Source organism: Paraburkholderia sp. GAS348 (assembly GCF_050434205.1).
In the GTDB taxonomy this organism is placed as follows: domain Bacteria; phylum Pseudomonadota; class Gammaproteobacteria; order Burkholderiales; family Burkholderiaceae; genus Paraburkholderia.
In genome coordinates, this window is record NZ_JBNPVT010000003.1 from 173,015 (window position 1) to 230,319 (window position 57,305).

At 62.5% G+C, this 57,305-nt stretch carries 50 protein-coding genes and 2 pseudogenes (1 of these 52 cut by a window edge); 33 read left to right on the plus strand and 19 right to left on the minus strand.

The annotated features are described in order from the left end of the window. From P3T22_RS06225 to P3T22_RS06250, 6 genes are all read right to left on the minus strand, one after another. Positions 1-877: the 5' portion of an ABC transporter ATP-binding protein gene (locus P3T22_RS06225; RefSeq protein WP_429324526.1), read on the minus strand. It extends 158 nt beyond the left edge of the window; only the first 877 of its 1,035 coding nucleotides appear in the window; it begins with the start codon at positions 875-877; its stop codon lies beyond the left edge, outside the window. Then, positions 874-1,869, minus strand: a complete 996-nt coding sequence (locus tag P3T22_RS06230; RefSeq protein ID WP_063499937.1) for an ABC transporter ATP-binding protein — start codon at positions 1,867-1,869, stop codon at positions 874-876. The genes P3T22_RS06225 and P3T22_RS06230 overlap by 4 nt, the downstream gene beginning before the upstream one ends. Position 1,870: 1 nt before the next feature. After that, on the minus strand, positions 1,871-2,785 hold the full coding sequence (locus tag P3T22_RS06235; RefSeq protein ID WP_429324527.1) for an ABC transporter permease: 915 nt from the start codon (positions 2,783-2,785) through the stop codon (positions 1,871-1,873). Positions 2,786-2,788: 3 nt separating this feature from the next. Then, positions 2,789-3,727 carry an ABC transporter permease subunit gene (locus P3T22_RS06240; RefSeq protein WP_063499935.1) on the minus strand — a complete coding sequence of 313 codons (939 nt, stop codon included), beginning with the start codon at positions 3,725-3,727 and terminating at the stop codon, positions 2,789-2,791. A 16-nt stretch (positions 3,728-3,743) separates the two neighbouring features. Beyond that, on the minus strand, positions 3,744-5,360 hold the full coding sequence (locus P3T22_RS06245) for a peptide ABC transporter substrate-binding protein (protein WP_063499934.1): 1,617 nt from the start codon (positions 5,358-5,360) through the stop codon (positions 3,744-3,746). Between the two features lie 183 nt (positions 5,361-5,543). Next, positions 5,544-6,116: a cupin domain-containing protein gene (locus P3T22_RS06250; protein ID WP_063499933.1), complete on the minus strand. Its 573-nt coding sequence runs from the start codon at positions 6,114-6,116 to the stop codon at positions 5,544-5,546. 1,108 nt (positions 6,117-7,224) lie between these two features. Here P3T22_RS06250 and P3T22_RS06255 point away from each other — a divergent pair. After that, a complete protein-coding gene (locus P3T22_RS06255) occupies positions 7,225-8,766 on the plus strand; it encodes a peptide MFS transporter (protein ID WP_429324690.1) in 1,542 nt (513 codons plus the stop codon). A 202-nt stretch (positions 8,767-8,968) separates the two neighbouring features. Here P3T22_RS06255 and P3T22_RS06260 read toward each other — a convergent pair whose 3' ends face one another. Then, the gene (locus tag P3T22_RS06260; protein WP_063499932.1) at positions 8,969-9,406 is read right to left on the minus strand and encodes a carboxymuconolactone decarboxylase family protein; all 438 of its coding nucleotides are present in this window, start codon (positions 9,404-9,406) and stop codon (positions 8,969-8,971) included. A gap of 113 nt (positions 9,407-9,519) precedes the next feature. Here P3T22_RS06260 and P3T22_RS06265 point away from each other — a divergent pair, with 113 nt between their 5' ends. The 6 genes from P3T22_RS06265 to P3T22_RS06290 all read left to right on the plus strand — a co-directional run bounded on the left by P3T22_RS06265 (position 9,520) and on the right by P3T22_RS06290 (position 16,811). Then, positions 9,520-10,998 carry a PLP-dependent aminotransferase family protein gene (locus P3T22_RS06265; RefSeq protein ID WP_063499931.1) on the plus strand — a complete coding sequence of 493 codons (1,479 nt, stop codon included), beginning with the start codon at positions 9,520-9,522 and terminating at the stop codon, positions 10,996-10,998. A gap of 476 nt (positions 10,999-11,474) precedes the next feature. Further along, positions 11,475-11,927: an HU family DNA-binding protein gene (locus P3T22_RS06270; protein WP_007177969.1), complete on the plus strand. Its 453-nt coding sequence runs from the start codon at positions 11,475-11,477 to the stop codon at positions 11,925-11,927. 412 nt (positions 11,928-12,339) lie between these two features. Beyond that, a complete protein-coding gene (locus P3T22_RS06275) occupies positions 12,340-13,749 on the plus strand; it encodes a circularly permuted type 2 ATP-grasp protein (protein ID WP_429324528.1) in 1,410 nt (469 codons plus the stop codon). 184 nt (positions 13,750-13,933) lie between these two features. Continuing rightward, entirely contained in the window at positions 13,934-14,884 is a 951-nt protein-coding gene (locus P3T22_RS06280) for an alpha-E domain-containing protein (RefSeq protein WP_063499930.1), read from the plus strand. A gap of 13 nt (positions 14,885-14,897) precedes the next feature. After that, positions 14,898-15,725, plus strand: a complete 828-nt coding sequence (locus P3T22_RS06285) for a transglutaminase family protein (RefSeq protein WP_063499929.1) — start codon at positions 14,898-14,900, stop codon at positions 15,723-15,725. A gap of 213 nt (positions 15,726-15,938) precedes the next feature. Further along, positions 15,939-16,811, plus strand: a complete 873-nt coding sequence (locus tag P3T22_RS06290) for a peptidase (protein WP_429324529.1) — start codon at positions 15,939-15,941, stop codon at positions 16,809-16,811. Positions 16,812-17,098: 287 nt separating this feature from the next. Here the strand turns inward: P3T22_RS06290 and P3T22_RS06295 are convergent, their stop codons facing one another. Both P3T22_RS06295 and P3T22_RS06300 read right to left on the minus strand, forming a co-directional pair. After that, positions 17,099-18,286 carry a porin gene (locus tag P3T22_RS06295; RefSeq protein WP_063499927.1) on the minus strand — a complete coding sequence of 396 codons (1,188 nt, stop codon included), beginning with the start codon at positions 18,284-18,286 and terminating at the stop codon, positions 17,099-17,101. A gap of 400 nt (positions 18,287-18,686) precedes the next feature. Next, positions 18,687-20,009 (minus strand): YihY/virulence factor BrkB family protein, encoded by a 1,323-nt coding sequence (locus P3T22_RS06300; protein WP_429324530.1) that lies wholly within the window; start codon positions 20,007-20,009, stop codon positions 18,687-18,689. Positions 20,010-20,222: 213 nt separating this feature from the next. Between P3T22_RS06300 and P3T22_RS06305 the strand changes: the two genes are divergently transcribed. Beyond that, positions 20,223-20,765, plus strand: coding sequence for a YbaK/EbsC family protein (locus P3T22_RS06305; RefSeq protein ID WP_429324691.1), 543 nt, complete (start codon positions 20,223-20,225; stop codon positions 20,763-20,765). Positions 20,766-20,881: 116 nt separating this feature from the next. Here the strand turns inward: P3T22_RS06305 and P3T22_RS06310 are convergent, their stop codons facing one another. Both P3T22_RS06310 and P3T22_RS06315 read right to left on the minus strand, forming a co-directional pair. Then, complete coding sequence (locus tag P3T22_RS06310; RefSeq protein WP_429324531.1) at positions 20,882-21,472, minus strand: BPSL1445 family SYLF domain-containing lipoprotein; 591 nt, start codon at positions 21,470-21,472, stop codon at positions 20,882-20,884. A 206-nt stretch (positions 21,473-21,678) separates the two neighbouring features. Then, a complete protein-coding gene (locus tag P3T22_RS06315) occupies positions 21,679-23,067 on the minus strand; it encodes an FAD-binding oxidoreductase (RefSeq protein WP_429324532.1) in 1,389 nt (462 codons plus the stop codon). A 258-nt stretch (positions 23,068-23,325) separates the two neighbouring features. On the opposite strand from P3T22_RS06315, the gene P3T22_RS06320 reads away from it, so the two are divergent. Next, entirely contained in the window at positions 23,326-23,838 is a 513-nt protein-coding gene (locus tag P3T22_RS06320) for a hypothetical protein (RefSeq protein WP_429324533.1), read from the plus strand. 792 nt (positions 23,839-24,630) lie between these two features. Here P3T22_RS06320 and P3T22_RS06325 read toward each other — a convergent pair. The 3 genes from P3T22_RS06325 to P3T22_RS06335 form a co-directional block, all read right to left on the minus strand. Next, a complete protein-coding gene (locus P3T22_RS06325; protein WP_429324534.1) occupies positions 24,631-25,794 on the minus strand; it encodes a hypothetical protein in 1,164 nt (387 codons plus the stop codon). A gap of 760 nt (positions 25,795-26,554) precedes the next feature. After that, positions 26,555-27,844: an NRAMP family divalent metal transporter gene (locus tag P3T22_RS06330; protein ID WP_063500834.1), complete on the minus strand. Its 1,290-nt coding sequence runs from the start codon at positions 27,842-27,844 to the stop codon at positions 26,555-26,557. Positions 27,845-27,975: 131 nt separating this feature from the next. Then, positions 27,976-28,128: a hypothetical protein gene (locus P3T22_RS06335; protein WP_429324535.1), complete on the minus strand. Its 153-nt coding sequence runs from the start codon at positions 28,126-28,128 to the stop codon at positions 27,976-27,978. Between the two features lie 102 nt (positions 28,129-28,230). On the opposite strand from P3T22_RS06335, the gene P3T22_RS06340 reads away from it, so the two are divergent. The 11 genes and pseudogenes from P3T22_RS06340 (at position 28,231) to P3T22_RS06390 (ending at position 40,043) form a co-directional block, all read left to right on the plus strand. Further along, positions 28,231-28,578 carry an FKBP-type peptidyl-prolyl cis-trans isomerase gene (locus P3T22_RS06340; RefSeq protein ID WP_236721126.1) on the plus strand — a complete coding sequence of 116 codons (348 nt, stop codon included), beginning with the start codon at positions 28,231-28,233 and terminating at the stop codon, positions 28,576-28,578. Positions 28,579-29,353: 775 nt separating this feature from the next. Continuing rightward, positions 29,354-29,692, plus strand: coding sequence for a hypothetical protein (locus P3T22_RS06345; protein ID WP_063499919.1), 339 nt, complete (start codon positions 29,354-29,356; stop codon positions 29,690-29,692). A 180-nt stretch (positions 29,693-29,872) separates the two neighbouring features. Then, the gene (locus P3T22_RS06350) at positions 29,873-30,682 is read left to right on the plus strand and encodes an H-NS family nucleoid-associated regulatory protein (protein WP_429324536.1); all 810 of its coding nucleotides are present in this window, start codon (positions 29,873-29,875) and stop codon (positions 30,680-30,682) included. 22 nt (positions 30,683-30,704) lie between these two features. After that, a complete protein-coding gene (locus tag P3T22_RS06355) occupies positions 30,705-31,190 on the plus strand; it encodes a hypothetical protein (protein WP_063499917.1) in 486 nt (161 codons plus the stop codon). Positions 31,191-31,675: 485 nt separating this feature from the next. Then, positions 31,676-32,515, plus strand: a pseudogene (locus P3T22_RS06360) (alpha/beta fold hydrolase); the annotation flags it as partial. 137 nt (positions 32,516-32,652) lie between these two features. Beyond that, complete coding sequence (locus P3T22_RS06365; RefSeq protein WP_429324537.1) at positions 32,653-33,222, plus strand: methyltransferase family protein; 570 nt, start codon at positions 32,653-32,655, stop codon at positions 33,220-33,222. 9 nt (positions 33,223-33,231) lie between these two features. Further along, positions 33,232-34,572: a glycosyltransferase gene (locus P3T22_RS06370; protein ID WP_429324538.1), complete on the plus strand. Its 1,341-nt coding sequence runs from the start codon at positions 33,232-33,234 to the stop codon at positions 34,570-34,572. Then, positions 34,569-36,182, plus strand: coding sequence for a DHA2 family efflux MFS transporter permease subunit (locus P3T22_RS06375; protein WP_063499915.1), 1,614 nt, complete (start codon positions 34,569-34,571; stop codon positions 36,180-36,182). Before P3T22_RS06370 ends, P3T22_RS06375 begins: the two co-directional genes overlap by 4 nt. Positions 36,183-36,192: 10 nt before the next feature. Further along, positions 36,193-37,089: pseudogene (locus P3T22_RS06380) on the plus strand (glycosyltransferase family 2 protein); the annotation flags it as partial. A 152-nt stretch (positions 37,090-37,241) separates the two neighbouring features. Further along, complete coding sequence (locus P3T22_RS06385) at positions 37,242-38,786, plus strand: efflux transporter outer membrane subunit (RefSeq protein ID WP_429324539.1); 1,545 nt, start codon at positions 37,242-37,244, stop codon at positions 38,784-38,786. A gap of 66 nt (positions 38,787-38,852) precedes the next feature. After that, positions 38,853-40,043, plus strand: a complete 1,191-nt coding sequence (locus P3T22_RS06390; RefSeq protein ID WP_429324692.1) for an efflux RND transporter periplasmic adaptor subunit — start codon at positions 38,853-38,855, stop codon at positions 40,041-40,043. Positions 40,044-40,074: 31 nt separating this feature from the next. On the opposite strand, the gene P3T22_RS06395 is transcribed toward P3T22_RS06390, so the two are convergent. From P3T22_RS06395 to P3T22_RS06405, 3 genes are all read right to left on the minus strand, one after another. After that, the gene (locus P3T22_RS06395) at positions 40,075-40,617 is read right to left on the minus strand and encodes a hypothetical protein (protein ID WP_429324540.1); all 543 of its coding nucleotides are present in this window, start codon (positions 40,615-40,617) and stop codon (positions 40,075-40,077) included. A gap of 96 nt (positions 40,618-40,713) precedes the next feature. Beyond that, positions 40,714-41,361, minus strand: a complete 648-nt coding sequence (locus P3T22_RS06400; protein WP_063499912.1) for a response regulator — start codon at positions 41,359-41,361, stop codon at positions 40,714-40,716. A 2-nt stretch (positions 41,362-41,363) separates the two neighbouring features. Then, positions 41,364-42,773, minus strand: a complete 1,410-nt coding sequence (locus P3T22_RS06405) for a cache domain-containing protein (protein WP_429324541.1) — start codon at positions 42,771-42,773, stop codon at positions 41,364-41,366. A 250-nt stretch (positions 42,774-43,023) separates the two neighbouring features. Between P3T22_RS06405 and P3T22_RS06410 the strand changes: the two genes are divergently transcribed. From P3T22_RS06410 to P3T22_RS06425, 4 genes are all read left to right on the plus strand, one after another. Continuing rightward, entirely contained in the window at positions 43,024-43,221 is a 198-nt protein-coding gene (locus P3T22_RS06410; protein WP_063499910.1) for a DUF3311 domain-containing protein, read from the plus strand. Next, a complete protein-coding gene (gene mctP, locus P3T22_RS06415) occupies positions 43,218-44,699 on the plus strand; it encodes a monocarboxylate uptake permease MctP (RefSeq protein ID WP_063499909.1) in 1,482 nt (493 codons plus the stop codon). Before P3T22_RS06410 ends, mctP begins: the two co-directional genes overlap by 4 nt. 624 nt (positions 44,700-45,323) lie before the next feature. Beyond that, on the plus strand, positions 45,324-46,337 hold the full coding sequence (locus P3T22_RS06420) for a hypothetical protein (RefSeq protein WP_429324542.1): 1,014 nt from the start codon (positions 45,324-45,326) through the stop codon (positions 46,335-46,337). 72 nt (positions 46,338-46,409) lie between these two features. After that, positions 46,410-47,822: a DUF2252 domain-containing protein gene (locus P3T22_RS06425; RefSeq protein WP_429324543.1), complete on the plus strand. Its 1,413-nt coding sequence runs from the start codon at positions 46,410-46,412 to the stop codon at positions 47,820-47,822. Positions 47,823-47,958: 136 nt separating this feature from the next. Here the strand turns inward: P3T22_RS06425 and P3T22_RS06430 are convergent, their stop codons facing one another. Further along, complete coding sequence (locus P3T22_RS06430) at positions 47,959-48,816, minus strand: polysaccharide deacetylase family protein (RefSeq protein WP_429324544.1); 858 nt, start codon at positions 48,814-48,816, stop codon at positions 47,959-47,961. Positions 48,817-49,054: 238 nt separating this feature from the next. Between P3T22_RS06430 and P3T22_RS06435 the strand changes: the two genes are divergently transcribed. From P3T22_RS06435 to P3T22_RS06465, 7 genes are all read left to right on the plus strand, one after another. Next, positions 49,055-49,819 carry an SDR family oxidoreductase gene (locus P3T22_RS06435; protein WP_148662366.1) on the plus strand — a complete coding sequence of 255 codons (765 nt, stop codon included), beginning with the start codon at positions 49,055-49,057 and terminating at the stop codon, positions 49,817-49,819. A gap of 164 nt (positions 49,820-49,983) precedes the next feature. Next, entirely contained in the window at positions 49,984-50,277 is a 294-nt protein-coding gene (locus P3T22_RS06440) for an oxidoreductase-like domain-containing protein (protein ID WP_429324545.1), read from the plus strand. Between the two features lie 97 nt (positions 50,278-50,374). Next, on the plus strand, positions 50,375-51,244 hold the full coding sequence (locus P3T22_RS06445) for an NAD-dependent protein deacetylase (RefSeq protein ID WP_429324546.1): 870 nt from the start codon (positions 50,375-50,377) through the stop codon (positions 51,242-51,244). 67 nt (positions 51,245-51,311) lie between these two features. Continuing rightward, on the plus strand, positions 51,312-52,043 hold the full coding sequence (locus P3T22_RS06450; RefSeq protein WP_429324547.1) for a DUF938 domain-containing protein: 732 nt from the start codon (positions 51,312-51,314) through the stop codon (positions 52,041-52,043). 241 nt (positions 52,044-52,284) lie between these two features. Beyond that, positions 52,285-53,694 (plus strand): NADP-dependent phosphogluconate dehydrogenase, encoded by a 1,410-nt coding sequence (gene gndA, locus P3T22_RS06455; protein ID WP_429324548.1) that lies wholly within the window; start codon positions 52,285-52,287, stop codon positions 53,692-53,694. A 262-nt stretch (positions 53,695-53,956) separates the two neighbouring features. Continuing rightward, entirely contained in the window at positions 53,957-54,274 is a 318-nt protein-coding gene (locus P3T22_RS06460; RefSeq protein WP_063499900.1) for a DUF4148 domain-containing protein, read from the plus strand. Between the two features lie 36 nt (positions 54,275-54,310). Continuing rightward, positions 54,311-54,559 (plus strand): hypothetical protein, encoded by a 249-nt coding sequence (locus tag P3T22_RS06465; RefSeq protein WP_429324549.1) that lies wholly within the window; start codon positions 54,311-54,313, stop codon positions 54,557-54,559. On the opposite strand, the gene P3T22_RS06470 is transcribed toward P3T22_RS06465, so the two are convergent. Continuing rightward, positions 54,556-54,876, minus strand: coding sequence for a hypothetical protein (locus P3T22_RS06470; protein ID WP_063499899.1), 321 nt, complete (start codon positions 54,874-54,876; stop codon positions 54,556-54,558). The genes P3T22_RS06465 and P3T22_RS06470 overlap by 4 nt on opposite strands. A 424-nt stretch (positions 54,877-55,300) precedes the next feature. On the opposite strand from P3T22_RS06470, the gene P3T22_RS06475 reads away from it, so the two are divergent. Together P3T22_RS06475 and ltaE are read left to right on the plus strand one after the other, a co-directional pair. Next, positions 55,301-56,065, plus strand: coding sequence for a peptidoglycan DD-metalloendopeptidase family protein (locus tag P3T22_RS06475; RefSeq protein ID WP_429324550.1), 765 nt, complete (start codon positions 55,301-55,303; stop codon positions 56,063-56,065). Between the two features lie 161 nt (positions 56,066-56,226). Continuing rightward, positions 56,227-57,234: a low-specificity L-threonine aldolase gene (ltaE, locus tag P3T22_RS06480; protein ID WP_429324551.1), complete on the plus strand. Its 1,008-nt coding sequence runs from the start codon at positions 56,227-56,229 to the stop codon at positions 57,232-57,234. Positions 57,235-57,305: the final 71 nt, after the last annotated feature.

The window sequence follows — 57,305 nt, forward strand, 5'->3', positions numbered from 1 at the left end:
CGCGCAGCAGCAGATGACGGCGTGCGCGTTCAACCGCCGGATCGGGCACCGGTACCGCCGACAGCAACGCGCGGGTGTACGGATGACGCGGCGTGCCATACACGTCGCGCTTGTCGCCGAACTCCATCACACGACCCAGATACATCACCAGCACGCGGTGGCTGATCGCCTTGACGACCGCGAGGTCGTGCGCGACGAACAGCAGCGACAGCGACAACTCGCGCTGCAGATCGCGCAACAGGTTGACGATTTGCGCCTGGATCGAGACGTCGAGCGCCGACACAGGCTCGTCGCAGATCACGAGTTGCGGTTCGCCGATCAACGCGCGTGCAATCCCGACGCGCTGACACTGGCCGCCGGAAAACTCATGCGGATAGCGGCGCAGATGCTGCGCGTTGAGGCCGACGCGTTCGAGCATTGTCAGAACGCGCCGTTGCACGTCGGCGCGGGCGATGTCCTGGCCATGCGTGAGCAAGGGTTCGGCGACGATCTGTTCGATCGTCATGCGCGGATCGAGCGAGGCGAGCGGGTCCTGGAAAATCATCTGCACGTCGCGGCGCAAGCGCGAGGTATCGCGGCGCGCGTCCGGCCGCACGGTTTCCTGGTCGAGCCAGCGCACGCTGCCGCTCGCCACTGGCGCGAGGCCGATGATGGCGCGTGCGAGCGTGGATTTGCCACAACCCGATTCGCCGACGAGGCCCACGGTTTCGCCGCGCCGCACGCTGAAGGACACCCCGTCCACCGCGCGCAGCGTGGCCTTGCCGGACCACGGAAAACCACCGCGCGGCACACCGAATTGCACCTTGAGATTGTCGACCGACAACAGTGTCGCCGGACCTTGACCCTGGCCTCGGCTTGCAATGGAAGCGGCATTCATACGTGTTGTACCTCCATGATTTCCTGCACCGGCCGGTGGCAAGCGCGCAACGCGCCGGCAGCGGCCGGCGACGCCGTGAGCGCAGGCCGCGACTCGCGGCACCGATCGCTGCAATATGTGCAGCGCGGTGCGAATGCGCAACCCTGGCCGATTTCGCCGGGCAACGGCGGGTTGCCGGGAATGGTTTGCAGCGGACGGTCATCGTCGTCGGTCAGGCGCGGCAGCGCGTTCAGCAGACCGATCGTGTACGGATGCGTCGGCGCGGCGAACAGCGTGGCGGCGCTCGCCTGCTCGACGGTCTGGCCGGCGTACATCACCATCACGTCGTCGCACAAGCCGGCCACGACGCCCATGTCGTGCGTGATCAGAATGATCGCGGTGCCGCGTTCGCGATTCAGTTCGCGCAGCAACTCGATGATCTGCGCCTGCACGGTCACGTCGAGCGCGGTGGTCGGCTCGTCGGCGATCAGGATTTCCGGCTCGGAGAGCAGGGCCATGGCGATCATCACGCGTTGCCGCATGCCGCCGGAAAACTCGTGCGGATACATGTTGATGCGCCGTGCGGCATCGGGAATGCGCACGGTTTCGAGCGTTTCGATGGCGCGGCGGCGTGCTTCGCGGCGCGACATCTTGCGATGCAGTTGCAGCGTCTCGGTCATCTGCCGTTCGATCGTCAGGAACGGGTTGAGCGAGGTCATCGGGTCCTGAAAGATCATGCCGATGCGGTCGCCGCGGATCCTGTTCAACGCGGCTTCGTTCATCGTCAGCAGGTTTTCGCCGCGATAGGTCGCAGCGCCCGACACCTTGCCGTTGCCGGCCAGCAGGCCGAGCAGCGCCATCACCGTCTGGCTCTTGCCCGAGCCCGATTCGCCGACGATGCCGAGCGTGCGGCCCGCTTCGAGCGAAAACGATACGCGCTGCACCGCGTCGACGGGTGCGCCCTCGCGGCGCGTGAAGCGCACGCTCAGGTCTTTGACTTCGAGTAGCGGCATATCAGCGGTCCTTCGGATCGAATGCGTCGCGCAGACCGTCGCCGACGAAATTCACGCAATACAAGGTGACACACAGCATCACCGCCGGGCACAGCAGCAGCCAGGGCATCGACTCGAGCTTCTGCGCGCCGTCCTGAATCAGCACGCCCCAGCTCGTCATGGGTTCCTGCACGCCGAGGCCAAGGAACGACAGCACCGATTCGGTCAGCACGATGTTGGGCACCGTCACGCTGGCATACACCACCACCACGCCGAGCAGATTCGGCACGATGTGGCGCGCGATGATCGACGGCGAACTGACGCCGATTGCACGCGCGGCGTCGATGAATTCGCGCGAGCGCAGCGACAGTGTCTGGCCGCGCACCACGCGGGCCATGTCGAGCCACGAGAACGCGCTAATCGTCAGCACGACCAGATAGAACGCGCGGCCGAACATCGTCATCATCAGAATCGCGATCAGCATGTAGGGGATCGCATACATCATGTCGACGATGCGCATCATCACCGCATCGGCACGGCCGCCCAGATAGCCGGCGGTGGCGCCATACGCCACGCCGATCAACCCGGACACCAGCGTGCCGAGCAGGCCCACTTCCAGCGATACGCGTCCGCCTTGCAGCGTGCGCGCGAGCAGGTCGCGGCCGAGCTCGTCAGTGCCGAACCAGTGCATGTTTTGCAGCGTTGGCGCGAGGCTGATCGCACTCCAGTCGCTATCGATCGGATTGTTCGGCAGGAACCACGGACCGGCCACGCAGGCAATCACGATCAGCAGCAAGATGACAAAGCCGGAAAACGCCGCGCGATTGCGCACGAAGCGCAGCGCGGCGGTGGCGAGCGGTCCGCGCGAACGCGGCGCCCTTGCGATGGCCGCGAGCGGATCGAGCGCCGCGGCAGTCGATTGAATTGAGCGGGGCATGGATCAGTACCGGATGCGCGGATCGAGCCAGGCGTATGCCAGATCGACCAGCAGATTGAACAGGACGGCGACCGCGGTGGTCAGCACGACGAGGCCGAGCACGAGGGTGTAGTCGCGGTTGATCGCGCCGTTGACGACCAGTTGGCCGAGGCCGGGCAGGGCGAACACCGACTCGGTGACCACCGCCGCCGTGATCGACGAGATGCAGATCGAGCCGAGCAGCGAAACCACCGGCATCAGCGCGGGCTTCAACGCATGGCGCAACACGATCGTGCGTCCCGGCAGGCCCTTGGCGCGCGCGGTGCGGATGAAGTTGCCCGACAGCACTTCGATCATGCTGCCGCGCATCACGCGAGCGATCGCGGCGACGTTGATGATGGTGAGCAGCACGATCGGCAGCACGCGGTAGCGCCACTCGCCTTCGCCCCAGCCGCCGGCCGGCAGCCAGCCGTGGCCTTCGGAGGTCTTCAGCAGGATCGCGAAGATCCACACCAGCACCGGGCCGAGCACGAACGGCGGCACCACGTTGCCGATGTTGCCGAGCACCATGACCAGGTGATCGATGAAACGGTCGCGCCGCACGGCGGCCAGCGTGCCGAGCGTCACGCCGATCACGACCGCGATCGGCACCGATACGCCGCCGACGCCGAGACTCACCGGTAAGGCCTTCCATACCAGATCGTTGACCGACCAGTCGGCGTAGCGGAACGACGGACCGAGATCGCCGTGCAGCAGCGAGCCGAGGTAGTGGAGGTACTGCAGCCACAACGGTTCGTCGAGGTGATACTTGGCGTTGAGGTTCGCGAGCACGGCCGCCGACAGGTGTTTCTCCGTGTCGAACGGGCCGCCGGGGGTGAGGTGCAGCAGCAGATAGCACGCGGTGATCACGGCGAGAATCGTCGGGATCGCCCAGAGCGTGCGGCGCAGCGTATAGGCCAGCATGACGGTGCTCCCGCGCTTAGTGCTTGATCAGATACATGTCTTGCGTGGCGCGCTGGTCGACGTAATTGGTCGATGTGTAGCCGCCCACATACGACTTGACCAGCCGGTCCGCCGAGTACTGGAAGAGCGATACCAGCGGGTAGTCGTTCATGGCCAGATCGTGCGCCTGCGAGAGCAGGGCGGTGCGCTTCGCGTCGTCGAGCTGCTGGTTGCCTTCATCGACGAGCTTGTCGACTTGCGGGTTGCAGTAGCGCTGATCGTTCTGCACGCTGTTGCAGCGGATCAGATCGAAAAACGAGTTGGCGTCGTTGTAATCGACAAACCAGCCGTCGCGCGAGGCCTGCACCTTGCCGTCGTGGCGTTGCTTGAGCAGCACTTTGTATTCGACGTTTTCGAGTTTGGCGGTCACGCCGAGCTTGGTGCGCCATTCCGACGTGGCAAACAGCGCGACCTTCTTGTGCAGGTCGTTGGTGTTGTAGGTGAGCGTGAACGTCAGCGGCTTCGCATCCGAATAGCCTGCGGCCTTCAGCAGGTTGCGCGCGTAATCGACGCGCTTGGGCATCGGCCAGCTTGCCCACTCCGGCGTGAAGACGTTCGCGCCTTCCGTACCCTTGGCGATCAGGCCGTACATTGGCACCTCGCCGTCGGCCGTTAGACGTTTGGTCAGCAGGTCGCGGTCCAGCACCATCGCTAGCGCCTGGCGCACGCGCTTGTCCTTGAATGCCGGGTCTTCGTTGTTCAGGCTGTAGTAGTAAGTGGCGATCTGCAGGCCGGTTTTCAGTTCGGAGCCGAACTGTTTGCTCACCTGCGTGTAGATGCCCGACGGAATCGAGTACGTGTAGTCGAACTGGCCGGCCTGATACATGCGCATGGCTGTTTCGTCGTTTTCGATCGGCAGATAGGTCACTTTCGTGATCACGACCTTGCCGGCATTCCAGTACGTGCTGCTTTTGGTCGCCACCAGCCGGTTGTTCGGCTGCCAGTCGGTCAGCGTATACGGGCCGTTACCGACGAAGTTGCCCGGGCGGGTCCAGTCGCCGCCGAATTTGGTCACGGTCTCACGATTGACCGGGGCCATGGCCGGCATCGCGGTCAGTTGCGGGAAGAAGGCGGCGGGCACTTCGGTGGTGACTTCGAGCGTGTACGGATCGACGGCGCGCGCGGCGAGACTCGAGAGCGATGCCTTGCCGGCGAGAATTGCCTTGGCGTTCTTCACGAACTCGACCAGCACCGTGTATTTCGAACCCGTCTTCGGATCGAGCACGCGTTGCCACGCATAGATGAAGTCAGCCGCCGTGACCGGCTGGCCATTGCTCCAGCGCGCGTCGTGGCGCAGCTTGAAAACCCACGTAGTGGGCCCGGTGCGTGTCCACGATTGCGCGACGCCTGGCACGATCGCGCCGGCCGCGTCGATGCGCGTCAGACCTTCGAACATGTCGAGCGCGATCGTGTCGCCGGTCCAGGATTCGATATGCGCGGGGTCGAGCGATTCGGTTTCGGCCGGCACCTGGCGGGTCATCTCCTGGCTGGCAGCGAGCGTGACACCCGCGGGTACGTTGACGGCGAAGGCGGAGGGCTGAAACGTAAGGACGAGCGCGGTCAGCGCCGTCGCGTAGACGAACGGGGTTTTCATCGGTTGAGATCGCAGGAAAGGTCTAGAGAAGAACGCGCTGGCGCGCCAGGGCGCCCGGTTATCTGCGGTGCTCGGGCCGGGGCGGCCCTTGTTGCCCGTGTTGGTTGCTCGACATGCAGGATTCCTTACATTTCGTAATTCTGGCAAACCCTGACCGGATCAACCGGAAAAGGTGCCTGCCTCTTAGAACAGTCTTGGTGTGCCGACCCAGACGACTACCGACTCTTTGCGTGCGGTATTCACCCAGCTGTGCGGCACCGTCGATTCGTAATGCGCGCTGTCTCCCGCGTGCAACACGAACGTCTTGCCTTCCAGCGTCAACGACACTTCGCCGTCGATCAAATAAACAAACTCTTCCCCGGCATGCGTGGTGACTTCGGAGCGTTTCTGCCCGGGCGGCATCCTCACGAGGATCGCTTCGAGCTGACGGCCACCTGTCAGATTGGTCAGCCGTGCAAACAGATTGGCCGAGTCCGCAAAACCGAAAAACTTCAACTGATCGCCGCGGCACACCGAGCGTTCTTCGCTTGGCGTGTCGACGAAATACTGCACCGTCACCCCAAGTGCGTGGGCGATCCCGGCCAGCGAAGTGATGGACGGTGACGCCAGACCCCGTTCGACTTGTGACAAAAACGGTTTGGAAATACCTGCCGCTGTTGCCGTGTCATCCAGCGTGCGCTTGAGCCGTTGCCGCAGCGCGCGGATCTTACTGCCGAGTTCGAGTGCCGGGTTGTTCTTTTGAATTGTCGTGACCATAGCAGGAGGAAATTAGCCCGTCAAAATTTGTTTGATATAAGTAAATATGGTTTGATTGCGGTCCAGGCCGGGGCGGGGGGGCCGTTCAGCACCCGGTCGTGCAAGGGGCCGCATTTTCGGGACAACGCCCTATGTTGCCAGAACCGAAATACTCACCAGCCGTTTTGACCGGTAATCGACAAGACACTGAGAAAGTGGATGCGGTAAAGCCTGTGTATGCACAAGGGTGTCCGCATTGATGCAAGTTGCGTATCAGGAGACCTTAAAGGCATGACATTAAAGACTATTTTCAGCCACCCTCGACTTCGCAACGAAGCAATTTGGCGTGTAATAACAGGTAATTGGCGTGGTATCAGTGAATTCCCTGAGTGACGAACCGTGTTTCTATTTGCAGAATCTGCCCCGCTTGGCGGAAGGGCTCGTGTGTTTGTACTCCACACGGTGCTGGCCGCTGTTTTTCATTCCGCTTGCAGTGATCCTGCCCGACGGAGCGCTGTCCGGCACGTTCCATCCGAACGCTGGCCGGCATAAGGACATGACTATCACTGCCGATTTTTCCTGCCGCGGGCTCGGCGCCCGCCGCCCGGCGCGGCCATCTGCCGCTTGCCGGACAGCCGGCCTCCGGACAGCCGGCCTCTGGATCGCCGGCCTCTGGATCGCCGGCCGCCGGACAGCCGGCCGCCGGATCACCGGTTCCCGCAATGCTTTATCATTGCGCCTGTTCCGCCTGCCGGAGCCGGAGTCCGGTGTGGCGCAGCATCCCCCCATCCCCCAATCCCCCAAGGGGACTTCCTGCGGGGCGGGGGACTTCCTGCGGAGCGGAGGACTTCCTGCGGGGCGTCCCCCGAGGAGAGTTCCTGCGGGGCGCATCGCGTGGCGGGCCTCTATCCCATCCCCTGGTTTTTCTGCTGTTATTGGCGCCTCAGTTTGCAGTTGAGCGCGCAACTCAGTTTCCAGATGAACGTGTAGATGAACGCGCCGCTGACTACGCGCAGGCCTAGGCCAATGCGTGCGGCGCGCCCGGTCCGCCGGCCGTTTTCAGATCCAGTTTTTCGCGCCGCGTGGCCAGCCTACGCGGCGCCGCAACCGTAAGCACAAGAGGTACATGATGAATTCGTCCAATCCCGCCAGCGCACCGGTCTCGCAGACCCGTTCGTTCTCGACGGTTTTTCTGATCGAGATGTGGGAGCGCTTTGGTTACTACGGGATGGCCGCGCTGCTGGTCCTGTTCATGATCGACAAGCTGAACTTCACCGACAGCCACGCCACCCTCACGTGGGGCGCGTTCACGGCGCTGGTGTACGCATCGCCGTCGATCGGCGGCTGGATCGGCGACAAGATTCTCGGCGCGCGCCGCACGATGATCTTCGGCGCCGGCGTGCTGGCGGCCGGCTATCTGATGCTGGCGCTGCCGAACGACCAATTGAGCTACATGTACGCATCGCTCGGCGTGATCGTGGTGGGCAACGGGCTTTTCAAGGCGAATGCCGCGAATCTCGTGCGCCGCATCTATGAAGGCGACGACGCGCGCATCGACAGCGCATTCACGATCTATTACATGGCGGTCAATATCGGCTCGACGGCGTCGATGCTCGCGACGCCGTGGATCAAGGACCATTGGGGCTGGCACACGGCATTCGCGGTCTGCTGCGCGGGCATGCTGCTGTCGGTGCTGAACTACTTCATCATGTTCCGCACGCTCGCGCATATCGGCTCCGCGCCGGACGCTGAACCGATCCGCTGGAAACGCGTCGGCGCGGTCGCGCTGGGCGGTATCGCGCTCGGCACGGCAACCATGTTTGTGCTGCAGCACAAGGCGATCGCGGTGGCCTGCGTGTACACGGCGGGCGTCGCGATTCTGGCGATCTTCGGCTACATGCTGGTGAAGTGCGAACGCTCGGAGCGCTCGGGTCTGGTTGCCGCGCTGATCCTGACCGCGCAGGTGATCCTGTTCTTCGTGTTCTACGTGCAGATGTCGACGTCGCTCACGCTGTTCGCGCTGCGCAACGTCGATCCGCGCTTCATGCTGTTCGGCGAGACGCTGTTCACGTGGAGTGCGGCGCAGTTTCAGGCACTCAATCCGATCTGGATCATGTTGCTGAGCCCGGTGCTCGCGCTGCTCTATACGAAGCTCGCGAAGAGCGGCAAGGACGTGCCGGTGGCGGTCAAGTACGCGTTCGGCTTCGCGGTGGTGGCGGCCGGCTTCTTCGTGTATGCGGCGAGCGGCAACTACGCGGTGAACGGACGCGTGTCGTCGTGGTTCATGGTGGGCGGCTACGGCTTGTATTCGCTCGGCGAATTGCTGGTGAGCGGACTGGGTCTCGCGATGATCGCGCGCTACGTGCCGGCGCGGATGAGCGGCTTCATGATGGGCGCTTACTTCGTGGCAACCGGCGTGTCGCAGTATCTGGGCAGCGTGGTGGCGAACTTCGCGCAGATGCCGGCGGGCAATCTGGATCCGCTCGAATCGCTGCCGTTGTACACCAAGCTGTTTAACGGCTTGGGCTGGCTCGCGGCGTTGGGCGCGCTGATCGCCGTGCTGCTGTTGCCGCTGATGCGCAAGCTCTCGCGTGAGCATCAGCGTTGCAGCGACGAAGCGCGTGAGACCGTGCGGCAAGCGGCTGCATTGAGTGGGGTGATGGTGGAGTAATCTGCCGCGACGTGTAAAGCGGCGCCACGGCGCCGCTCACCGGCCACCGGCCGCAAGAACGTACGCGCTGGCCGTTTGTCACCATGCGTCTGCCACTCTCGGCGGCGCAACAAAAATGGCGCGCCTCATATTATGGAGGCGCGCCATTTTGCGTTTTATGCGCCAGGCTCTCTTGCGAGGTAATCGCTCCTGCTCCGCGCATTTACTCCGGCATTTTCCGGAACGAAACCGCAATCCGGTTCCAGCCGTTGATCGCAATGATCAGCAAGGTCAGGTCGCTCATCTCCTGCTCGGTGAAATGCGGCTTTACCGCTTCCCACACTTCGTCCGGTACACGCGTTTGCGCGACCAGCGTGACCGATTCGGTCCATTCGAGCGCCGCGCGTTCGCGCTCGGTGAAGAACGGCGCTTCGCGCCATGCCGCTACCGTTGCCAGACGCCGCTCGGTTTCGCCGTGCTTGCGTGCGTCCGCCACGTGCATATCGAGGCAGAACGCACAGCCGTTCAGCTGCGACGCGCGGATCCGCACGAGTTCCGCGAGTGATTTGTCGAGCGTGCTTTTGCCGATGGTTTCTTCGAGCGCGAGCATCGCGCGGGTGCCGCTCGGGCTGGCCTTGTAGAAGTCGAGACGGGGTTGCATGAGCTGCTCCTTATCGAAAGTGTCCGCTCCGATGGCGGCGACGGAGGTAAGCTTACGGTCAGTACTGGTATTTCGGAATAACCATTTCTCGGATATTTCAGGTAACCACTCGGATGGATATCCATATCGCGGTCGAAGGGCGTCACGATCTGTCCGGACAGATCTACCGGCAGTTGCGTGCCGGCATACTCGAAGGGCGCCTCGCCGGCGGCACGCGTTTACCGTCCACGCGCGATCTCGCCACGCAATTGGGTGTTTCGCGCAAAACCACGCTCGACGTGTTCGAACGGCTCCTCTCCGAAGGCTATCTGAGCGCACGCGCCGGTTCGGGCACCTTCGTCGCCGATGGTCTGGAGCGTCTGCCGGTGGAGCGCTCGTCGCATGCACTGGCCGCTGAGCCAGCGCGCGAACGGGCGAAGGCGAAACTGAAAGCCGCAGCGCGTGCCCAGCCGCTGTGGGAGCAGATGCCAGAGACCTTGCCGTTGCCGCGGTCTACGGTGGCCTCGCCGCACGATTTCGTCGGCGGCGCGACCGACAAGTCGTTGTTTCCCTTCGACGTCTGGCGCCGCTGCGTGAACCACGCATTGCGTGTGCAAGCGCGCGGCCCTGGCACATATCGCGACGTGGCCGGCGAGCAGGCGTTGCGCCTCGCGATTTCGCGCTACCTGGCGTTCAACCGCGCGGTCACGAGCAACTGGGACGACGTGATCGTCACGCAGGGCGCACAGCACGCGCTCGATCTGATCGCGCGCATCACGTTGCGGCCTGGCGAGATCGCGGCGCTCGAAGACCCAGGCTATCCGCCGGTCCAGGCATGCTTCACGGCCACGGGCGCACGCGTGGTGCCAGTGCCGGTGGACAATGAAGGCCTGATCGTGAGCAAGCTCCCGGACGCGGCGCGGCTCGTCTATGTGACACCCTCGCATCAGTTCCCGCTCGGCATGCCGATGAGTCTGGAGCGGCGCGTCGAGTTGCTGGAATGGGCGCAGAAACGCGGCGCCGTGATCATCGAGGACGACTACGACTGCGAGTTCCGTTTCGAAGGCCGGCCGATGGAGCCGCTGAAAAGTCTCGACCGCGCCGGTCTCGTCGCGTATGTGGGCACGTTTTCGAAGACGATTTTCCCGGAGCTACGGGTCGGCTACGTGGTGCCGCCGGTTTCCCTTTATGGGCCGCTCATCAAGGTCCGCCAGATCGCAGACTGCCATGGCTGCACGCTCACGCAAACCGCGCTTGCGACCTTCATGCTCAACGGCGACTTTGCCAAGCACCTGCGGCGCATGCACAAGACCTATGCGGCGCGCCGCGCGATGCTGCTGAAGCATCTGCAAGGCGATCTCGCGCCGTGGTTCGATCCGATCGTGCCGACCGCCGGCATCCATATGGCAACGCGGCTGAAGGCGCCGTTGACCGAGGCGGCGCTGGTGAGCGCCGCGCGTGAAGCCGCGATCGGTTTGTATGGACTCGCGCCGTTTTATCAGCGCGCGAAGCCGCAGCCCGGCTTGATGTTTGGTTACGGCAGCATCGCCGTCGAACATATCGACGCGGCGCTTACCAGGCTCGCTGACATTCTGCCGCGGCTCGCCCGCTGACGACTCAAAACACGCTCGAATATTACCTAAGCCTATCCTTGAAACGGCCTGCGATTGTTTGTCGCAGAACAACGTTAGCCGCCCCCCGGCAGAGACTTTCGCTGCAGGGGGCGTGTTTTTTCCGTCGCGTGAATCGGCGTGGCGAACGCGTCGTCGGCGAGCCACCGTTTCTGCATCGAGTCGCGATCCGTCGACGATCGCCCGGCGCCGAAAGTGCCTCTATTCACGTATCGAAATGGCTTGTAACGCACGTTACGTGTTCGTGTTGCAGACCTCGCCGACGGACGTCGACGCACGTTTACCCGCTAAAACAAGGATCAAAATGTGTTGCGCAGTCTGCGCCGCGCAACAAACCTTCGCTGTTATACACAAAAGAGTCGCGCAAACCGTATTAGCGCTTGTAGAATCCGGCGTTGAAGCGCGCACATACCGTGCGCGCTTCGTGCAATTCACTGACCACTACAGGTAGGAGAAACATGCCGACTTCCGCAAAAAAGGTGGCCAAGAAGGCTGCTGCCCCGGTACCGACCAAGAAGGTTGCTGCAAAGAAAGTCCCTGCGAAGAAAGCCGTCGCAGCTAAGAAGGTCGCCGTGAAGGCGTCCAGCGCTCCGTCGCCGATCAAGGACACCTTCACGAAGGCCTCGCTGGCTGCACACGTCGCTGAACGCGCGGCTGTGGAACCGAAGACCGCCAAGGCCGTTCTGGCCGCGCTCGAAGACACGATCCTCGGCGCCGTGCACAAGAAGGGCGCTGGCGAATTCACGCTGTCGGGTCTTCTGAAGATCGTCGTGCAAGCTGTGCCGGCGAAGAAGAAGCGCTTCGGCAAAGACCCGTTCTCGGGCGAAGAGCGTTGGTTCCCGGCCAAGCCGGCTAGCGTGCGCATCAAGGCACGTCCGCTGAAGAAGCTGAAAGACGCAGCAGCAGGCTGATCGTGCTTCATGCGTTACCGCGGTTTTTGAGCGTGGGTTTTAGCGGTGCGTTTTTAGCCGTGTGCTGTTAACCGTGCGCCTTTAACTGTCGTTAACGTTTAAGCCGACCTGCAGTGCGAGTTGTCCGAATCCCCGTGGATGTGAATCCGCGGGGATTTTTTATGTGCGTCCGCCGTGGTGATGCGAACGCGCCGCCGCCCGCCACGGTGCCCCTTATGCACTGTACTAGCGCATCATGAGCGGTCGCAGTACGATGGCAGCGAGGCCATGCCGGTCAGGATGCGCTCTTGGCGTGCATGCACCGTGTTTAGCACGCGAAAAGCTCAATGGCATAGCGCTTGCTTGAACGATTGTCGAACACCGAATGCGCAGCGCATTCGCCTTCTATCCGACAACAAGAGCGGGGCGTGACATGCGATGCTATGACGAGATGCGTCATCATGACGATTCCGTGCGGCCACACTACGCGCGCTTTGAGCGGTGGCTGGTGAAGCAGGGCAATGAGGCGATCGCACGCAAGCGTGCGGAAGCCGACCTGCTGTTTCGCCGGGTCGGCATCACCTTCGCGGTGAACGGCGATTTGTCCGGCACCGAGCGGCTGATTCCCTTCGATCTGATTCCGCGCATCATTCCGCGCAGCGAATGGCAGACGCTGGAGGCCGGATTGCGCCAGCGGGTGCAGGCGCTCAATCTGTTTATCCACGACGTCTATCACGATCGCAACATCGTGCGCGCCGGTATCGTGCCGGCCGGACAGGTCTATACCAACGCGCAATACCGGCCTGAAATGCAGGGCGTCAATGTGCCGCTCGGTGTTTACGCGCATATCGCCGGGGTCGACGTGGTGCGCGCGGGCGACGAGGGCGACTTCTACGTGCTCGAAGACAACTTGCGGGTGCCGTCGGGCGTGTCCTATATGTTGGAAAACCGCAAGATGATGATGCGGCTTTTCCCCGAGTTGTTCGTGCAGAACCGCATTGCGCCGGTCGCGCATTATCCCGATCTGCTGCTCGACACACTGCGCTCGGTGGCGCCCGAAGGCGTCGACGATCCGGTCGTGGTGGTGCTCACGCCAGGCATGTACAACTCCGCGTATTTCGAGCACACGTTCCTCGCGCAGCAGATGGGCGTCGAACTGGTGGAAGGCAAGGATCTGTTCGTCGACGATAACTATGTGTTCATGCGCACCACGCAGGGGCCGAAGCGCGTCGACGTGATCTACCGCCGCGTCGACGACGATTTTCTCGACCCGCTCGCCTTCCGCAACGATTCGGCGCTGGGCGTGCCGGGTCTGTTGACCGCATATCGCGCCGGACGTGTCGCGCTTGCGAACGCCATGGGCACCGGCATCGCCGACGACAAATCGATCTACCCGTATGTGCCGGAAATGATCGAGTTTTACTTAGGCGAGAAGCCGATCCTCAACAACGTACCCACGTTCCAGTGCCGCAAGCCCGACGATCTCGCCTACACGCTCGCGCATCTGCCGGAGCTGGTCGTGAAGGAAGTGCACGGCGCGGGTGGCTACGGGATGCTGGTGGGACCGGCGTCGACGAAAGCCGAAATCGAATCGTTTCGCGAGCGCCTGATTGCGCGGCCCGCGGGTTATATCGCGCAGCCCACGCTGGCGCTCTCCGCGTGTCCGACCTTTGTCGAAGCGGGCATCGCGCCGCGCCATATCGACTTGCGGCCCTTCGTGCTGTCCGGCAAGAGTGTGACGATGTGCGCGGGCGGTCTGACGCGCGTGGCGTTGCAGGAGGGCTCGCTCGTCGTCAATTCGTCGCAGGGAGGCGGGACTAAAGACACGTGGATGGTCGACTGACGCAGTTGCCAATACGGTTGCCCATGCCGCAGCTGATGCAGCAACTCCTGTAGACATGCAGGCAACCGCGCCCGCAACCTAACGCGCCGGCAGATGAGTCAGACAGTCGCCGGCGCACACGGATAACCCGCGCGGACCTTTTACTTTCGCAAAGGTCTCGCGTCACCAGATACGGAATGCCGTCATGCTAAGCCGAACCGCCGATCACCTCTTCTGGATGGCCCGCTACATGGAGCGCGCGGAGAACACCGCCCGCATGCTCGATATCAACCTGAAGGCCTTGCTGTTGCCGCAAACGCCAGAACAGGAGTCGCGCGCGCAACGTTCGGTGCTGCGCATCTCCGAACTCGAATCTGCTTTCGCGCAAAGCTACGACGAACCGACCCGCGAACACGTGCTCGATTTCATGGTGGCAGATGCGACCAATCCGTCGAGCATTCACTCGTGCTTGCACGCCGCACGCGAAAACGCCCGCGCCGTGCGCGGCACCTTGACGACCGAATGGTGGGAAACCATCAACGACACCTGGCTCGAGTTCAACGAACTCGCCTCGTCCGGCCAGACGTCGAGCAATCCAGGCGCGCTATTCGAGTGGGTGAAGTTCCGTTCGCATCTGTCGCGCGGCGTGACGATCGGCACCGCGTTGCAGGACGACGCGTTCTTCTTCACGCAGCTCGGCACCTTTCTCGAACGCGCCGACAACACCGCGCGGATTCTCGATGTGCGCTTTGCCGACGTCGAGCCGAATTCACGCGATGCCGCGCGCCAGCTCGAAGACTTCTACTACTGGACCTCGATTCTCAGCTCGGTGTCGGCGCTGGAGATTTATCGCAAGGTGTATCGCGACGTCGTCACGCCGGCGCGAGTGGTCGAATTGATGATCCTGAACCAGCAGATGCCGCGCTCGCTGCTTGCTTCGCTCGAAGGCGTCTGCACGAATCTGGCGATGCTGCGCACGCCGGGCTCGAACCAGTGCGAACGGTTTGCCGGCAAGCTGCGCGCCGAGCTGGTGTACTCCGACATCCGGCAGATTTTCGAAGCCGGCCTGCACGCCTATCTGACGCAGTTCCTTGCTCGCGTGTTCGAGCTCGGCAATCTGGTTGCGCGTACCTATCTGATGCTGCCAGTCGCCTGACGGAGTTTTATTTATGTACCTGACGATCCGCCACGACACGTCCTATCGTTACGAAGCGACTGTCCATTATTCGATCCAGCAACTGCGTCTGACACCGTCGAGCGGTGCCTCGCAGGTGGTGCGGCGCTGGAGCATCGACGCGCCCGGCAAGCTCGACGCTACCGTCGACGCCTACGGCAATGTGCTGCATACACTTGTCATCAACAAGCCGCATGGCGAGATTCGTCTGCATGTAGCAGGCGAAGTGGACACGATTCCGCTGATCGATGGCCGATTACCCGACGCCGTCGGCCCGATTCCGCTCGAGCATTTCACCTGCTCAACGCGTCTCACGGAGGCCGACGCGGCGATTCGCGAGCTGGCCGAATCGGTGCCGAGCCTCGCGAGCTCAAGCAATCTGATCGAGTTGTCCGAGCAGATCTTGCAGCGCGTGAAATACAACTCCGGCATCACCGAAGTCACCAGCACGGCTGCCCAGGCGCTCGCGCTCGGCAACGGCGTGTGCCAGGACCATGCGCACCTGATGCTGGCCTGCTGCCGCGCGCGCGGCATCCCGGCGCGTTACGTGAGCGGCTACATCGAACCCGGCGACGTCGGTCCCGAAGGACTTCCCCTTGGCGGAGAGCACGGCGCGAGTCACGCATGGGTCGACGTGTGGCTCGACGGCAAGGGCTGGATTTCCGTCGACGTCACGCACGCCGCGTTTGCCAGCGAGATTTACTGCCGGCTCGCTGTGGCGCGCGACTACGAAGCCGCCGCGCCGGTGCGCGGCCGGCGTATCGGCGGGCTGGAGGAGCAACTGAAGGTGTCCGTCACGGTCAGTGGGCAGATGCCGCAATAGCGGCGGGGGACGCGGCCAGCGGGGTGCCAGGGCCGCCCCTTGACGGGTGTCGCCAGGCGGGCGGCTCGCCGGCGGCCTGGCAAGGGGTTTGAATGAGCGTCAGCCCGCATAACTGTTCAGATTAGGCCCGTGCCCGCCGTAATACGGATTAAGGCGCGTGCGCGCCGCATTACAATAGCGCCGTACTGTCGTTTTTCGCGGGTATTTTTCCTTATGACTTACTGTGTCGCGATGTCCGTCGACGAAGGGCTCGTGTTCCTGTCGGACACGCGTACCAATGCGGGCGTCGATCACATCAGCACCGCGCGCAAGATGTCGGTGTTCGAGCAGCCAGGCGAGCGCATGCTCGTGCTGCTGGGCGCCGGCAATCTGTCGATCACGCAAGCGGTGCTGCACGAGTTGTCCGAGCCCGCCGATCCGTCGCAACCCACGCTCTGGAGCGCGCCCACCATGGCCGATGCGGCCCGCGTGATCGGCCGCGCGGTGCGCCGCGTGCATCAACGCGAGGCCGAAGCGTTGCAGGAATTCGGCGTCGACTTCAATTGCAGCTTCATTCTCGGCGGCCAGATCGCGGGCAACCGGCCGCGCCTGTTCATGATCTACGCGGCGGGGAATTTCATCGAAGCGTCGGCCGTGAACCCGTATTTCCAGATCGGCGAGGCAAAATACGGCAAGCCGATCATCGATCGCGTGCTGACACCGTCGACGCCACTCGACGAAGCGGCCAAGTGCGCGCTCATTTCAATGGATTCGACGCTGCGTTCGAATCTTTCGGTCGGGCTGCCGCTCGATCTGCTGGTTTACGAGAAAGATTCGCTGCGCGTCACGCGTTTCGTGTCGATCGATCACGACAATGCGTACTTCGAGATGATTCACAGCACGTGGGGGGAGCGGCTGCGTCAGGTATTCGGCGAGATTCCCGATCCGGACTGGCAGGATTCGCCCAATGTGCCGCTACTGCAGCGCGAGCGTGCGCTGGTGCTGCATCGTGCGCCGGTGGGGGCGGACGGCGTGGAGCATGAGTTCGATGCGAAGCCGGCGCAGACATTGGCGCAGGCGGAGAAGGGAAAGGCCCAGCGCCGCTAGGCAGTTCAGCGTGGATCTACGGCTACGGGCCGGGAGCATCGCAGCAAGGTCGTCGCGAGCCTGTTAAAGGCTTGCCGGCGGCCTTTTTCATTGGTTCCATCGGTTGAGTTGATCGCGATGAACGCTTGCGGTGCGCGTCGAACTCTCCATCGATCTGCGGTCTGGTCTCCACATGACAGGGGTCGCCGCGTGCGCCAGAACCGGCAGGCGAAAAAAAACCAGCCACAGGCTTGCGCCCGTGGCTGGTTTTCGAACTGCGTGTTGCTTCAGCAGTCCGTTAAGCTTGATTAGAACTTGTGGCGGATGCCCAGGCTAACCATTTCTTGCGAGTTGGAAGCCGAGTTGTAGCCGTACGAACCGATCGATGCGCCAGCCGAGACCAGTTGGCCGCTCGAGTTACGCTGTTCGCCGCTTGCGTGTTGCCATGCGCCGACCAGGTAGACGTCCGTGCGCTTCGACAGGTTGTAGTCGCCGCCCAGGGAAACCTGGTTGTACTTTGCGCTCGAGTCGCCCGTGCCCTTCGTGTAGATGTAGCCCACGCCCACCAGCATAGCCGGCGTTGCCTGGTAGCCAAAGTACACGCCGCCGACGTTGTACTTCTCGGTCGAACCGAAGCCCGAATTCGCATCCGGCTTGTATTGCGCATTGCTGTAGCGCAGGTTGACCGTGAACGGGCCTGTCACGTATTGCGCTGCGACCGAAGCGATGCCGATCGACTTGGCTGCAGCGTAGGCCGAGTTGACCTGGCCGTCGAACGTACCGTCCGACGTGCTGCCGTTCCAGCCTGCCGTCGGCGGCGTGCCAGCCGTGCGGCTAGCCAGCGTGTTGCCGTTGTCGGCGCGGAAGTAGCCTGCAGCCACGCTGAACGGACCCGTTGCGTACGTTGCAGCGCCCGACCACGTTTGACCCGAACCCGTTTGACCCGCCACGCCACCCAGCGCGTACATGCCTTCGAACTGGAGGCCGCCCCACACCGGCGAGGTGTACTTGATGGCGCTGTTCGTGCGCGAGGAGTTGTCGTTGTTATCGACGTCGCCCGGCGTTGTGAAGGTGGAACCGAAGTAGTTGTCACCCGTCAGCGGCTGAACCAGGTCGACCAGCGGGTCGTACTGACGACCCAGCGTGACCGTGCCCCACTGGTCGCCCGTCAGGCCGACGTAGGCTTGACGACCGAACATCCGACCGCCTTGATTCAGCTTGCCGGTGTTCACGTCAAAGCCGTTTTCCAACTGGAAGATTGCCTTCAGGCCACCGCCGAGGTCTTCCGTGCCCTTCAGGCCAAAACGATCGCCTTGCAGGTTGCCGGCGACCATCGCGACCAGATTCTTATTCTTACCAGCTGCGTCTTGTGTGTTGTGAACGTACTGGATCGATTCATCGATCAGGCCGTAAAGGGTAACGCTGCTTTGAGCATGCGCCATGCCGGTGACGCCGAGAAGCGCCAGCGAGAGGGTAGACAGTGCGACTCGTTTCATCCATTTCTCCACGCAGATGATTAGTTTGTTGTTGCGAAAAGGAGAATAGCTCACTGCCTCAACCGATAAGAACTGGAAAAAAAAGACTGTCTCCAAAAACCGACAGAAGGTGCAAAGCCTTGTATTTAAAGCCCGTTAACGATTGTTGCTATTTTCGCAATATTGAATCACTGACTGCGCATTATTGTTGTTTGGTTGACAGTGACGGCTTCGGTACCTGCGATTTGGACACTTGTTTGAATGGTCTTTGTAACCTAGTCGTCTAACTGTTGCAGCCGTTGTGCAGCGCCCGTATAAAAATGGAGCCGCGTCGCGCTTGACGGGCGCGCTAGACAGAATTTATGCGTTGTGAGCATTGCAATCACTGTGATTGCAATTTTTGGCCGAGCCGCCGCACTTCCTACTCGCGCCGGCTGTTGTCGTCCCCGCTGCGGCGCGCCATGGCAGCGGCTGCCAGGCCGGCCGCTGCCGCAAACAGCACCGAGGTCCACGGATGCCGTTTGACATAGCGATCGGCCGCAACGGCGGTGCGGCCCGCTTCTACGAGCGTGACGGCGGCGAAGTGTGTCGCCTGCGCTTCGGCAAGGACGACGGTACGGCCGAGCTTGACCGCGGCCGCTCGTGCGGAAGTCTTCTTCCGCGTTTGCATTCGTGACAAAGCTGACGCTGGAGCAGCGGTGGCAAGCGCAGAAGCGGCTGCTCCAGTTGCAGGCGCAAACCCGGCAGCACGGGCTTCGCGATCTTCCATGCGAGGCACAGCATCCGCCGATACCGTCGATGCCGCCAGCACCGAAGCGAGCTTGGCGCGGCTGCCCGGCGGCGACTCTTCCTGCATGCCCCAGCCGCCGCGCGGATCGTGCACGCGCCCGCGCGCCGCCGAAAATTCCGCGCCGAGCAGGAGTACGGCCGCGGAGAAGTACAGCCACATCAGCAGCACGGCCAGCGAGCCGGCCGCGCCGAACGAACTCGCCATCCCCGCGTGCGCGATATATAGCGCGAACAGCTTCTTGCCGGCCGAGAACAGCACGGCCGCGACGATCCCGCCGACGAGCGCATCGACCCAGCGCACCTTGGCGTCCGGCAGAAACTTCAGCAGGCCGGCAAAAGCGAAGGCCAGCACCAGCAAGCCGACGCCGAGTTGCAGCAGATTGCCGATCACCACGTACGGCGAGTCGCCCCACAGCCATTTGCCGACGAACGTGATGACCGTATCGAGCACCAGCGAGACGATCAGCAGGAACGCGACACCGAGCACCAGGCCGAACGAAATCAGCCGCACGCGCACCATCGCGATCACGCTCGACGAGCGCGGGCCGGTATATGGCCACACCAGATTGAGTGCGCTATTGAGCGACGAGAAGGTCGCCGAGGCGCCGATCGCCAGCATCGAGAACGAAATGATCGCCGCGATGCCACCGGCGCTGCCGCTGTGATGGGCGTTCTCAACGATGGTTTGCACGCCCGCGGCGGCCTGGTCGCCGAGCAGGCCGTGAATGTGGGTGAACAGTTCGCCGCGCGCGGCTGCGGCGCCGAAGAACCAGCCTGCCACGGCGATCACCATGACCAGCGTGGGCGCGAGCGAGAATGCCGCATAGAAGGCGATGCTGGCGGCCATGGCCGCGCAGCGGTCGTCGGCAAACTGCTTGAATGCGCCGATTGCCCAATTGGCCTGCTGGCGGGCCACCAATCGGAGCTTCTCGGCGGAAAGCGTGTCGATGTCCATGGTCGTTCTTCTCAATGGGATGGTGGCGCCGGATACGCCACGCGCGTGCCGTTGAGGTGGCATGAGGCGGCGTCAACGCAGGCTTCGCATCGACGCCTTGTGCAAACTGTGTGCCTGTCACTATAACAAGCGTTGCATGCATGCATGCGCGCGCGATACGCCGCAGGCACGGGTGCCGTTAGAATGCCGCTGGACCTTCACACTCTTATCACCATGCACTCGCACGAACTCGTCAAGCAACTGGATGTCATTCCCGCGGAACAACTGAGCGCGCATTTGCCGGCGCATGTCGTCGAGAATCTGCCGGCCCAGGGCGTGACCGTGTTTGCCGTTAGCGACGACGCTTCGGACACCGCCGAATTCAGTGCGCGCTACGGCTTCGGCCTCGAGGACTGCGCCAACACGATCGTGATCCGCTACAAGAAGGCGGGCGCCGAGCATTACGCGGCGCTGGTCTCGCTGGGTTCGCTGCGTCTGGACATCAATGGTGCGGTAAAAGCTGCGCTGGGCGCGCAGCGCCTCTCGTTCGCCAAACGGGAGGCCGCCGTGGAGCATAGCGGGATGGAGTTCGGCGGAATTACTGCCTTCGGCTTGCCGGAAGACTGGCGTATTCTCGTCGACGCCGCAGTTATGGAGCGTACCCAGATCGTGATGGGGGCAGGGGTGCGAGCGGCCAAGCTGCTGTTGGCGCCCGAGGTGCTGCGGCAGTGGCCGCGCTGTGAAGTTGCCTCGCTTGCGCTGCCGGAAGGGCAGTGATCGAGCCAGTTGCGCTCATATTCGATGTTTCGGCGCGCATGGTGCGCGTAACGCCGCAAGCGGTGTCACGCAGCCGGATGCGTGACTGCGTGACTGTGTCTCGCATGCGCGTTTGCTCAGATGATCAGACGTGAGACCTTGGTGCCTTCGAGCGATATACCGGCCATCAGGCCGCCATTCGTCAGCACAAAAGCTTCCACCGGGCTGGTGGCGGTCGAGGTATCCACCGCGCCGTTCGCGCCGACCTTCAGCACGGCGACCGTTGCATCGGCGCCTGCTGCCCATCCCTGGCTGCTGAGGAATGTGTCGAACGCGTCTTGCGTCATGAACAGGAAGATGAGCGCTTTGGACTGCGCGCCGATCTGCAAACCGAACGAACCCGCAACGGTGCTGTAGTAGCCCGTCGTGCGGCCGGCCACGCGCAACGCGCCTTCGCCGTATTGCCCGCCGACCCAGAAGCCCGCCGAAATCACCGACGGGAACACGAGCACGCCGCGCGCTTTGTCGACCAGTTCACGCGACCCTGTGACGTTCGCGTAGAGCCGTGACAGGGTGGAGTCGACGCCGGCGTTGATCGTGTCGCGCTTGCCGGCGTTCGCCGAAGACGACGCGCTCGAGGATGGCGACGTGGTCGTGCAGCCGGCGAGGCCAAGACCCGCCGTAGCCAAAGCGGCGCTCGTGGTCATGATGAATTGTCGTCTGCGCATGAGGGTTCTCCTTGTGCATGATGAAGGTTGCGTTTTTTGTTCGACGTTGCGTGCCGTGGCGCCGGTAAGCCCGTACGCCGCCAGCCCGCATGCCTGCTAACCAGCATTTGGCGTGCCTGACGCCGCGGGTTGTGCATCAGACAGCCATCATGCGCTGACGTTCGCGCGGGGATTCACGGCGTTCAACGCCGCATCCCCGTCGATCCCTACGCCGCCGGGCGGATATTCTGATTGTGGCGGAACAGGTTTTGCGGGTCGTAGCGGTTCTTCGCGGCGACGAGGCGCTCGTAGTTCGGCCCATACGCGTCAGCCACCCGGCCGCCTTCCTCCTGTGTCATGAAGTTGACGTACACGCTGCCTAGCGCGAACGGTGCGGCCGCGTCGAAGAAAGCGCGAGCCCAGGCAATGCAGCGCTCGTCGTCGCTCGCGTCGTCCCAACGGCCGTGCACGTTCATCGCGTACTGCGTGTCGCGGCTCGAATAGGCTGTGGCTTCGACCGGCACCCGGCTCGTCTGTGCGCCGATCTGCCCGAAGAAAATTTCGCATTGCGGCGACGGCAGCCTGTTGATCGCATCGAGCAGCGCATCGATGAGGCCGTCCGGTATGCCGTCGAGGTTGTGCGACTTCCAGTAGTTACGAGCGCCCGGTGTAAGCAGGGGATCGAACGCCTGTTGCCACATGGCGTACGGCATCGGCCCAAGATGTTCGCCGAGCGGCGTGCCGAAGCCGCGCACGGCCTCCACCACGGACGGTCCGTTTTCGACGGGGCCCGTGTAGCACATCGCGAATACGATGACCGGCTTGCCGTGCGCCTCGGGCGGCAGGAACGGCAGCGGTGGCGCGAGCCGCAAAACAGCCCATACGCTCAACTCGTCCGGCATCTGTTCCGCAGCCGTGCGGTACTGGTGCAGGGCATGCTTCGCCTGATCCAGCGGCAGCACGACGAGGCCGCCGTATACGAGTGGCCCTACGGGATGCAGCGCGAACTCGAAGCGCGTCACCACGCCAAAATTGCCGCCGCCGCCGCGAATCGCCCAGAACAGATCTTCATGCGAGTCGGCGCTTGCGTGCAGCAGCTCGCCGTCGGCGGTGACCACGTCCGCTGAAATCAGATTGTCGACGGTCATGCCATATCTGCGGCTCAGCCAGCCGAACCCGCCACCCAGCGTCAGACCTGCTACGCCGGTGGTCGAGTTGATGCCAAGCGGCGTGGCGAGCCCGAACGCTTGCGCTTCGTGGTCGAAATCGCCCAGCGTAGCGCCAGGCTCGACATGCGCGCGCCGCGCTGCCGAATCGATATAGACCGATTTCATCGGCGACAGGTCGATCACGAGACCTTCGTCGCACAGCGCGGTGCCGGCGATGTTATGGCCGCCGCTGTGCACCGCCAGCGGCAGACCGTTGTCGCGCGCGAATGCTACGCCGCGGCACACGTCGGCCACGCCGGCGCAGCGCAGGATCATCGCCGGATGCCGGTCGATCATTGCATTCCAGATGCTGCGGGCCTCGTCGAAACCCGCGTCGCCGGACAGCAACAATTCGCCTCGGATCGCGGCCTTGAGTTCTTCAGCGGCGCTGCTGGACACGCTAACCATGACACACCTCCAGACATAGTGGGAGACGCTCTCGCAACACCGTTGAACTGAACAAAGTAAATTGAAAGCGTCTGGACAGGTTCAATTTGCGTCCAGTAAACGGCTCTGCTTCCGTAAGTCAAACAAAGGTAAACCCGTGTCTGCGATCGAGGCCGCGCGAAAGCGCGTGCGGCAAGTGTCCGGCGTCGCGGCGCGGGTCATGGCTGTTGCCGCCGCAACGTATGGTGGAAATGCTTCGAGAAAAGGCCGCGAGAAGAAGTGTTGGTTGCGCGCCGCGGTGGTGGCTGCGCGGCGACACTTTTGTGCCCGAAAGCTGGCATTTTCGGTTGCGCGCATTTGCGGGCAGGGCAAACGGTGCTCGTCCATGGCGGGGCGGGCGATGTCGGATATGTCTCAGTGGAGTTGGCGCTCGCGCCCGGTGCGAAGGTCTTTGCGACAGTTAGCGAACGCGAACGCGAACGCGGCGTGGTCGAGGCGCTCGGTGTTACGCCGATCGATTACCGTGCGCAGCCGGTTGAGCGATATGTCCGGTCGGCGACGGACGGCGTGGGTTTCGACCTGGTCGTCGTGAAGATGCCGTCCACGATCAGATTTTGGCCAGTGATTTGCATTGTCTGTGTGATTGCCCTCACTTCCATTTTTGCAAATTCTCTTTTGTGTCCGGACAAACGCTTATATGAAACGTTTATTCGCGTCACGGTCTACTTCTCTCCTCGGATACTGCGCATCCTGCGGGTGATAGGTCAGTTTGCGGCTGTTCTATTCATCTGATGAAGAGATCCACTCGTCAAATGGCTGTAATAGTTTGGACTGCGTATCTAAAGGCAGAAATTTACGGCGTTTCAGAAGCGCGGAAATTGACGTTCTTTGCCAGGTGCGCAACGAAATTAATCGGCAAAAGGCCATCAATATCGCATTGCGTGGGCTAGCGCACGGTCACTGGTGGGCGCTCCGCATAACTTCAACGTCAATCGGGTCCTGCTGTGCTCTTTTCAAAGCTTTGTTCGCGCGCAGCGAGTCGTTCGTCCCGGATCACTTCAATTCGGATCGGGATTATTCGTGGGAGAGAAGTCGAGCGTCACGCTATGTTCGTGCGGCGCGCGGCAATGTCGACCGGGCTTTGAAGTTTAATTTTTTAACAGCGAACAGAGATTCACTCCTTATCTGGATCCGTATTTCGAGATATATGTTTAGGAGAATGAAATGAAGAAGCAGAGCGGGGACGCGCGGGCGTTGGGGACAGGCAAAGCAGTATTGGCGGTTGCTGTGAGTCTTTATGCGGCGATGGCGGGCGCTCAAACGAGTCCGGCGGCACCTGAGGCGCCGTCGGCAGATTCGACGAAGCTGATGGTTGCGCAAGCATCGCCGATCGGTTGTGCACTATCCGGTGCGCCTGCCTGCAAGAAGGAGGACGGTGGATCGCGGGCGGCCGGCGGCGGTGGCGTGTCAGCGGCCGCGGGTCCGGGGTCGACGTCGGGTTCGGGTTCGAATTCGGGTTCGAATTCGGGCTCACAGAGCAGCAACGGCAGCGGAAGTTCGGCGACTGGGTCGAGCGCGGCTGGACTAGGTGCAGGGGGCGCGGGGAGTGACAGTGGGGGGAAGGGCGGGGCAGGCAGTGGCGGGGAGGGAAGTGGCGGGACTGGTAGTGGCGGGACGGGAAGCGGTGGGACGGACGGCAATGGCGACGGCGGTGGTAACGGCGGACACCACGGCGGACACCACGGCGGAGATGGTGGCCATGGCGATGGTGGCCATGGCGATGGTGGTCATGGCGATGGCGGTCATGGCGACGGCGGTCATGGTGATGGCGGTCATGGCGACGGCGGTCATGGTGATGGCGGTCATGGCGACGGCGGTCATGGTGATGGCGGCCACGGCGACGGCGGTCATGGCGACGGCGGTCATGGTGATGGCGGTCATGGTGATGGCGGTCATGGCGATGGTGGTCGTGGTGACGGCGGCCATGGCGACGGCGGTCATGGCGATGGCGGCCACGGCGATGGCGGTCATGGTGACGGCGGTCATGGCGACGGTGGTCGTGGTGACGGCGGCCATGGCGATGGCGGTCATGGTGACGGCGGCCATGGCGATGGCGGTCATGGTGCCGGCGGCCACGGCGATGGCGGTCATGGCGATGGCGGTCGTGGTGACGGCGGCCATGGCGATGGTGGTCGTGGTGACGGCGGCCATGGCGATGGAGGTCATGGAGACGGCGGTCATGGCGATGGCGGCCACGGCGATGGCGGTCATGGTGATGGCGGTCATGGCGATGGCGGTCATGGCGACGGTGGCCACGGTGCCGGCGGCCATGGCGATGGTGGTCGTGGCGACGGCGGTCATGGTGATGGCGGTCATGGTGACGGTGGCCACGGTGCCGGCGGCCATGGCGACGGCGGTCATGGCGACGGTGGCCACGGTGCCGGCGGCCATGGCGATGGTGGCCGTGGCGACGGCGGTCATGGCAATGGCGGCCATGGTGACGGCGGCCATGGCGATGGCGGTCATGGTGATGGTGGTCATGGCGACGGTGGCCACGGTGCCGGCGGCCATGGCGACGGCGGTCATGGCGACGGTGGCCATGGCGATGGTGGTCGAGGCGATGGCGGCCACGGCGACGGCGGTCATGGTGGTCACGGCGACGGCGGCAAAGGCAGCAGCGGCCAGGGCCACGGCGGCGGCTTCGGCAGCGGCGGCAATGGCGGTGGTTACGGCGGTGGCCGCGGCCACTGACGCAGCGGGCGCTCCTCAGCGCGCGGGCAGCCGGCAGCCGGCAAACGGCTTCCCGCGCTGACGTCCCGGCCGGGATCACGTGAGCGGATAGCCCACCATCCGCTCACCCTCACGCCCGCCAATCCCGCGCAAAAGAGAAACAGAAAGAAACAGAGAAACCAATGCGGGATATTTCAGAAAGTAAAAAATCCCATCGACGGATTCGCCTTCAACCCAAAGGCAACTCCGCCGGTGCGATGAACCCCTACACCCTGCACATCTTCCCGAGCAGGAAAGCCAACCGCTACCCCGAGCCCCTTGTCGCACCGCTTCAGTCACCTACCTTCTCAAGTTCGGCAAGCATTCGCTCGACGCGATCCGCGGGATCGGAGTCGGCTCGACAACGTTTGAGCGCGCGGCATCACACAGGTACTCGCAAGAATCGGCTTGTGCAATGACAACCGCCTCGGCAAAACGCGTTGGCCAGTCGAGCGCTCGATTGCATGGATTCACACGTCTCGACGTCTGAAGACTCGCTGCGAAAGCTATGCTGATGTTGAAGATGTCTTCCTGTCTCACTACTCAATTCCTCAATATATTTAGTTATACATGCTATTGCGCGTGCGGCGGCGCAAGCCGCAGTACCGGTGACCCGAGAAGTGCCGCCGCAAACGCCTTCGACCTCGATAGAGATGGCCGATGTCGCCAGCCATCCGGCGTCAGTTAGCGGCACAGCGATTCGCCCTGCCATTCGATCGACGATTTTCGTCGGGCGCAATCAGGTCGGCCAGAACATGCCGAGCGCAGCGAGCCCCATTGCCGCGGTCGCAATCCAGCCGAGCCAGCGCAACCAGCCGGTTACCACGAACTGGCCCATGACCTTGGGGCTCGCCGCCATCACCATGACCAGCGCCATGATTGGCACGGCCGCGACGCCGTTGATCACCGCACTCCAATACAGTGCTTTGATTGGGTCGAGCCGCATGAACGTGAGCGCAATGCCGCCGAGAATCGCTACGGCGATCACGCCATAGAACCGCTTCGCCAGATTCACCTGCAACGCCAGGCTGTTGCGCCATTTCATCGTGCCCGCAGCCGCGTAAGCGGCCGAACCCGCCAGCACCGGCAACGCTAGCAGGCCCGTGCCGATGATGCCGAGACTGAACAGCGCAAACGCCATGTTGCCGGCAATCGGCTTGAGCGCGCTGGCGGCATCGGCGGTGGTTTTTACTTCAATGTGGTGCGCGTGCAGCGTGGCGGCGGCGGTGAGCATGATGAAAAATGCCACGCCGTTCGACACGGCCATCCCGACCCACGTGTCCGTATTGATTCGCTTCAGTTGTGCGGACGCCTGTAGCGGCGCGCGCAATAGCGGTTGCTCAGCCGGTTTCGAGCGGATCTCCTCGACTTCCTGCGACGCTTGCCAGAAGAAGAGATAGGGGCTGATCGTCGTCCCGAGCACTGCGACCACGGTGGTCAAATAGTCACTCGACAATTGGACTGGCGGTTTCACGATGCTCAGGCCGACGGCTTTCCAATCGATCGGAATCACGAAGATGATGGCGACATAGGCGAACAACGCGAGCGTCAGCCATTTCAGAATGTTCGCGTAGCGTTCGTATGGAATGAATACCTGCATTAGCAGCGATGCTGTGCCGAACAACGCGACGTAGAGTTGGACCGGGCCGCCGATCACCAGTTTGGCGGCGGCGCCCATTGCAGCGAGATCGGCCGCGATATTGATGGTGTTGGCCACCAGCAGAACCAGTACCGCGAGATACAGGAGCGGAGCGGGGTAGTGGCGGCGCAGATTGGTTGCGAGTCCGCTACCCGTCACCCGCCCCATGCGCGCACTGACCAGCTGTATCGACACCATCAGCGGGTAAGTAATCAGCAACGTCCATAGCAGTCCAAAGCCGAATTGTGCGCCGGCCTGCGAATAGGTGGCGATACCGCTCGGGTCGTCGTCCGCGGCGCCGGTGATCAGGCCAGGGCCTAGCCGCTTCATCCAGGAGCGTTCGTCGATGTCTTCAACGACAAGTTCCGGTTCCAGGTTTTCAGTGGTCATCGTCATCCGCCTGCAAAGGGAACCGGTGTTGAGCTGCCGCTCATATAGAAGCGCGCGTGCGCGTCTGGTGGCAACGGTACGCGTCGCTCATCGGGAAGTAGCATTCTCTGTGCCTGTGCCTGTGCCTGTGCCTATGCCTGCGCCTGCGCCTGTGCCTGTGCCTGTGCCTGTGCCTGTGCCTGTGCCTGCACCTGCACCTGCACCTGCACCTGCACCTGCACCCCCGGCCTTGCGGCGCAATTGCCCCCGCGTCCGGGATTGTTTGCAGCGCTGGGCGACGGCATAGGACATGTCATCCGCTACAATGACGCGCACCACCCACCTGGAGACTTGCCTTGAAATCTATCGTTGCTTTGGTCGCCGCGGCTGTTCTTTCTTCCACGGCGATGGCCGCTTCCACTACTGAAAAATTGCCTTCTGGCGTAATCGTTGAGCATCTTACGCAAGGCACGGGTGCCCAGCCGGCCGCTGACGATGTCGTGAAGGTCAACTACCGCGGCACGCTCGCTGACGGCACCGAGTTCGATAGCTCGGCGAAGCATGGCGGCCCGGCAACCTTCCCGCTCAATCGCGTGATTCCGTGCTGGACGCAAGGTGTGCAAAAAATGAAAGTCGGCGGCAAGGCCAAGCTGACCTGCCCGGCGGCCACTGCCTATGGCGAGCGCGGCGTCGGCGCGATTCCGCCGAATAGCGATCTGACGTTTGAAGTCGAACTCGTTGGAATCGTCAAGTAATACGGCGCCAAACGCGCTGAGACTGAACCCTGCTCCGAGATCGAAGTGGGGTTTTTCTTTTTCAGGGCAATGCATTTGCCCGCTGAAATCTATCCGTGACGAAGCTCGAGGTGCTCGCGCGGCGATCGGCGCTGACGTCTATTCGATCGCGTGGTTTTTCTAAAAGAAAAGAAGTTCTGATCTTACTCGGCCGGCGCGCATAGCATCGACACATACACAATAGTGGAAACGACGATCATGCCGACGCCGACTACAGAAGAAAAAACAAACCGGATAATTCAGCGTCCGATTGTCGCAGCGCTAATCGGCAGCGCAACCCACATCGCATGGGCCACGGGGACCGCCCCCGGTGGAGCGAAGTCTTTGAGAAAAGTGATTGCCGGCGCTTCCACGACGCCGTCAAGGAGCACCGTTTTGTGACGACACAGGAGATTCTACCGGACTGCGGACTGCGGACTGCGGACTGCGGACTGCGGACTGCGGACTGCGGACCGCGGACCGCGGACCGCGGATTGCGTGAACAGTGCATGCTATTCCGCCCTCACTTGCTGATGTTGCACGGCCCGTTCTTCCGCTTGCTTCTTCGCGATCTGTTTTCCCACCAGGCAGCCGCCCACCGCGCCAACCACCGCTGCAAGATTGGTAACACGGGATTACCAGCAAAAAAATGAACTGCCGCCCTTTGAATCTCCGAATGCTTGCCTATAGTAGAAGCGGTTATTGCCGTAATGCACTGCGGCCGGCTTCTCTTGACGTGGGTGACGGGGAAACAGAAATGACGCCATCGAATGCTGCGATCTATCAGGTCCAGACTAGCACGCCGGATTCATTACGAACGCTTGCCGGCTATCTCGAATTGGCGCTCGACGAAGGGGAGAGCGTGGTTCTGATGCGGATCGGCACGCAGGTGCGCAGTGTTTATGTCGGCAATCCGTCCGGCGCTCTGGAGGATTTGACGGATCACGGCGTAGTGGCCGCCTTTCAGGCCGACGAGATGCTGGCATTGACGCAGTTGGGACTCAACCGGATAACCGCCGACGATCAACAGTACCGATTCATGCGCAGTGTGAGATATATAGCCGACCGCCAGGTTGTCGTTTTTACGCCGACTTAAGTGGTTGGGCAGCAATCGAAAAGACTAAAGAATGGGACTATCGGGTAGTGGACTCGAAAGGTTCGTACTCCACTGGATGCGTTCCAGTGTAAAACCGGTTGCCTTTATAGCCGCGTAGATCTGCCTTTCTGGCGCTATTCGTGGCATAGTTCGATCGATTACCACATAAGGAGCAATCAAATGCCCACGTTAGAGCAAATCCAGGCAAAGCTTAAGAAGCTCCAGGCGCAAGCTGACACGCTTATTGCCAGGAAAGCACAAGTCGCGGTCAACCAGATTCGCGAATTGATGCTCAAGCATGGCCTGACTACCGCAGATATCGAAGCAAAGGCACAGGCGAAACGCGCCGCGCACGCCTTGAATGGGCATGCTGCAGGTGCCAAGGCAAAAGCCGCCGGCGCAGGCAAGTCGATTCCGAAGTACCGCAATAACAAAACGGGCGCGACCTGGACGGGCCACGGGCGTGCACCCGCCTGGATTGCCGCCGTGAAAGACCGGACTCAATTCCTGATTGAAGGCGCTAGCGAATTGAAGCCCGCGGCAAAGGCGGCAGTCACTCGCGCCAAAGCCGGAAGTAAAGGTCAGCCTAAAGGCGCGCAACCGCCCAAGTACCTCGATCCGAAAACCGGCGCCACCTGGAGCGGGCGCGGTCCGGCGCCGGCATGGCTCGCAACGGTCAAAGACCGAACCAGGTTTCTGATCGATAGCGCGGCGGCCAGCAATGTCGCCGCCGGCAAAGTAGTAACGGCGAAAAAGGCGGTGGCGTCCAAAACGGCCGCCAGGAAGGGCACTGCGGCAACTAAAAAAGCCGCGGCAAAGAAAAGCGCCGCCAAGCCGGCTGTGAAAAAAGCCACCGCAAAGAAGGCTGCCGTGAAGAAAACCGCGGCGGCAAAGAAAGTGCCGGGTCGCAAGACGGTGAGCAAAGGCAATGCCGGCGCGACGAGCGCTGCCGCAGCGCCGCAAACCTCGACGGTGCAAGCCGGCGCGTGAGCGCAATGGAGTCGCGAAGTAGATGATTAGCACGCTCGAGTCACCCCAGCAGGAAGACCATGTCGTCCTGCTGGACTCCGTTCCTCATCCGGCAGCCGACGCCGCCGAACCATTCATTGTCACCAGCGACCGCCGGGTGATTCTGGCCTATCCAATTGCTGAATCCGACTTTGAACAGTTCGGACCATTCGATTCCGATGACGATCCGTTTTGCACGGTGCTATTTCCCGACGCCGTGTTTCATCGACTGGGGCCGCCCGGCGATATCGATCTCGAGATCCATCCGCTCGCTTCGCTTGGGCTCACCGGGTACTCGGTTCACGAAGTGATGAACTCGTCGCTGGCCGCCGAGATTTCGGCCGTCACTTCGCCCGGTCCTGCGCAGCGCCATTTTGTCATCACGTTTCAGGGCTCGACGTTCGAATGCGTGGCGTCGGACTATACGGTGGTCGGCGTGTACGGCGCCGGCGAGATCGCCTGCCGGGAAGCATTCTCGCTGGTCCGGTAGTGTCTTGAGTAGCGTGGCGCAATGGCTGCGGAACTCAATGCCATTTCCTTTCAATAACATTTTCCCTGCCAATTTCGAACATATCCTCAGTGACATTTTCAGCTTTTATTTTTGAAATATGTTAAAAAGCTTTCCGTCATCGCGTATTGACATCAAGTCTTCACGCAGCAAGAGCAGACTGGTGTCAACGAATGGCGTGCGGCAGAGATTGAAGCAACGCTTTCCAAATTACATATAAAAACATTACGAGGCATCGAACGCTCGATTGAAGCGAACCTGAGTTCAGGCGCGCGTCAAAGAGAGCCGGCAGGGATCACGTTGAGTGAACCTGTTTTCGGTGCAGCAGCGGTCGTCGCGGATCGGATTTGCCGGCGTCAAGGCAAGTCACATGGGCCTGATCCCCGGTAGTCCGGCCGCAAGGCGTCCGCGAGTGCGGGCGCGGTATCGGTACGCATTTGCCTGGCGCAAGTGCATGCGAATACGCCATGCCCATCGAAAAACTCCTTGTTCCGCTACCGGCGGGCCTGAAAGTCTACGTTGAACGTCACGTATTCGATCCGGCCTTCGAGAGTGTCATTCTGATCAACGGCGCGCTGGCCACCACGGCGTCGTTCGGACAGACAATCAAATACCTCGGCGAACGCTATAACCCAATTTGTTTCGATTTACCTTATGCGGGTCAATCGAAAGCGCATAACGTTTGCGACTTCGTTCTGACAAAAGACGATGAAGTCGACATTCTGCTGCATCTAATAGGCTTATTCGAGCCGAGCTTCCTGTTGTCGGTGTCGTGGGGCGGGGTGGCGTCGCTGCTGGCGCTCTCGCGGGCGCGCACTAGTGTGAGGCGCGCGGTGATTGTTTCGTTCTCGCCGCGGCTCAACGGGGCGATGACCGCGTATGTAACCGCGGCACGCGACCACATCGCCGCCGGCGAAAATCTAAAGGCCGCGCAGCTGCTCAACGATACCGTTGGCCGGCATCTGCCGCGCATCATGAAGCTCTATAACTACCGCTACCTCTCTACCCTGCCGCGCGATGAGCAGGACCAGGTGGCGTTTCACGTCGACCAGATTCTGGCCATCCGCCCCGAGGACTATCTGCACGAGTTCCGCAACATCGATTGCGGATTGAAATTTCTCAACGGCGAGCTCGACGACTACACCACGCCTGAGGACGCCCGCTCGCTCAGCGCGCATCTGAAGCGCGCCGAGTTTCTCACGATCGAGCAGGCCGGGCATTTCCTCGATCTCGAAGGACGGCCCGCGCTGCGCCAGGTCAGGACGGCGATTTTCGATTACTTCGGTGCCGCTCGGGTGCCGGCGGCAGGCCGTGAGCTCGACTGCTTCGACGCATTTGCCGCCCGCTCGCCCATCATGCCGGTGCAGCAAGCCGCCATTGCAAACGTCGCGAACGTCGTGTTGCAGGCCACCGCCGATCACTCGTTCCAACAGGTCGAACTACCGTGAATATCGCTCAGAGCATTGCCATTGTCGTACCGTGGGCGCTGTGGCTGCTGTATTGGGTCGCGACGTCGAACCGCGTCAAGGAGACCGCGCGCAAGGAGGCGTCACGATCGCGCACGTTGCAGTCGATTCCATTGATTGGCGGTGGCGCGCTGATCGTGCTGCCGGACTTCAACACAGCGGCGTTGTCTGCTGATCCACATGCGGTCGGGCCGCTGCAACTGGCCGGCTTCGCGGTGCTGCTGGCCGGCCTTGCGTTTTCCGTGTGGGCGCGGCTGCATCTCGGCACCAACTGGAGCGTGTCGGTCACGCTGAAGGAAGGGCATGAGCTGGTGCGCAGCGGGCCCTATGGACTGGTTCGTCATCCGATCTATACCGGCTGCCTGCTGGCGCTTCTGGGGGCGGTGCTGATCGGCGCGCAATGGCGTGGCGCGGCGGGGCTATTGCTGATTTTCGCGTCGCTGGCGTACAAGGTGCGGGTCGAGGAGAGCTGGCTGACCGGTCACTTTGGCCGTGCGTATGCGCAGTATCGTCGCGACGTCGCCGCGCTGATTCCCGGTCTCTTCTGAGCTGCCTGAATGACGAAAGTCATCATCACCGCGATCGGCTCGGCGGGCGACGTGCATCCTTTGCTCGGTATCGGCGCGGCGTTGGCTGCGCGCGGCCACCAGATCGTCTTCTGCACGCATGCGCCGTTCGCTGAGGCTGTCGCGCGCCAGGGTTTCGCATTCGTGCCGATCGGCACCGCCGCCGAATATGAGGCGGCCATGGCGAACCCGGCGCTATGGCATCCGCGCACGTCGTTCCGCACGCTGTGGGCGGTGATTGCACCGACGCTGCGGCCGCATTTCGACACACTGGCTGCGTTGACCGATAGCGACACCGTGCTGGTCGGCACGTTGTGGGCTTTTTCCGCGCGGCTGATGCAGGAACTGTATCGCGTGCCGTTCGTGTCGGTGCAGGTGTCGCCGTCGACCCTGCTCTCCGCGCATGCGCCGCCGACACACCCGCGGCTGACGATTCCGCGCGGCTTGCCGCTGGCTGTAAAAACCGCGCTGCTGCGGCTGATCGAGCGGCAGGCGCTCGACAAGGTCTGTGGCCCCACATTGAACGCGGTACGCGCGGAATTGGGGCTCGCACCGGCGCGGCGCATTTTCGGCGAGTGGCTGCATTCGACCGACGGCGTGCTGTGTCTCTTTCCGGAATGGTTCGCGCAAGCTCAGCCGGATTGGCCGGCGCCGCGCTGCCTCAGCGGCTTTCCGCTGTTCAACGACACGGCTGCGACCGCGCCCGATCCGCAACTCGACGCTTTTCTCGCTGCGGGCGAGCGGCCCGTGGTTTTCACAGCGGGCTCGACCTTGATCGATCAGGATCGCTATGCGAGCGCAGTGAGCGCGGCGCTGATGGAAGGCGGGCTGCGCGGCATTCTTTTGACGCCGGATGCGCCTCGAGCCGAAGCGGCCGCCGCTCGGGCGGATATGCGTGCAGCCTCGCGAGGCGTGCTGCTCAGGCGGCGTTATGTGCCGCTGCAGACGCTGTTGCCGCGCTGCCGGGCGCTGGTGCATCACGGCGGCATCGGCACGGCAGCACTTGCGTATGCCGCCGGGATTCCGCAAGTCCTGACGCCATTCGCACACGACCAGTTCGACAATGCGCAGCGGGTCGTCGCGAGCGGTTGTGGTGTTCGGCTCGATAGGGCGCTGCAGCCGCAGGCTCTCGCGCGCGCATTGAAGCAAGTGCTCGGCAGCCCAGCAATCGCGACGCAGTGCGGACGCGTGCAGGACCGGCTCGGGGCGTCGCCGGATGGTTGCGAGGCAGCCGCACGCTATGTCGAAGATTTCATGCGGACCAGGGTGCGCGCGCAAACCGTCGGCCGCGCGTCTTTGCCGGCATTGGCAGCCAGCGGACACAGCGTATGAGCGCCGCCACGCCGTTGCCGAAGCGCGCCGCGCCGGCCGGCGCGGCGCATGGCCCCGGCCCCGGCCCGGATTCTGCCGCCGGGCGCAGCGTACCCGGCATGCGCGGTGCGCAGCTCGCCTTGCTGACGTTCGCGCTGTCGCTGGCCACCTTCATCGAAGTCCTGGATTCGACGGTAACCAACGTCGCGGTACCGGCTATTTCCGGCGGCCTCGGCGTGTCCAACAGTCAGGGCACATGGGTGATCAGCTCGTACTCCGTGGCCGCAGCCATCGCCGTGCCCTTGACGGGCTGGCTCTCGCGCCGGCTCGGCGAAACGCGGCTGTTCCTCGGAGCGGTGATCCTCTTCACGTTGACGTCGCTGCTATGCGGCGTGGCCGGCGACTTCCACCTTCTGGTGGTATGCCGGGCATTGCAGGGGCTCTTTTCCGGACCGATGGTGCCGCTTTCGCAAACTATCCTGCTGCGTACCTTTCCGCCGGATAAGCGCGTTGTGGCACTCGCTCTGTGGGCGATGACGGTGCTGCTCGCGCCGATCTTCGGCCCGGTGGTCGGCGGCTGGATCATCGACAGTTTCTCGTGGCCGTGGATCTTTCTGATCAATCTGCCGATCGGCATCTTCTCGTTCGCGGTGTGCATGACGCTGCTGCGCCCCGACGCATCCGCTGGCAAGGCTGCGCCGATCGATCTGCCGGGCATTCTCTTGCTGGTCATCGGCGTCGGCTCGCTGCAAACGGTGTTGGATCTCGGTCACGATCGTGGCTGGTTCGATTCACCTTTGATCCTCACGCTGGCGATTGTCGCCGGTTTGGCGATCGTGTCGCTGTTGATCTGGGAGGCGGGTGAACGGCATCCGGTGATCGATCTGAGCCTGTTCCGCGACCGCACGTTTTCGTTTTGTATGCTGATCATTTCGCTTGGCATGATGAGCTTTTCGGTGGTCGGCGTGATCTTTCCGCTCTGGCTGCAGGCCGTGATGGGCTACACGGCGTACCAGGCCGGGCTCGCCACCGCACCGCTCGGGGTGCTCGCGCTGGTGTTCTCGATTCTGGTCGGCGTGTATGCGGCGCGTTTCGACGCGCGCGTGCTCGCGACGTTCGGCTTTCTCCTGTTTGCGGCCGTGTTGTGGTGGGACGCGCATTTCACGCTGACCATGACCTTTACGCAGATCATCACGCCGGGTCTGATCCAGGGCATCGGCTTGCCGTGCTTCTTCATTCCGTTGACCGCGGCGACGCTTTCGCGCGTGTCCGACGACAAGCTCGCCGCGGCCTCCAGCCTGTCGAACTTTTTGCGCACGCTATCGGCGGCGTTCGGCACGGCCATGAGCGTCACGCTATGGGATAACCGCGCGCTGTATCACTACGACGTCGTCGCGCAGTCGGTGACGAAATCGTCCGGCAACACGCAGCGCTTCGTTCAGAGTCTGCATGGCATGGGTATCGACGGCGCGCGCGAACTCACCACCTTGCATCACGTCGTGCAGCAACAGGCTTACATGATGGCGACCGGCGACATGTTCTACATGGCAAGCATCACCTGCCTCGTGCTCGCCGCGATGATGTGGCTTACGCGTCCGAAGCGCGGCGCGGCGATGGCTTTAGGTCACTGAGGAGCTTCGCATGACGATTCTGGGCGCATTGATCATTCTGTTTCATCCGAGTGAAGAGCAGCTCGCGCGCGCGGTGGCGATGCGCTCGGCGTCTGATCGTTTGCTGGTGGTCGACAATTCGCCCTTGCCGGACGCGCGCGCCGCGATGATGCTGCGCGAGGCGGGCGTCGCTGTGCTGCATCACGGAAATCGCAACGGCATTGCCGGCGCCTTCAATTGTGGATTGAGTGCGCTGTTTGACGAAGGCGTGGATGCGGTCGCACTGTTCGACCAGGATTCCGAGGCGCCAGCCAGCTACTTCGCGGTGATGCGCGACCGGTGCGCGTCGATGAGCGGCCGGGCGTTTTTGGTCGGCCCGCGCATCTTCGATGAAAACGATCAACGCTTCCTGCCCGAGCTCGCGACGAGCGGCCTGGCGGTGCAGAGGCTGCCGATACAGGCCGACGCCGCGCTGCAGCGCTGCGCCTTTCTGATTTCGTCCGGCTGTGTCGTTTCGCGCGAGGCGTTCGCCCAGCTCGGCCGCTTCGACGAAGCGCTTTTTATCGACCACGTCGATACCGAGTACTGCTTGCGTGCACTGCTGCGCAATGTGCCGGTGTACGTGGTGCCGTCACTCGTACTGCTGCATCGGATCGGCTCGCGGCGCCGTCACAAACTGGGTTCCCTGGAATTGACGACGATGAATCACCCCAGTTTCCGCCGCTATTACAGCGCCCGAAACGCGATGCAGCTGGCGCTGCAATATGGCATGCGCCTGCCGGTCGCAATCGTGCCAAACGTGCTGACGCTCTGGCAAATCGTGCAGATCGTGCTGCTGGAAAAAGACAAGCTGGCGAAGCTCAAGGCGATTGCGCTGGGTCTTTTCGATGGGTTCTTCGGACGAATGGGGCCACTCGAACGGACGCGTCCGCGCCTCGCGGCCAACGTAGCTAAGACCGCTAAGGCGGCAAATGCGGTAAATGCGGTAAATGCGGCCGACTCGGCGAGGCTTGGCGAAATGAATACGCCGGTGGCAGGAGCGCGCGCGATGCCTCGTACCCGGCACTCATGAGGCGGCCTATGCGATTCCCTATGCCACGCGCCTTGCCGCTGCTGCTGCCATTGCTGCTGATTGCAGCGGCGCTGACTGGGTGCGTGAGCGATGCGGGCCTGCACGCAAATGTCCAGCCGCTCAAGCCATCCGCCGACGCGCTCGCACAGACCATCGGGCCAGGCGCGAACGGCGCATGGCCCGCGCCCGATTGGGTCAAGCGTTACCGTGATCCGCAACTGGATGAATTGTCCGCCGAAGCGTTGCAGAACAATCCCGATCTGCAGATCGCCAGGGCGAGGGTGGGCGCCGCGCAGGCGCAACTCGAACAGTTTGCTTCGCTCACCGGCCTCACCGGCACGGCGGGGGCGACAGTGAGCAAGGCCCGTTTGCCGCAGCCGGACGAAGCGGCCAACGTATCCGTCGGCGGCCAGCAGATTCCGGTGCAGTTGTTCAACGATCCGGTGGTTTCGCCGGCCGCGCTGTTCGCCGGCTTGAGCTACCAGCTCGACTTGTGGGGCAAGAATGCCGCGCTGACTGGCAGCCTGCTGTCCACGCGGGACGCGGCACGCATCGATGCGGAGCAGGCGCGGCTCACGCTAACGGTCGCGCTCGTAACGCTTTACTGCGAGCTCGACCGCGCCTTTGCGACGCAGGACATTCTGCTGCAAAAGCAACAGGCCGGGGATAGCGTCGATGCGGTGTTGCGCGAGCGTGGTGCGCGCGGCATCGATAACGCGTACGACTCGGCCGACGCCGCACTCAAGCGAAGCCGGCTCGCCTCGCAACAGGCGCTCAATGACGAACGCATCAAACTGACCGAGTTGCAGATCGGCGTACTCACGGGGCGCGGCGCGGAGCGGGGTTTGTCGCTGCATCGTCCGCACCTGGCCGCGGCTGCCGATGCGCCGATGCCCGCGCAACTGCCGGTCGACCTGCTGGGCCGCCGGCCCGACATCGTGGCAGCGCGGTTGCGGGCCGAAGCCGCGCTTGCCAACATCGACGCTACACGGGCGCAGTTCTATCCCGACGTGAACCTGGTGGCCTTTGCCGGGCTGACAGCCTTGACGCCCGCCGCGCTTTTCTCGCGCGCGGCGCTGACCGGTTCGGTGGGCCCGGCGATCTCCTTGCCGGTTTTCGACCGGACCCGGTTGCGCGCGCAACTCGGCGGCGATTACGCCAACGTCGACGCCGCGATAAGCCTTTACAACAAGACCGTCGACGAGGCGCTCGGCGAGGTCGCGCGCCAGCTGACCTCGTTGCGTACGGTCGATACGCTCGCTAGCGAGCAGACTCGCGCGGTGGAGGCGGCCTCACGCATCGTCGCGATCGCCGAGGAACGGCATCGCCGCGGAATCGGCATGCAGAAGGACGTGACGCTGGCGGACCTGTCCCTGCTCGACGAACGCGCGCAGCAAATCGATTTGCAGGGCCGCCGCAGAATGCTGCAGGTCGCGCTGGTCGGTGCGCTCGGTGGTGGTTTCGACGTACGCAAGGTGGCCGGCGCGCCGATCTCTCACTATCAGCCGACCTTTCCCTCTCACGCACGCATCACGGATACGCACTTCGATTGAATGCACAACGATAAACAGGCACAGCATGCCGCCGGCTGGACCCAGGGGCAGGCAAATCCGGCAAACATGGCAAACGTGGCTGGCGCGGCAAGCAGAGCGAGCGACGCGCACGATTCGAAACGGGCGGCGCGCCGGCGCCGCTTTGCCGTTTTCTTCGGCGTGGTGGCGCTCGCCGGCGTGGCGTGGCTGACGTATTGGGGTTTGAGCGCGCGCTTCTACGAAGAGACCGACGACGCCTACGTGGCGGGCAACATCGTGCAGATCGCCGCGCAGATACCCGGCACGGTCACCGATATTCTGGTGGACAACACGCGGCAGGTGCGCGCGGGCCAGCCGCTCGTCAAACTCGACGATGCCGAAGCAGCCGCCGCGTTCGCGCAGGCCAAAGCGCAACTGACGCTCGCCGTGCGGCAGGTGGCGAACGCGACGATCTCGCGCAAGCTCTACGTGCAATCGATCGACGCGCGCCGCGCCGAACTCGCGTTGGCGCAACGTGCGCTGGCGGCGCGCGATCATGCGTCGGTGGAAGTGGTGTCGCCGGAGGAATTGGCGCGCGCCCGCGAAGCGGTGGCCGTCGCGCAAGCGAACCTTGCCTCGGCGCAAGTCCAGCTCGACGCCGCCCGCGCGCTCGGCGGAAAATTTCCGGTCGAAGCCAGCCCGCCGGTTCTGCAAGCCGCCGCGCAAGTGCGGCTTGCTTATCGGAATCTGCAGCGCACCACCGTCGTTTCTCCCGTCGACGGCACGGTCGGGCAGCGTTCGGTGCAGATCGGCCAGCAGGTCGGGCCGGGGCTCGCACTCATGTCGATCGTTCCGCTCGAGCGCCTGTGGGTCGAGGCGAACTTCAAGGAGGGCCAGATTCGCAGCGTGCGCGTGGGGCAGCCGGTGCGCATCGTGTCGGATGTGTACGGCTCGCAAGTGGTGTATCAGGGGCACGTGGAGGGTTTCTCGGCCGGCACCGGCAGCGCATTTTCGATGCTGCCCTCGCAGAACGCTGCCGGTAACTGGATCAAGGTCGTGCAGCGCGTGCCGATCGTGATTTCGCTCGACCCAGTCGAACTCGCGGTGCATCCATTGCGGCTCGGCCTGTCGATGCAGGTGTCGGTGGATACGCATGTGCGCAGCGGCCAGTTGATTGGCAACGACACGCCGGCGGCCAGCCAAAGTACCCGCGTCCACGATAACGTTTCGCGTGACGCCGATACGTTGATCGCGCAGATCATTCGGGACAACAGTGATCGTGGCGGTGCTGCGGATTAGATCGGCGCTTCGCGCCACGGACATACTTTGGCTAGTTGCCCGGATCGATCACGGGTTTGTCCGGGTCCGCAAGCGTTTTATAGGGTAGTGAGGCTGCGTGCGGGTTGCTTGTGGTGTCGTCGATCACACGATCGACGTCCGCGGTTTTCGCGAGTTCCGCGAGGAAGGTCTGTTTGTCGAAGCCCGGCGCGACACAGCCTTGCACGTAAATAAAGCGGCGTTGCAGTGTGAGCCACAGCGTCGACTGTTCACGCCAGTGAGTGGCGTAGTTGATGTTGGCGAGACGCCGTTGGACCGCGTCGGCGATTTCCGCGTCGTAGAGGTACGCGTTCGACAGACGGCAACGGCCTTCCACCCAGCAGCTATTGCCGCGCTCGATCCGGTAATGGCTGTCGTCGAGCCATTCCTGCTCGGTTTCGAGCGGGCCTAAGGGCACCGGGCAGTCGCTGATTGCTTTGGATATCTGAAAGAACGGGTCGTGGCCGCGGTTGATGCGCTGCGCCTCGGCATAGGCATGCGTCGCGGCCATGCAGATCAGCAGACTCGCCAGTGGCGGTTGGATCAGGCGTTTCATCGTCTTGGGCTCCGGGATTGTGAGCGTAGGGTAGCCGGATCGACCGGTTTGATTCTCGACTGCATAGTGGAGATTATGCAGCGGTGGCTCAGGCCCTCACTGGCGCTTGCGACGATATTCGACGGCGAACTTGATCAATTCGGCCTGACCTTCGATATCGAGCTTGCGTTTCAGATTCAGCCGGTGCGTCTCTACTGTGCGCACCGACAGGTCGTTGCGTTGAGCGATCTGCTTGCTCGAGAGACCTTCCGCGAGCGCATCGAGAATATCTCGCTCGCGTGGCGTGAGCCGTTCGATGGGCGATTGCGTCGCCGATGCCTGAATCAATCGCGCGCCCAGTCCCGCGCTGAAAAACGTCTTGCCTTCCAGCACCGCGCCGATCGCCTGAATGATTTCGGTGGCGGGCGAGTCCTTGAGCACGTAACCGCTGGCCCCGGCGCGCACTGCCTGGGTCACGTACTCGAGATTGTCGTGCATGGACAGCATCAGCACGCGAATCGCCGGGAAGCGCTCATGAAACAGGCCGGCCAGCGCGATGCCGTTCATCCCGTTCATGCCGACGTCCATCAGCACCAGATGAGGCTCGTGGGTGGCGGCGAGCGCAAGCGCTTCCTGTGCATTGCCGGCTTCACCGACGATCTCGATGTTGCGCACGGCTTCGAGCCGGGCGCGCAAACCGTCGCGCACAAGCGGGTGGTCGTCGATCAGAATCAAACGTGCGACGGCGAGTGACATGTCGTTCATAGTCAGATTTCCTGCATGGCCGGCGATTGAAGCGCAGACGCGACCATTGGCACGCGCGCGGTCACGATCGTATGACCGGCTTGCGAGCTGAGCGACAGCTTGCCGTCCAGTGCGTCGAGCCGTTCGCGCATATTGCGCAGGCCTACACCCGCGCGCGGACTGACGAGTGCGTGCGCCACGTCGAAACCGCGCCCGTTGTCCGAGATTGTCAGCGTGACGGCGTCGTTCGACACTTCCAGCGATAGCGCCGCGCTGGATGCATGTGCGTGCCGCACGATATTCGTCAGCGCTTCCTGAGCGATACGGAACAGCACGGTGTTCACGGCTTCCGGTAAGGACGCTGCATGCGTGTGGGCGATCTGCGTAAATCCGATCTGAATGCCGGACTCGTCGCTCAACTCGCGCGTGAGCTGCTCCAAAGCGGCGGCTACGCCGAGGTCATCGAGCATCGACGGACGCAGTGCGTGAGAAATGCGGCGCACTTCACGCAAGGTATCGCCGATGCGCGCAATGCTCGTGGATAGCGCGGCTTCCGCTGCAGGCACGCGCACGTCGCTGCGTTCGAAGCGCGCCAACGCCGATTCGAGCAGCAGCTTCACGGAGACCATCATCTGGCTGATGCCGTCGTGCAATTCACGCGACAGGCGCGCCCGTTCGTTTTCCTGCGATTCGACCACCTGCTGCGCGAGCCGCTTCAGCTTCGCATCGGCGCTGCGGTATTCGGTGACGTTGAGCACCAGCGCACACAAGGCGATCACGGCGAGCCCGGCGAGCGCGATGGCATCGATCCACTGCATGGTGCGATCGATGTTGGCCGCCGCGCCCTGATCGATGTGAGCGAGTGTGGTGTCGACATCGTCGAGATAGATGCCGGTGCCGATCATCCAGCCCCAGCGTTCGAGCGGCACCACATAGCCCAATTTCGATGCGAGCTTGCCTGTCGACGGGCGATGCCATACGTAGCGCACATAACCGCCGCCGCCCGAGGCCGCGGCGAGCAGTTGCTGGATCGTCGGCGCGCCTTGCGGATCGCGCAGCGCCCAGAGGTCGCGTCCGACGAGGTCCGGCTCGCGCGGATGCATCAGCGAACGGCCGTGCATGTCGTAGACGAAGAAGTAGCCGTCCTTGCCGAAATCCATTTTCTGGAGGATGTCGAGCGCACGGGTGCGCAGCATCGTATCGTCGCGCGCGTTGTCGCGGCCGGCGTTGTAGAGCGGGGCGATCGCCGTGGTCGCGAGCTCGACGTAGTGTTTGAGTTCGATTTCCTTGCTGGCCATGTATGCGGCCTGAGTGGTCGCGTGCTGCGTTGCGGCGAGCGCCGTGGCTTCCCGGCGCACGCCGGTTTCAATACTGGCGATGGCCGCCAGGAAGGGCACGATCGCCAGCAGGACAATCTTTGCTTTGAGTTTCATCGTAGACAGGACGGCCGACGGGCTACGTAGTATTACGTAGCCGGCTTACGTAGTTGCGCGCTTGTGAGGAGGCTTACGAAGGCGAATACTACATCCCCGCGGCGTAGCGCGCCTTCTGGCGTGCGTTGTTGCGGCGCGCATTGCAAAAAGCAAACTCCGGTTTTGCCGTCTAATATCAGGTAACCGGTGTTCCGCGTGTCCGGCTACAAGTCATAGCGCGCGGTTTCAATAATAGACTTAGGAGAAGTTCATGGAGACCTCCCCATCTTCCGGCCGTTCTTGGCTATGGCTGATCTTGCTGATCCCGTACATCGCGTTACTGTGGTTGCCGTTCTATAACGACACGCGCCCCTCGTTCGCCGGTTTTCCGTTCTTCTACTGGTATCAGTTCTTGTGGGTTCCGTTGACCTCGCTACTGATTTACGTTGTGTACCGAGGTGTCAAATGAGCGATGTCAATCCTGTGAACCCGGTCGCAATGACCGTCTTTATCGCGTTCTTTGTTCTCGTCACCGTGATCGGTTTCTTTGCCGCGCGCTGGAAGCGGGGCGACCTGACGCAATTGCATGAGTGGGGCCTGGGCGGCCGCCAGTTCGGCACGGTGATTTCGTGGTTCCTCGTGGGTGGCGACTTCTATACCGCCTATACCGTGATCGCGGTCCCCGCACTGGTTTATTCCGTGGGCGCGTATGGTTTCTTTGCGCTGCCGTATACGATCATTGTCTATCCGTTCGTGTTCGCGGTGATGCCGAAGCTATGGAAGATCGCCAACGCGAAGAACCACATCACGGCAGCGGACTATGTGCAGGGTGAATACGGCGGCAAGTGGCTTCCTGCTGCGGTCGCAATCACGGGTATCGTCGCGACAATGCCGTATATCGCGCTGCAGCTCGTGGGGATGCAGGTGGTGATCAAGGGGCTCGGCGTGACCGGTGAAATGCCGCTGATCGTCGCCTTCGTGATTCTTGCGTTGTACACCTATGCAAGCGGCTTGCGGGCGCCGGCGATGATCGCGTTCGTCAAGGACATCATGATCTATATCGTCGTGATCGCGGCGATCTGGCTGATTCCGGTGAAGCTTGGCGGCTATGCGCATGTGTTCGATGCGGCCGATACGTATTTCAAGGCCAAGGGCGGCGCAACCGGGATCATTCTGAAACCGACGCAGTTCACGGCGTATGCATCGCTTGCTTTGGGTTCGGCGCTGGCGGCGTTCATGTATCCGCATACGATGACGGCGGTGTTGTCGTCCTCGTCGGCTAACACAGTGCGCAAGAATGCGATTTTTCTGCCGGCGTATACGTTGTTGCTGGGGCTGATCGCGTTGCTCGGCTATATGGCGATTGCGGCTGGCGTGCATGTGAAGTCGGCGTCCGATATGGTGCCGGCGCTGTTCAACACGCTGTTCCCGTCGTGGTTCGTCGGTTTTGCGGCCGCGGCAATCGCGATTAGCGCGTTGGTGCCCGCCGCGATCATGTCGATTGGCGCGGCTAATCTGTTCACGCGGAATTTGTGGCGGCCTCTCGTTTCGCCGGATATTACGCCTGAGGCTGAGGCTTCGACCGCGAAGATCGTTTCGCTGGTTGTGAAGTTTGGTGCGCTGTTGTTTATTGTGTTTCTGCCGACGCAGTATGCGATTGATTTGCAATTGCTGGGTGGGGTGTGGATTTTGCAGATTTTCCCGGCTATTGTGTTTTCTTTGTACACGCGACGGCTGAATACGACGGGGCTGTTTCTCGGGTGGCTTGTCGGGATCGTGTTAGGGACCGGGCTGGCTATTTCGCAAGGGCTCAAGCCGGTGTTCGCTTTGCATATCGGTGATGCTGTCTATCCGCTGTATATCGGACTGATCGCGTTGGCCGCTAATATTGTGATTAGTTTTGTTGTGTCGGTTTTGTCACCGCGGAGGGTTGTGGCTGCTGTTTGACGTTGGTGTCTGGATGGCTGGCGCCGTATGTCTGTATGCCTGCGGCGCTGGCCTTTCCTTGATCTGGCTCTTTGGCCTTTCCTTGATTTCTTATTGGTCTATTAGTGTCGCCCCTGTGCGGGGCGGGCACCTACTTTTCTTTGCCTGCCGCAAAGAAAAGTAGGCAAAAGAAAGCGGCTCGAACCCCCTGCTAAGCGGGTCCCCCGCACAGTTGCGGTAGTGGAGCATCTGGAATCCGTGTTCTCGCACATTCGGCGCGAGTGACAAGGCAGTCATACCTCCGGCGGCGCTGCGCGCGCCGACTTCAACAGTCCGTGGAAAAGCAAATATTCGCCAACTGGTTAGTCCATCGAATTGAGTTCCGGTAGTTCTTTATCCATTGTGGTCAGTCGTTGCGGCTGCAACTAGTCGTGGGCATTTGCGGATTGCGTAATCGAGGAAATCGCTGTGTGACCGGCCTATTCAAAATGCATGGAGTGACATTTTTTCCAAGCGGTCTGCTAGCATGGCAATCAATTTGTAACTGTAAAGACTGCCGGTTCGGGCGCCCCAAGCTGTGAACCGGCTTCTCGTCAGTTCATGAATCCCAGCAGCGACAGCGACTCATCCGGAGATGCAAGGAGCATGCGGAACCTGAATTTTGCTGTGACCGGTAGGCTGGCAATCCAGGCCGCCTCCTGCATTGCCGGTCTCGGACTTCTGTTCGCGTCCAACGCGGCTCACGCTCAGGAGTTTTCGCTTTTCGGAGGGGGTTCGCGCGCGGGCAACACAAACACCTATACGTGGGCGTTCAATTATCAGGAAGGGCTCGGGCAATACTTTGCCGCGAGCTTCACGTGGCTCAATGAAGGACACATCCCCGACCATCATCGCGACGGCCAGATGATCCAGCTATGGGGCCGCATTCCCGTTGGGCGCCCGCAGTTCGTCCTGCAGGCGGGCATCGGCCCATACCGTTACTTCGACACCACCACGGCCGTGCAAGGCGGAAGTTATTCGGACACGCACGGCTGGGGTGTCGTGTACAGCGTGCGCGCCGCGTACTACGCGTCGAGCCGGTGGATCACCCAGTTGCAGTTGAATCGCGTGCATGTGCAACGCGGGCCGGATGCGACAAGCGTGATGTTCGGCGTCGGCTATCAGCTCGATGCCCCGGGCACCCCCGGTCCGCGCGACTGGGCGAGCGGCAGCACGCACAAGGTCACCAACAACGAAGTGGCGGTCTACCTCGGCGAAACCATCATCAATTCCACCAGCTCGCCTACCGCGCCGGGCGGCGCGATCGAGTACCGGCGCGGCCTCGCGAAATACCTCGACGTGACGCTCGGCTATCTGCACGAAGGCAGCAGCAAGGTGTCGCGCCGCGACGGTATCACAAGCCAATTGTGGGCGACCCGCGCGTTCCTCGATGACAAAGTCACGCTGGCGCTCGGCGTCGGCACCTACTACGCGATCAACGAAAACGAGAACAGTCTTACGCCGGGGCCAGGTGCCGGGAAATTTTCGGGCCTCGTCACGATCGCGGGCTCGTATCGCCTGACCGATCATTGGGATGCGCGGATCGAATGGAACCGTGTCGTGACACGCTATGATCGCGATTCAGATGTGATTTTCGGCGGTGTGGGCTACCGTTGGTGACGGCTCACCGTGCCCGCAGAAGCAGTCTTCTAGAACCGATAGTAAAGATTCATACAAAAACCGGAGAAGAGCATGAAAGCCAGCACCATCGCCGAACGGGAGGCCCGTGGCCGTGCCGCCCGTGAGCACTCGAAACGTTCGAGCCATCGCACGGTAGGCGAATTGCATCGCAACCCAATCGAGTTGCTTAAGCGAAGCAGCGAGGGGCGGGTCGAAAGGCTCGTGCCGCTGCGCTACGGGCGCATGTCGGTGTCGCCGTTCACGTTCTTTCGCGGGACCGCGATCATTCAGGCCCATGACCTGAGCCAGATTCCCGACACCGGCCTCACCATGCCGATTTGCGGCGACGGCCATCTGATGAATTTCGGTGGATTCGCGACGCCCGAGCGTCAACTCGTATTCGATCTGAACGACTTCGACGAAGTTGCAACGGGTCCTTTCGAATGGGACCTGAAACGCCTGACCGCGAGCCTCGTGGTCGCCGCGCGCCACATGCGCTTGAGCCGCGGCACGGCGGAGCATCTGGTGATGACCGCCGTCACCGAATACCGCGACCGCATGGCGCAGTATGCGCAGTGCGGCGCGCTCGAGCTCTGGTACGACCGCATCACCTTCGACCGCATGGCGGAAACCGCACTGAGCCCCGAACGCCGCCGCATCGTGCGGCGCGGCATGGAAAAGGCCGCGAGCCGTACTCACGAAAACCTGATGGAAAAGATGGCCGATTTCGACGGCGACCGCTGGACGATCCGCGACGCGCCGCCGGCGCTGTTTCACGTGCTGGGCGCGAACACGCTGTTCACGCCGGAAGAAACCGAAGCATTCAGGGGCGCCAACTGGCGCAAGATGCTCGAACGCATGTGGGGCGAGTATCTGAAGACGATGCCGCACGACCGGCGCGAGTTGCTCGCCCATTTCACCGTGCAGGATATCGTGTTCAAAGTGGTGGGCGTTGGCAGCGTCGGCACTCGCTGTATGGTTGTGCTAAGCGTGGATCACATGGGCAAGCCTTTGTTTCTGCAACTCAAGGAGGCGCGGCCGTCGGTGATCTCCCAGTACTACAAGTCGCCGGCCATCAAGCACGAGGGCGAGCGCGTCGTGCAAGGGCAGCGCGTGTTGCAAGCCGCGAGCGACATCTTTCTCGGCTGGGCGAACGGTCCGTTAGGGCGCCATTTCTACTTCCGGCAACTGCGCGACATGAAACTGTCGGCGAACATCGAGTTGTTCGATACCGACCTGCTGGAAGGTTACGCGAAACTTTGCGGCTGGATCATGGCGCGCGCGCATGCCAAGGCGAGCGGCCAGGCGATCGAAGTCAGCGCGTATATCGGCCGCGGCGATCAGTTCGCGGAATCGCTCACCGGCTATGCCTGCAGCTACGCGGACCAGGTGGAACGTGACTACGACGTGTTCCTGAAAGCTTGCCGAAACGGCGAGCTCGAGGCGCGCACGGACGAAGACATGGCGGCGGATTTCCGCGTGTAACAGTTAGTCGCGCTTGAGCTGCGTTTGAGTTGCGCTTAAACCGCGTTTGAGCCGCGTTCGAGTTGCGTGAGCAATGTTTGCGTGGCTCGCCGAGTGCCGGGCGGGGTGGCCGGCACTCGCGGGAAGGGGGGGCGGCTCAGTCGTCGATACGTGCTTCACGCAGCGTAACGAAGCGCAAGTGCTGCCGGCGGGCCGCGTCGATCACGCGCGGCAGGACGGCAAGGATCAGCGGTTTGCCCTCGATGGTGAGCGCGGCATTGCCGTCGTGCAGCAGCAGAATGTCGCGCGGCGCAAGGCCGTTAAGCAGCCGATGCGCGACCAATTGCGGATCGCGCTCGCGCGTGTCGTAGCCGCGCCGCGTCCACGCCGCGAGCCGCAAATCGAGTTTGCGCAGCACGGGCTCGAGAAAGAGGTTGCGCAACCCCGCCGGGGCGCGGAAGAACAGCGGCCGCTCGCCGCTCACTGCTTCGAAGGTGCGCTGCGCCGCGTCGATCTCGCGCGTGAGCGCGCCCGGAAACGTGACCGAAAACGTGTGCACGTGAACCTGCGAATGGTTTTCCAGCGCATGCCCGCGTGCGACGATTTCGCGTGTGAGCTCCGGGTAACGTTGCGCTTTCGCGCCGATACAGAAGAAGGTGGCGCGCACGTCGAAGGCGTCGAGCAGATCGAGCACCTGTGGTGTGACGACCGGATCGGGACCGTCGTCGATGGTCAGTGCGATCGCGTCTGCGTTGTGCGCGCCAACAGGCAGGCGTGTCCAGTTCGGGCCTAGCAGCGTGGTGCGCGGCAACAGTCCGGCTACCGTGAAAATAGCGTGATTCGCGAAAATCGCGGCCAGCCACCACGGCCACGCGGCGGGCGCCAGCAGCCATCCGGCCAGCACGAATACGTGCCAGGCGGCGGTCGCAGGGAGCATCGCGGGATAGCCGGTGCGCGGCCAGCGGCGCGGCGGCACGGCGTCACCGCCTTGTGGCGGCGTGGAGAGTTCGTTCATTAAGCGTGCTTCCTGTCTTCCTTCCTCCGTCCTGGGAAGGTCTTGAATCGCGCGCGCGACGCGCAACGGCAAACGATACCATTGATGCGTCGTTCGACGCGGCCGCGGACATGAACGGCAAATAATGAAAGCAGGTTGAAAGACGTCATGCCTGGCGACGGTCGCGCCCTTGCATTTGTGGTGGACAATCCGCTGTTGTATGGTGCTAAGGCCAAAGAAACGGAGCAGGAGACGCGCTGTGACAGGAACGGGAACCAAGAAAGTGGCGCTGGTGACGGGCGCGGGCAGCGGCATCGGCCGGGCTTGCGCGCTCAAGATGCTGGAACATGGCTATAGCGTTGTCCTCGCCGGCCGTCGCCAGGCGCCGCTCGACGCCGTGGTCGAAGAAGCGCAGCAACTGGGTGGCGACGCGCTCGCCGTGGCCTGCGACGTGACGGATGCCGGCAGCGTCGCCGCGCTGTTCGACACGATCCGTGCGCGGCGCGGCCGGCTCGACGTGCTGTTCAATAACGCAGGCCGCAACGGCTCCCCAGTCGATATCGACGAACTCGATATCGACGAATGGCGCTCGGTGGTCGACACCAATCTCACCGGCGTGTTTCTTTGCACACGTGCCGCATTCGGTCTGATGAAAACGCAGACGCCGCGAGGCGGCCGCATCATCAACAACGGCTCGATTTCCGCGCATGCACCGCGGCCGAACAGCATTGCCTACACGGCGACCAAGCACGCGATTACCGGCATCACGAAAGCCGTTTCGCTCGACGGCCGCCAATACGACATCGTGTGCGGGCAGATCGACATCGGCAATGCCGCAACGGAAATGGCGGAGCGGATGGCGCGCGGCGTGCCGCAGGCGAACGGCGAAATTGCGGTCGAGCCGTTGATGGACGTGCAGCACGTTGCCGACGCGGTGCTGCATATGGCGGAATTGCCGCTGTCGGCGAATGTGCAGTTCATGACTATCATGGCGAGCAAGATGCCGTTCGTCGGCAGGGGCTGAGCACGGCGCAGCGTTCACGGCGAGAGCGGGTTGAAGGAAAGGGCTTGGGGCGTGAATTGAAGGCGCGGATTCAGGTCGCGGGTTGATGTCGAACCGCTGCAGCGCGCATCGCGGGAGATCAACTTATACTGAGCGCTTCCCGCCTTTCGAAAAAGCGATTCGCCGTGCCCCGTGCCTCGCCCAAGGACGACCTGCAGCCGGTGCCGCCCGTGCAGCCCGACCTCGACGATTGTTGTCATAGTGGCTGCAATCCGTGCATCTTCGACCTCTACGATGAAGCGTTCGAGCGCTATCGATCAGCGCTCGCCGAGTGGCAGGCGCGGCAGGTGGCGCGAGCGGTGCAAACGGTGCAAACGGTGCAAACGGTGCAAACGGTGCAAACGGTGCAAACGGTGCAAACGGTGCAAACGGTGCGCACGGCACATGCGCGGCAGAGCAAATCGCGCACGCGCCGCTGAACGGTCGACCTCGTCGGACCTTGCAGTTTACGAACCTTGTTGAAACACTGGGTGTTGCAATGACCGGTCGAATCCGCAGCCATACCCTATCCCCGTCATGACCAACCCTCAACCCACGCACATCGAACCGTTCAACGAATCGCACACGCTGGACGACCTGCATACCTTCGTGCAGCGTTATCCGCGTCTGTTCGTGCTGACCGGCGCGGGCATCAGCACCGACTCCGGCATTCCCGGCTATCGCGACGACAATGGCGCGTGGAAGCGTTCGCCGCCGATCACGCTGCAGGAATTTCTCGGCACGGCCGCGATGCGCCAGCGCTATTGGGCACGCAGCATGGTCGGCTGGCCGGTGGTGGCCGACGCGCAGCCGAATGCCGCGCATACCGCATTGGCCCGGCTCGAAGCCGCGGGACATGTGCCGACGCTCGTCACGCAGAACGTCGACGGTTTGCATCAACGGGCGGGCAGCCGCGAGGTGATCGAACTGCATGGCGGCATCGACGCCGTGACGTGTCTGGACTGCGGGTTGCAGCATTCGCGCGCGTCGATCCAGCAGACGCTCGAAGCCGACAATCCCGCGTTGCTGAACGTCACCGCCGAAACCGCCGCCGACGGCGACGCGCATCTGGAGTGGCACGATATCGAATCATTCCGCATTCCGGCGTGCACGAACTGCGGCGGTTTGCTGAAGCCCGCGGTGGTGTTCTTCGGCGAAAGCGTGCCGCGCGAGCGTGTCGAAGCGGCTTCGCAGGCGCTCGATGCGGCGGACGCGGTGCTGGTGGTCGGCTCGTCGCTGATGGTTTATTCGGGCTACCGTTTCTGCGTGTGGGCGCAGAAGCAGGGCAAGCCGCTCGTCGCGATCAATCTCGGGCGCACGCGCGCCGATGCGCTGCTGTCGCTGAAAATCGCCGCACCCTGCGCCGATACCCTGACCGCGCTCGCGGGCCGTCTGGCGCTGGACTGAACACGCCACCTACAGCCGTGAACGCGCCGAACGCGTGTGCACGGCCTCATATTGAAACAGGGTGAACATGACTGATTTTCATGCGGCGTTGCGGCAACGTTCGCCGTCCGCCGAACGCAATCGCGAACCGATTCTTGCTGTATTGCGCGAGGTGCTGCCCGCCACCGGCCGCGTGCTGGAAATCGCGAGTGGCACGGGCCAGCACGCTGTCTGCTTCGCCCGCGCGTTGCCTGGGCTTGACTGGCAGCCGAGCGATCTCGATGCGGATGCGCGTGCGTCGATTGCGGCGTGGGTTGCGCACGAAGGGCTGGCGAACGTGCGCGCACCGCTCGCCCTCGACGTGCATCAGGCGGATTGGGGCGTGGATAAGCACGACAAGCCCGATACGCTCGACAAGCTCGACAAGCTCGACAAGCTCGACAAGCTCGACAAGCTCGACAAGCTCGACAAGCTCGACAAGCTCGACAAGCTCGACGCCGTAGTCTGTATCAACATGATTCACATCTCGCCGTGGAGCGCGACGCAAGCGCTATTCGCCGGCGCGAGCCGCCGTCTGGCCGATGGCGGTGTACTGTATCTGTACGGTCCTTATAAACGCGGCGGCGCGCATATCTCGCCGAGCAACGATGCGTTCGATCAGCAGTTGCGCAGCCGCGACCCCGCGTGGGGCGTGCGCGATATGGAGGCCGTGGTAGCGTTGGGCGCATCGGTCGGACTCGTGTGCGACGAGCCGATTGCGATGCCGGCCAACAATTTCAGTCTCGTGTTCAGGAAACGCCAGGACGTGGCGCGGGTCTGACAGACGTTCGACGTGTGGGTGCCTGATCGGCGTCGTAACGTGCGCCATAAAGCGCGTTACGAGGTAAAGGGCGAGTTGTCTCGTGAGGCAGCCACACGTAGCGGAAAAGGTTCGCTCGCTGAGCGTCAATGTGCGCCAACGAGCGGCAAGCCGGCATTTCTTTTATCCTTTCACCCTCGACGTCCCGCCGATGTTCCTTCCGGCGCGGCGTCTCGACATAATTGGACTCTGGAGAATTCACATGGGCAAACAGGCAATCGGCGTGGTGGGGCTAGCGGTCATGGGCCGCAATCTGGCGCTCAACATCGAAAGCCGCGGCCATGCGGTGTCGGTGTACAACCGCAGCCGCGAGAAAACCGACGAACTCATCGCCGAATATCCGGACAAGAAGCTGGTGCCGGCCTTCACGTTGGAAGAGTTCGTGGAGTCGTTGGAAAAACCGCGCCGCATTCTGCTGATGGTCAAGGCAGGCGAGCCGACCGACGCCACGATCGCGCAGCTCAAGCCGCTGCTGGACAAGGGCGACATCCTGATCGACGGCGGCAATACGCATTTCACCGACACCATCCGCCGCAATCAGGAACTCGCAAAAGCCGGCCTGCATTTCATCGGCACGGGGGTGTCGGGCGGCGAAGAGGGCGCATTGAAAGGCCCGTCGATCATGCCTGGCGGCCAGCGCGACGCCTATGACCTTGTCGCCCCGATTCTCACCGAAATCGCCGCCAAGGCGCCGGACGGCGAGCCCTGCGTCGCGTACATGGGACCGGACGGCGCGGGCCACTTCGTGAAGATGGTGCACAACGGCATCGAATACGGCGACATGCAACTCATCGCCGAGAGCTACGCGGTGCTCAAGCAGGTGGTCGGTTTGTCGAACGAGGAACTGGCCAAGGTCTACACCGAATGGAATGAGGGCGAGCTCGATAGCTATCTGATCGAAATCACCTCGAAGATCTTCAAGAAGAAAGACGAAGAAACCGGCAAGGATCTGGTCGACGTGATCCTCGACCGCGCCGCACAGAAGGGCACCGGCAAGTGGACCAGCCAGAATGCGCTCGACCTCGGCGCGCCCCTGCCGCTGATTACGGAAGCCGTGTTCGCGCGCGTGCTGTCGTCGCTGAAAGATCAGCGCGTGGCCGCGAGCAAGGTGCTGGAAGGACCGATGGCGAAGCCGCTCGGTGCCGGGCGTGATGCGTTCATCGAGTCAGTGCGCCGCGCGTTGTACTTCAGCAAGGTGATTTCGTATGCGCAAGGTTTCGCGCAACTGCGGGCGGCGTCGGAAGAGTATAAGTGGGATCTGGATTACGGCGGAATCGCGAAGATTTTCCGCGCCGGCTGTATCATCCGCGCCCGCTTCCTGCAGAAAATCACCGACGCCTATGCGAAAGACAAGGCGATCGCCAATCTGCTGCTCGACCCGTACTTCCGCGACATCGCGAAGAACTATCAGTCGGCGTTGCGCGAAGTGGTGATTGCCGCCATCAATGCGGGCGTGCCGGTGCCGGCGTTCGCGTCGGCCGTGGCCTATTTCGACGCGTATCGCTCGGAACGCCTGCCGGCGAACCTGGTGCAGGCACAGCGCGATTTCTTCGGCGCGCATACGTTCGAACGTATCGACAAGCCGGGCAGCTTCCACGCGAACTGGGGTTAAGTGTTTGAATTGCGGCCCGGCGCGCGTGCAGTAAGGCGCGCCGGGCCGCGCGACCGAATGAAATCGAGCAGGCAATTATTGCTGAAGGCTATCAGACAAATAGCGTGCCGACTCGGCAGCTTGCCTATTATTGTGAAATTCGAAATAGAGTTTCGTCGTTTTAGGGGTTTCCCCTAGGTGTCAACGCTCCTAAACTTGTACTTAAGCGCTACGGGACAACGAGCCCAAAGCACATTAAATACAAGTTCTGGAGGTTTACATCATGAAGACTCTTATCTCTGCAGTTGTCGTCGCTGCCGCTCTGGTCGCTCCTGTTGCTTCGTTTGCTCAATCGAACCAGCCGGTGACGCGCGCTGAAGTACGCGCTCAACTGGTGCAACTCGAAAAGGCGGGTTACAACCCGAGCGGCGATCAAATCAACTACCCGGCTAACCTGCAAGCCGCACAGGCACGCGTCGACGCACAGAACGGCACCGCTCAAGCTGTGAACAGCGGCTACGGCGCACCGATCGCAGGCAGCTCGCAAGCGGGTCGTCCGGTGAGCAGCAATGACCGCAACTCGGTCTACTTCGGCAACTAATTCGCGCCGAAGCAGATGGACACGCCGCCTTGCTGATTGGCGGCGGGCAATAACGAAAACGCCGACCGGATTGCCGGGCGGCGTTTTGTCGTTTACGGCCCAGGCTTCGCCGTTAGATCGGTTTCGAAGCACGCGTCAACGGTTCGGCAAATGCGGAATCCCTTCGTTGCTGGTCAGATTGAGCTGATGAACCTGCCGATGCGCCTTGTTCAGATGCGCCTGCGCGGCCACGCGTTGCGCTTCGAGCTGCGCGCGGCGCGTTTCGCCGTCCGAGCGCAGCTTTAATGCACGGTGCGTTGCCGACGGCCTATTTCGTCGAACAACGCGCGGCTTGGCTCCAGGGCAAGCAACCAGGATTCGTCGTAGCCGCTGAGATTGTCGAGCGCCTCGCGCAGCCGTTCGATCGCTAGAGCCGGAATCTCGACGCTGGCTTCGACACCGCTCGACAATCCCGCGATGCTGGCCAACTGGACCAGCGCGTCGGCGGCTTCGGCGACGTCTGCCGCGAAAACCAGATGCGTGTTCAGCAACTCGACCAAACCGGGCGACGCCGCAACATCGTCGACGTTGAATTGCACGGCCAGAAACGTGGCTTTGTTCATCCCCAACTCCTCGCAGGATTCAGGCGTTTTGCTTACGGTACGCTGCGGCAGCATGACTGAGTATAGGCGAGGGCTGAAAGGATTCAATGATCATACGAATGTGCTCGGGCGGCCTCCTGCCGGCGGTCGTGCCTGCCGCAACACCTATAATGGGCCCAGTCGAAACGCGTGATCCCGCCGGGCCGGGTGGTCCCGTATGCGGCACGGATAACGCGCCGGCAGCGTCTGATTCTCGAGCCGCTATCCGCCCTGAAGATCATTCGCAGCAAGCGCTTCACTGCGGCGCGTCCATGGGGCGCGCTCGATATCGCCAGCATATGCGGGCGGCATAATGGATACACGCCGCAGCGCCTGCACCCAGAGGCACGGCAAATGCTTGGGGGCTGATTGAATCCGATTGAATCAAAGTGTCGAGGAAATTTACATGACAAGACAATGGCAATTCACGGCGACCCGGTTGCTGATCTCGGCGACACTCGGCGTGATGTTCAGCGGCTGTACCACGATGCCGTGGGAAAGCACGCCGTTCTACAGCAGCGCGCCGTCCCGTCCGACTACCCTTGCCACTGTCCCTGTGCCGGCCGGTTACTACCGCGCCAATCCGGGCGACACGCTGGCGGGCATCGCGTCGGCGTACGGCCGTAAGCCGCAGGAGGTTGCGGCGTGGAACGGTCTCGCGTCGAATGCGGCCGTCAATCCAGGCCAGGTGCTGCGGGTGGCTCCGCCGATGGCGTCGGGTAGCGTGGTGACCCCCCCGGTCAATGTTGCCGGCCGGAATGATTCGGCTACGACGCCTGGCGCGCCCGGTGTTGCGCAGCAAGGCGTGCTGCTGTGGCCGTTGCGTGGGCCCATCCTGAAAGCCTTTGCGCCGGGCAAGTCGAACGGCATCGTGATCGGCGGCCATCCGGGCGATCCGGTCAAGGCGGCCGCCACCGGACGGGTGGTGTACGCGGGCACGGGGATCGAAGCCTACGGTCCGCTCATCATCATCAAGCACGACGACTCGCTGATCACCGCCTACGGGCAGAACAGCACGCTGCTGGTCAAGGAAGGCGACGCTGTCGCGCAAGGTCAGACCATCGGCGAAGTCGGCGTGGATAGCCGGGGCGTGGCGTCGATCCAGTTCGAAGTGCGCCAGAACGGCCAGCCGGTCGATCCGCTTGCGTGGCTGCCGAAGTCGGGCGGGTAAGCTGCTTTTAGCGCGGTTTTCAGCGCCGCGTTAATTGAATACACTGTGTGGCTCAACGGCAGGAGCCGCGTCCCTCCATCGGAGCAGATGAAGCGGCACGCGGGCCGCCTGTCGCAGGCTGTCATGCATTGACACAAACAGGGACACACAAGGCTCTCACCATGATCGATTTGCGCAGCGACACCGTAACCCGTCCGACTCCGGCCATGCTCGCGGCGATGTCAGCCGCCGAAGTGGGCGACGACGTCTGGGGCGACGACCCAACCGTGCTGCGCCTGCAAGCAGCGGTCGCGGAGAGCGCCGGCAAGGAAGCAGGCCTGTTCTTCCCGAGCGGCACGCAAAGCAATCTGGCGGCGTTGATGGCGCATTGCGCGCGCGGCGACGAATATATCGTCGGCCAGTTGGCGCACACCTATAAGTACGAAGGCGGCGGCGCAGCGGTGCTCGGCAGCATTCAGCCGCAGCCGCTCGAGAATGCCGCCGACGGTTCGATCCCGCTCGAGAAGATCGCCGCAGCGATCAAGCCGATCGACAACCACTTCGCGCGCACCCGGCTGCTGGCGTTGGAAAATACCATCGGCGGCAAGGTGCTGCCGGCGGCTTATGTCGACGAGGCGGTGCAGTTGGCGCGTCAGCGCGGGTTGTCGGCGCACCTCGACGGCGCGCGGGTCTACAACGCGGCGGTTGCTTCGGGCCAGCCGGTCGCGGCGCTGTGCGAACCGTTCGATTCGATCTCGATCTGTTTTTCGAAGGGCCTGGGCGCGCCGGTCGGCTCGGTATTGGTCGGCAGCCAGACGCTGATCGAGGTGGCGCATCGCTGGCGCAAGGTGCTGGGCGGCGGGATGCGCCAAGCCGGCGTGCTGGCGGCGGCTTGCCTGTACGCGCTGGATCACAACGTCGAGCGTCTTGCCGACGATCACGCGAATGCCGCGCATCTGGCGGCCGGTCTGGAAGCGATCGACCCGGTCAAGGTGCAGTCGATCGCGACCAACATGGTGTTCGCGCAGTTTCCGCAGCAGCATTGCGCGCCGCTCGAAGCGTGGCTCAAGGAGCGCGGCATCCTCACGCAGATGCTCTATGCGTCGCGCTTCGTCACGCATAAGGATGTGTCGCGTGCGGATATCGATACGTTTATCGCCGCGGTGAAGGGGTATTTCGCCGCGCGGTGATCGATCGCTCAGGCGGGATGGCAGGACTGGGATTGAAATGCCAGGTTTGAGCGGCTTGGAGAGAAACGCCT

Excerpts from the sequence above, each read along its gene's own strand:
- P3T22_RS06230 (WP_063499937.1), bottom strand. The coding sequence starts at position 1,869 with ATGCCGCTACTCGAAGTCAAAGACCTGAGCGTGCGCTTCACGCGCCGC.
- P3T22_RS06235 (WP_429324527.1), bottom strand. The coding sequence starts at position 2,785 with ATGCCCCGCTCAATTCAATCGACTGCCGCGGCGCTCGATCCGCTCGCG.
- P3T22_RS06240 (WP_063499935.1), bottom strand. The coding sequence starts at position 3,727 with ATGCTGGCCTATACGCTGCGCCGCACGCTCTGGGCGATCCCGACGATT.
- P3T22_RS06245 (WP_063499934.1), bottom strand. The coding sequence starts at position 5,360 with ATGAAAACCCCGTTCGTCTACGCGACGGCGCTGACCGCGCTCGTCCTT.
- P3T22_RS06250 (WP_063499933.1), bottom strand. The coding sequence starts at position 6,116 with ATGGTCACGACAATTCAAAAGAACAACCCGGCACTCGAACTCGGCAGT.
- P3T22_RS06255 (WP_429324690.1), top strand. The coding sequence starts at position 7,225 with ATGAATTCGTCCAATCCCGCCAGCGCACCGGTCTCGCAGACCCGTTCG.
- P3T22_RS06260 (WP_063499932.1), bottom strand. The coding sequence starts at position 9,406 with ATGCAACCCCGTCTCGACTTCTACAAGGCCAGCCCGAGCGGCACCCGC.
- P3T22_RS06265 (WP_063499931.1), top strand. The coding sequence starts at position 9,520 with ATGGATATCCATATCGCGGTCGAAGGGCGTCACGATCTGTCCGGACAG.
- P3T22_RS06270 (WP_007177969.1), top strand. The coding sequence starts at position 11,475 with ATGCCGACTTCCGCAAAAAAGGTGGCCAAGAAGGCTGCTGCCCCGGTA.
- P3T22_RS06275 (WP_429324528.1), top strand. The coding sequence starts at position 12,340 with ATGCGATGCTATGACGAGATGCGTCATCATGACGATTCCGTGCGGCCA.
- P3T22_RS06280 (WP_063499930.1), top strand. The coding sequence starts at position 13,934 with ATGCTAAGCCGAACCGCCGATCACCTCTTCTGGATGGCCCGCTACATG.
- P3T22_RS06285 (WP_063499929.1), top strand. The coding sequence starts at position 14,898 with ATGTACCTGACGATCCGCCACGACACGTCCTATCGTTACGAAGCGACT.
- P3T22_RS06290 (WP_429324529.1), top strand. The coding sequence starts at position 15,939 with ATGACTTACTGTGTCGCGATGTCCGTCGACGAAGGGCTCGTGTTCCTG.
- P3T22_RS06295 (WP_063499927.1), bottom strand. The coding sequence starts at position 18,286 with ATGAAACGAGTCGCACTGTCTACCCTCTCGCTGGCGCTTCTCGGCGTC.
- P3T22_RS06300 (WP_429324530.1), bottom strand. The coding sequence starts at position 20,009 with ATGGACATCGACACGCTTTCCGCCGAGAAGCTCCGATTGGTGGCCCGC.
- P3T22_RS06305 (WP_429324691.1), top strand. The coding sequence starts at position 20,223 with ATGCACTCGCACGAACTCGTCAAGCAACTGGATGTCATTCCCGCGGAA.
- P3T22_RS06310 (WP_429324531.1), bottom strand. The coding sequence starts at position 21,472 with ATGCGCAGACGACAATTCATCATGACCACGAGCGCCGCTTTGGCTACG.
- P3T22_RS06315 (WP_429324532.1), bottom strand. The coding sequence starts at position 23,067 with ATGGTTAGCGTGTCCAGCAGCGCCGCTGAAGAACTCAAGGCCGCGATC.
- P3T22_RS06330 (WP_063500834.1), bottom strand. The coding sequence starts at position 27,844 with ATGACCACTGAAAACCTGGAACCGGAACTTGTCGTTGAAGACATCGAC.
- P3T22_RS06335 (WP_429324535.1), bottom strand. The coding sequence starts at position 28,128 with ATGCCGTCGCCCAGCGCTGCAAACAATCCCGGACGCGGGGGCAATTGC.
- P3T22_RS06340 (WP_236721126.1), top strand. The coding sequence starts at position 28,231 with ATGGCCGCTTCCACTACTGAAAAATTGCCTTCTGGCGTAATCGTTGAG.
- P3T22_RS06345 (WP_063499919.1), top strand. The coding sequence starts at position 29,354 with ATGACGCCATCGAATGCTGCGATCTATCAGGTCCAGACTAGCACGCCG.
- P3T22_RS06350 (WP_429324536.1), top strand. The coding sequence starts at position 29,873 with ATGCCCACGTTAGAGCAAATCCAGGCAAAGCTTAAGAAGCTCCAGGCG.
- P3T22_RS06355 (WP_063499917.1), top strand. The coding sequence starts at position 30,705 with ATGATTAGCACGCTCGAGTCACCCCAGCAGGAAGACCATGTCGTCCTG.
- P3T22_RS06370 (WP_429324538.1), top strand. The coding sequence starts at position 33,232 with ATGACGAAAGTCATCATCACCGCGATCGGCTCGGCGGGCGACGTGCAT.
- P3T22_RS06375 (WP_063499915.1), top strand. The coding sequence starts at position 34,569 with ATGAGCGCCGCCACGCCGTTGCCGAAGCGCGCCGCGCCGGCCGGCGCG.
- P3T22_RS06385 (WP_429324539.1), top strand. The coding sequence starts at position 37,242 with ATGCGATTCCCTATGCCACGCGCCTTGCCGCTGCTGCTGCCATTGCTG.
- P3T22_RS06390 (WP_429324692.1), top strand. The coding sequence starts at position 38,853 with ATGGCAAACGTGGCTGGCGCGGCAAGCAGAGCGAGCGACGCGCACGAT.
- P3T22_RS06395 (WP_429324540.1), bottom strand. The coding sequence starts at position 40,617 with ATGAAACGCCTGATCCAACCGCCACTGGCGAGTCTGCTGATCTGCATG.
- P3T22_RS06400 (WP_063499912.1), bottom strand. The coding sequence starts at position 41,361 with ATGAACGACATGTCACTCGCCGTCGCACGTTTGATTCTGATCGACGAC.
- P3T22_RS06405 (WP_429324541.1), bottom strand. The coding sequence starts at position 42,773 with ATGAAACTCAAAGCAAAGATTGTCCTGCTGGCGATCGTGCCCTTCCTG.
- P3T22_RS06410 (WP_063499910.1), top strand. The coding sequence starts at position 43,024 with ATGGAGACCTCCCCATCTTCCGGCCGTTCTTGGCTATGGCTGATCTTG.
- mctP (WP_063499909.1), top strand. The coding sequence starts at position 43,218 with ATGAGCGATGTCAATCCTGTGAACCCGGTCGCAATGACCGTCTTTATC.
- P3T22_RS06420 (WP_429324542.1), top strand. The coding sequence starts at position 45,324 with ATGCGGAACCTGAATTTTGCTGTGACCGGTAGGCTGGCAATCCAGGCC.
- P3T22_RS06425 (WP_429324543.1), top strand. The coding sequence starts at position 46,410 with ATGAAAGCCAGCACCATCGCCGAACGGGAGGCCCGTGGCCGTGCCGCC.
- P3T22_RS06430 (WP_429324544.1), bottom strand. The coding sequence starts at position 48,816 with ATGAACGAACTCTCCACGCCGCCACAAGGCGGTGACGCCGTGCCGCCG.
- P3T22_RS06445 (WP_429324546.1), top strand. The coding sequence starts at position 50,375 with ATGACCAACCCTCAACCCACGCACATCGAACCGTTCAACGAATCGCAC.
- P3T22_RS06450 (WP_429324547.1), top strand. The coding sequence starts at position 51,312 with ATGACTGATTTTCATGCGGCGTTGCGGCAACGTTCGCCGTCCGCCGAA.
- gndA (WP_429324548.1), top strand. The coding sequence starts at position 52,285 with ATGGGCAAACAGGCAATCGGCGTGGTGGGGCTAGCGGTCATGGGCCGC.
- P3T22_RS06460 (WP_063499900.1), top strand. The coding sequence starts at position 53,957 with ATGAAGACTCTTATCTCTGCAGTTGTCGTCGCTGCCGCTCTGGTCGCT.
- P3T22_RS06470 (WP_063499899.1), bottom strand. The coding sequence starts at position 54,876 with ATGAACAAAGCCACGTTTCTGGCCGTGCAATTCAACGTCGACGATGTT.
- P3T22_RS06475 (WP_429324550.1), top strand. The coding sequence starts at position 55,301 with ATGACAAGACAATGGCAATTCACGGCGACCCGGTTGCTGATCTCGGCG.
- ltaE (WP_429324551.1), top strand. The coding sequence starts at position 56,227 with ATGATCGATTTGCGCAGCGACACCGTAACCCGTCCGACTCCGGCCATG.